49 protein-coding genes and 5 pseudogenes (1 of these 54 cut by a window edge) are annotated in these 57,671 nt (G+C 59.8%); 30 read left to right on the top strand and 24 right to left on the bottom strand.

Annotated elements, in window-relative coordinates; genetic code table 11:
• Positions 1 to 8 precede the first annotated feature (8 nt).
• The 5 genes from OKW41_RS25370 (at position 9) to OKW41_RS25350 (ending at position 6,489) form a co-directional block, all read left to right on the top strand.
• On the top strand, positions 9 to 653 hold the full coding sequence (locus OKW41_RS25370; RefSeq protein ID WP_429574314.1) for an SCO family protein: 645 nt from the start codon (positions 9 to 11) through the stop codon (positions 651 to 653).
• A gap of 17 nt (positions 654 to 670) precedes the next feature.
• On the top strand, positions 671 to 2,629 hold the full coding sequence (locus OKW41_RS25365) for an RICIN domain-containing protein (protein ID WP_429574313.1): 1,959 nt from the start codon (positions 671 to 673) through the stop codon (positions 2,627 to 2,629).
• Complete coding sequence (locus OKW41_RS25360; protein ID WP_429574312.1) at positions 2,629 to 3,063, top strand: hypothetical protein; 435 nt, start codon at positions 2,629 to 2,631, stop codon at positions 3,061 to 3,063. The genes OKW41_RS25365 and OKW41_RS25360 overlap by 1 nt, the downstream gene beginning before the upstream one ends.
• Positions 3,064 to 3,562: 499 nt before the next feature.
• Positions 3,563 to 5,824: a polysaccharide biosynthesis tyrosine autokinase gene (locus tag OKW41_RS25355; protein ID WP_429574311.1), complete on the top strand. Its 2,262-nt coding sequence runs from the start codon at positions 3,563 to 3,565 to the stop codon at positions 5,822 to 5,824.
• Between the two features lie 35 nt (positions 5,825 to 5,859).
• On the top strand, positions 5,860 to 6,489 hold the full coding sequence (locus tag OKW41_RS25350) for a hypothetical protein (RefSeq protein WP_429574310.1): 630 nt from the start codon (positions 5,860 to 5,862) through the stop codon (positions 6,487 to 6,489).
• A 545-nt stretch (positions 6,490 to 7,034) separates the two neighbouring features.
• On the opposite strand, the gene OKW41_RS25345 is transcribed toward OKW41_RS25350, so the two are convergent.
• Positions 7,035 to 8,120: a glycosyl hydrolase gene (locus OKW41_RS25345; RefSeq protein WP_429574309.1), complete on the bottom strand. Its 1,086-nt coding sequence runs from the start codon at positions 8,118 to 8,120 to the stop codon at positions 7,035 to 7,037.
• A gap of 1,248 nt (positions 8,121 to 9,368) precedes the next feature.
• Here OKW41_RS25345 and OKW41_RS25340 point away from each other — a divergent pair.
• A pseudogene (locus OKW41_RS25340) lies at positions 9,369 to 9,965 on the top strand (sugar transferase); the annotation flags it as partial.
• A gap of 105 nt (positions 9,966 to 10,070) precedes the next feature.
• On the top strand, positions 10,071 to 11,195 hold the full coding sequence (locus tag OKW41_RS25335; protein WP_429574308.1) for a glycosyltransferase: 1,125 nt from the start codon (positions 10,071 to 10,073) through the stop codon (positions 11,193 to 11,195).
• A 538-nt stretch (positions 11,196 to 11,733) separates the two neighbouring features.
• Here OKW41_RS25335 and OKW41_RS25330 read toward each other — a convergent pair.
• The 3 genes from OKW41_RS25330 to OKW41_RS25320 form a co-directional block, all read right to left on the bottom strand.
• On the bottom strand, positions 11,734 to 12,654 hold the full coding sequence (locus OKW41_RS25330; RefSeq protein ID WP_429574307.1) for a glycosyltransferase: 921 nt from the start codon (positions 12,652 to 12,654) through the stop codon (positions 11,734 to 11,736).
• Positions 12,655 to 12,750: 96 nt separating this feature from the next.
• Entirely contained in the window at positions 12,751 to 13,692 is a 942-nt protein-coding gene (locus OKW41_RS25325; RefSeq protein ID WP_429447366.1) for a glycosyltransferase, read from the bottom strand.
• A 314-nt stretch (positions 13,693 to 14,006) separates the two neighbouring features.
• On the bottom strand, positions 14,007 to 14,918 hold the full coding sequence (locus OKW41_RS25320) for a polysaccharide deacetylase family protein (RefSeq protein ID WP_429447367.1): 912 nt from the start codon (positions 14,916 to 14,918) through the stop codon (positions 14,007 to 14,009).
• A gap of 403 nt (positions 14,919 to 15,321) precedes the next feature.
• Between OKW41_RS25320 and OKW41_RS25315 the strand changes: the two genes are divergently transcribed.
• From OKW41_RS25315 to OKW41_RS25295, 5 genes and pseudogenes are all read left to right on the top strand, one after another.
• Positions 15,322 to 17,583 (top strand): polysaccharide biosynthesis tyrosine autokinase, encoded by a 2,262-nt coding sequence (locus tag OKW41_RS25315; protein WP_429574306.1) that lies wholly within the window; start codon positions 15,322 to 15,324, stop codon positions 17,581 to 17,583.
• Between the two features lie 68 nt (positions 17,584 to 17,651).
• Entirely contained in the window at positions 17,652 to 18,890 is a 1,239-nt protein-coding gene (locus OKW41_RS25310) for a lipopolysaccharide biosynthesis protein (RefSeq protein WP_429447370.1), read from the top strand.
• 82 nt (positions 18,891 to 18,972) lie between these two features.
• Positions 18,973 to 20,121: a hypothetical protein gene (locus tag OKW41_RS25305; protein ID WP_429574305.1), complete on the top strand. Its 1,149-nt coding sequence runs from the start codon at positions 18,973 to 18,975 to the stop codon at positions 20,119 to 20,121.
• A 65-nt stretch (positions 20,122 to 20,186) separates the two neighbouring features.
• Positions 20,187 to 20,498: a hypothetical protein gene (locus OKW41_RS25300; protein ID WP_429574399.1), complete on the top strand. Its 312-nt coding sequence runs from the start codon at positions 20,187 to 20,189 to the stop codon at positions 20,496 to 20,498.
• Positions 20,462 to 20,773, top strand: a pseudogene (locus OKW41_RS25295) (TonB-dependent siderophore receptor); the annotation flags it as partial. The gene OKW41_RS25300 and the pseudogene OKW41_RS25295, both read left to right, overlap by 37 nt.
• A 34-nt stretch (positions 20,774 to 20,807) precedes the next feature.
• Here the strand turns inward: OKW41_RS25295 and OKW41_RS25290 are convergent.
• The 5 genes and pseudogenes from OKW41_RS25290 to OKW41_RS25270 form a co-directional block, all read right to left on the bottom strand.
• Positions 20,808 to 21,638 (bottom strand): ATP-binding cassette domain-containing protein, encoded by an 831-nt coding sequence (locus OKW41_RS25290; protein ID WP_018422193.1) that lies wholly within the window; start codon positions 21,636 to 21,638, stop codon positions 20,808 to 20,810.
• Positions 21,638 to 22,642, bottom strand: a complete 1,005-nt coding sequence (locus OKW41_RS25285) for an ABC transporter permease (RefSeq protein WP_187618565.1) — start codon at positions 22,640 to 22,642, stop codon at positions 21,638 to 21,640. Before OKW41_RS25285 ends, OKW41_RS25290 begins: the two co-directional genes overlap by 1 nt.
• The gene (locus tag OKW41_RS25280) at positions 22,642 to 23,751 is read right to left on the bottom strand and encodes a sugar ABC transporter substrate-binding protein (protein WP_429574304.1); all 1,110 of its coding nucleotides are present in this window, start codon (positions 23,749 to 23,751) and stop codon (positions 22,642 to 22,644) included. Before OKW41_RS25280 ends, OKW41_RS25285 begins: the two co-directional genes overlap by 1 nt.
• A 292-nt stretch (positions 23,752 to 24,043) precedes the next feature.
• Positions 24,044 to 24,670 (bottom strand): uracil-DNA glycosylase family protein, encoded by a 627-nt coding sequence (locus OKW41_RS25275; protein WP_429574303.1) that lies wholly within the window; start codon positions 24,668 to 24,670, stop codon positions 24,044 to 24,046.
• A gap of 45 nt (positions 24,671 to 24,715) precedes the next feature.
• Positions 24,716 to 25,259 (bottom strand): annotated as a pseudogene (locus OKW41_RS25270) (DUF488 family protein).
• A 287-nt stretch (positions 25,260 to 25,546) separates the two neighbouring features.
• Between OKW41_RS25270 and OKW41_RS25265 the strand changes: the two are divergent.
• Positions 25,547 to 26,947: an MFS transporter gene (locus OKW41_RS25265; RefSeq protein ID WP_429574302.1), complete on the top strand. Its 1,401-nt coding sequence runs from the start codon at positions 25,547 to 25,549 to the stop codon at positions 26,945 to 26,947.
• Between the two features lie 33 nt (positions 26,948 to 26,980).
• Here the strand turns inward: OKW41_RS25265 and OKW41_RS25260 are convergent, their stop codons facing one another.
• From OKW41_RS25260 to OKW41_RS25240, 5 genes are all read right to left on the bottom strand, one after another.
• Positions 26,981 to 27,946 carry a sulfonate ABC transporter substrate-binding protein gene (locus tag OKW41_RS25260; protein ID WP_429574301.1) on the bottom strand — a complete coding sequence of 322 codons (966 nt, stop codon included), beginning with the start codon at positions 27,944 to 27,946 and terminating at the stop codon, positions 26,981 to 26,983.
• Positions 27,947 to 28,039: 93 nt separating this feature from the next.
• A complete protein-coding gene (locus OKW41_RS25255) occupies positions 28,040 to 28,867 on the bottom strand; it encodes a MetQ/NlpA family lipoprotein (protein ID WP_429574300.1) in 828 nt (275 codons plus the stop codon).
• Positions 28,868 to 29,169: 302 nt separating this feature from the next.
• Entirely contained in the window at positions 29,170 to 29,610 is a 441-nt protein-coding gene (locus tag OKW41_RS25250) for a MarR family winged helix-turn-helix transcriptional regulator (RefSeq protein WP_429574299.1), read from the bottom strand.
• A gap of 27 nt (positions 29,611 to 29,637) precedes the next feature.
• A complete protein-coding gene (locus OKW41_RS25245) occupies positions 29,638 to 31,533 on the bottom strand; it encodes an FAD-binding monooxygenase (RefSeq protein WP_429574298.1) in 1,896 nt (631 codons plus the stop codon).
• Positions 31,534 to 31,745: 212 nt separating this feature from the next.
• On the bottom strand, positions 31,746 to 31,952 hold the full coding sequence (locus OKW41_RS25240; protein WP_184055610.1) for a hypothetical protein: 207 nt from the start codon (positions 31,950 to 31,952) through the stop codon (positions 31,746 to 31,748).
• Between OKW41_RS25240 and OKW41_RS25235 the strand changes: the two genes are divergently transcribed.
• The 9 genes from OKW41_RS25235 (at position 31,951) to OKW41_RS25195 (ending at position 39,571) form a co-directional block, all read left to right on the top strand.
• Complete coding sequence (locus OKW41_RS25235; RefSeq protein WP_429574297.1) at positions 31,951 to 32,442, top strand: hypothetical protein; 492 nt, start codon at positions 31,951 to 31,953, stop codon at positions 32,440 to 32,442. The genes OKW41_RS25240 and OKW41_RS25235 overlap by 2 nt on opposite strands.
• A gap of 483 nt (positions 32,443 to 32,925) precedes the next feature.
• Positions 32,926 to 33,381: a hypothetical protein gene (locus OKW41_RS25230; RefSeq protein ID WP_429574296.1), complete on the top strand. Its 456-nt coding sequence runs from the start codon at positions 32,926 to 32,928 to the stop codon at positions 33,379 to 33,381.
• A gap of 55 nt (positions 33,382 to 33,436) precedes the next feature.
• Entirely contained in the window at positions 33,437 to 33,601 is a 165-nt protein-coding gene (locus tag OKW41_RS25225; RefSeq protein WP_429574295.1) for a hypothetical protein, read from the top strand.
• A gap of 271 nt (positions 33,602 to 33,872) precedes the next feature.
• Positions 33,873 to 34,289 (top strand): hypothetical protein, encoded by a 417-nt coding sequence (locus OKW41_RS25220; RefSeq protein ID WP_429574294.1) that lies wholly within the window; start codon positions 33,873 to 33,875, stop codon positions 34,287 to 34,289.
• A gap of 321 nt (positions 34,290 to 34,610) precedes the next feature.
• Positions 34,611 to 37,760 (top strand): autotransporter outer membrane beta-barrel domain-containing protein, encoded by a 3,150-nt coding sequence (locus OKW41_RS25215; RefSeq protein ID WP_429574293.1) that lies wholly within the window; start codon positions 34,611 to 34,613, stop codon positions 37,758 to 37,760.
• Positions 37,735 to 38,286 (top strand): hypothetical protein, encoded by a 552-nt coding sequence (locus tag OKW41_RS25210; protein WP_429574292.1) that lies wholly within the window; start codon positions 37,735 to 37,737, stop codon positions 38,284 to 38,286. Before OKW41_RS25215 ends, OKW41_RS25210 begins: the two co-directional genes overlap by 26 nt.
• A gap of 39 nt (positions 38,287 to 38,325) precedes the next feature.
• The gene (locus OKW41_RS25205; RefSeq protein WP_429574291.1) at positions 38,326 to 38,634 is read left to right on the top strand and encodes a hypothetical protein; all 309 of its coding nucleotides are present in this window, start codon (positions 38,326 to 38,328) and stop codon (positions 38,632 to 38,634) included.
• A 29-nt stretch (positions 38,635 to 38,663) separates the two neighbouring features.
• Positions 38,664 to 39,044 (top strand): M35 family metallo-endopeptidase, encoded by a 381-nt coding sequence (locus tag OKW41_RS25200; RefSeq protein WP_429574290.1) that lies wholly within the window; start codon positions 38,664 to 38,666, stop codon positions 39,042 to 39,044.
• A 125-nt stretch (positions 39,045 to 39,169) separates the two neighbouring features.
• Positions 39,170 to 39,571 (top strand): hypothetical protein, encoded by a 402-nt coding sequence (locus OKW41_RS25195; RefSeq protein ID WP_429574289.1) that lies wholly within the window; start codon positions 39,170 to 39,172, stop codon positions 39,569 to 39,571.
• A 45-nt stretch (positions 39,572 to 39,616) separates the two neighbouring features.
• Here OKW41_RS25195 and OKW41_RS25190 read toward each other — a convergent pair whose 3' ends face one another.
• Entirely contained in the window at positions 39,617 to 39,895 is a 279-nt protein-coding gene (locus OKW41_RS25190) for a hypothetical protein (RefSeq protein WP_429574288.1), read from the bottom strand.
• A 163-nt stretch (positions 39,896 to 40,058) separates the two neighbouring features.
• Complete coding sequence (locus tag OKW41_RS25185; RefSeq protein WP_429574386.1) at positions 40,059 to 40,952, bottom strand: DUF72 domain-containing protein; 894 nt, start codon at positions 40,950 to 40,952, stop codon at positions 40,059 to 40,061.
• Between the two features lie 910 nt (positions 40,953 to 41,862).
• Here OKW41_RS25185 and OKW41_RS25180 point away from each other — a divergent pair.
• Entirely contained in the window at positions 41,863 to 43,329 is a 1,467-nt protein-coding gene (locus OKW41_RS25180; protein ID WP_429574287.1) for a hypothetical protein, read from the top strand.
• A 739-nt stretch (positions 43,330 to 44,068) separates the two neighbouring features.
• A complete protein-coding gene (locus OKW41_RS25175; protein ID WP_429574286.1) occupies positions 44,069 to 45,634 on the top strand; it encodes a methyl-accepting chemotaxis protein in 1,566 nt (521 codons plus the stop codon).
• Between the two features lie 773 nt (positions 45,635 to 46,407).
• Here OKW41_RS25175 and OKW41_RS25170 read toward each other — a convergent pair.
• Positions 46,408 to 46,743 (bottom strand): hypothetical protein, encoded by a 336-nt coding sequence (locus OKW41_RS25170; RefSeq protein WP_429574285.1) that lies wholly within the window; start codon positions 46,741 to 46,743, stop codon positions 46,408 to 46,410.
• Positions 46,740 to 47,486 (bottom strand): SDR family oxidoreductase, encoded by a 747-nt coding sequence (locus tag OKW41_RS25165; RefSeq protein ID WP_429574284.1) that lies wholly within the window; start codon positions 47,484 to 47,486, stop codon positions 46,740 to 46,742. Before OKW41_RS25165 ends, OKW41_RS25170 begins: the two co-directional genes overlap by 4 nt.
• Positions 47,487 to 47,679: 193 nt before the next feature.
• Here OKW41_RS25165 and OKW41_RS25160 point away from each other — a divergent pair, with 193 nt between their 5' ends.
• Both OKW41_RS25160 and OKW41_RS25155 read left to right on the top strand, forming a co-directional pair.
• Positions 47,680 to 48,591 carry an AraC family transcriptional regulator gene (locus tag OKW41_RS25160; RefSeq protein WP_429574283.1) on the top strand — a complete coding sequence of 304 codons (912 nt, stop codon included), beginning with the start codon at positions 47,680 to 47,682 and terminating at the stop codon, positions 48,589 to 48,591.
• 63 nt (positions 48,592 to 48,654) lie between these two features.
• A pseudogene (locus tag OKW41_RS25155) lies at positions 48,655 to 49,216 on the top strand (Tn3 family transposase); the annotation flags it as partial.
• A gap of 710 nt (positions 49,217 to 49,926) precedes the next feature.
• Here the strand turns inward: OKW41_RS25155 and OKW41_RS25150 are convergent.
• Both OKW41_RS25150 and OKW41_RS25145 read right to left on the bottom strand, forming a co-directional pair.
• Positions 49,927 to 50,334: a nuclear transport factor 2 family protein gene (locus tag OKW41_RS25150; RefSeq protein WP_429574282.1), complete on the bottom strand. Its 408-nt coding sequence runs from the start codon at positions 50,332 to 50,334 to the stop codon at positions 49,927 to 49,929.
• A gap of 57 nt (positions 50,335 to 50,391) precedes the next feature.
• Complete coding sequence (locus tag OKW41_RS25145) at positions 50,392 to 51,174, bottom strand: SDR family oxidoreductase (protein WP_429574385.1); 783 nt, start codon at positions 51,172 to 51,174, stop codon at positions 50,392 to 50,394.
• Positions 51,175 to 51,369: 195 nt separating this feature from the next.
• Here OKW41_RS25145 and OKW41_RS25140 point away from each other — a divergent pair, with 195 nt between their 5' ends.
• Together OKW41_RS25140 and OKW41_RS25135 are read left to right on the top strand one after the other, a co-directional pair.
• Positions 51,370 to 52,044 carry a LysR family transcriptional regulator gene (locus OKW41_RS25140; RefSeq protein WP_429574281.1) on the top strand — a complete coding sequence of 225 codons (675 nt, stop codon included), beginning with the start codon at positions 51,370 to 51,372 and terminating at the stop codon, positions 52,042 to 52,044.
• Positions 51,995 to 52,270, top strand: a complete 276-nt coding sequence (locus OKW41_RS25135; protein WP_429574280.1) for a LysR substrate-binding domain-containing protein — start codon at positions 51,995 to 51,997, stop codon at positions 52,268 to 52,270. Before OKW41_RS25140 ends, OKW41_RS25135 begins: the two co-directional genes overlap by 50 nt.
• Before the next feature lie 385 nt (positions 52,271 to 52,655).
• Here OKW41_RS25135 and OKW41_RS25130 read toward each other — a convergent pair.
• Together OKW41_RS25130 and OKW41_RS25125 are read right to left on the bottom strand one after the other, a co-directional pair.
• A pseudogene (locus tag OKW41_RS25130) lies at positions 52,656 to 52,904 on the bottom strand (MFS transporter); the annotation flags it as partial.
• A gap of 124 nt (positions 52,905 to 53,028) precedes the next feature.
• Positions 53,029 to 53,988, bottom strand: a complete 960-nt coding sequence (locus OKW41_RS25125) for an MBL fold metallo-hydrolase (RefSeq protein ID WP_187618595.1) — start codon at positions 53,986 to 53,988, stop codon at positions 53,029 to 53,031.
• A 205-nt stretch (positions 53,989 to 54,193) separates the two neighbouring features.
• Here OKW41_RS25125 and OKW41_RS25120 point away from each other — a divergent pair, with 205 nt between their 5' ends.
• Together OKW41_RS25120 and OKW41_RS25115 are read left to right on the top strand one after the other, a co-directional pair.
• Complete coding sequence (locus OKW41_RS25120; protein WP_429574279.1) at positions 54,194 to 54,997, top strand: IclR family transcriptional regulator; 804 nt, start codon at positions 54,194 to 54,196, stop codon at positions 54,995 to 54,997.
• 5 nt (positions 54,998 to 55,002) lie between these two features.
• On the top strand, positions 55,003 to 55,857 hold the full coding sequence (locus OKW41_RS25115) for an IclR family transcriptional regulator (RefSeq protein ID WP_429447395.1): 855 nt from the start codon (positions 55,003 to 55,005) through the stop codon (positions 55,855 to 55,857).
• Between the two features lie 10 nt (positions 55,858 to 55,867).
• On the opposite strand, the gene OKW41_RS25110 is transcribed toward OKW41_RS25115, so the two are convergent.
• Together OKW41_RS25110 and OKW41_RS25105 are read right to left on the bottom strand one after the other, a co-directional pair.
• Positions 55,868 to 56,059, bottom strand: a complete 192-nt coding sequence (locus tag OKW41_RS25110) for a DUF2783 domain-containing protein (protein WP_013094246.1) — start codon at positions 56,057 to 56,059, stop codon at positions 55,868 to 55,870.
• Between the two features lie 5 nt (positions 56,060 to 56,064).
• Positions 56,065 to 57,671, bottom strand: the 3' portion of a protein-coding gene (locus OKW41_RS25105) for an FAD-dependent oxidoreductase (protein WP_429574278.1). The gene runs 79 nt beyond the window's last position; only the last 1,607 of its 1,686 coding nucleotides appear in the window; its start codon lies beyond the right edge, outside the window; it ends in the stop codon at positions 56,065 to 56,067.

Below are 57,671 nucleotides of genomic sequence, written 5' to 3'. Positions count from 1 at the left end.
TCATAGTCATGTTCCATCAACACGCGCCGACTCGCGCGGCGTTGCGTGCGTGCGCGCCGGTCCGAAGTCCGGGACGCCGCGCGCTGCTGCGTGGCATATCGGCCGCGGCGTTAGCCGGCGTTTCTTTTCCGCTATACGCGCAGCACGCAAGCATAGGACTCGTCACACCGCCCATTCGTCTCGACGACTTCTGGGTGGTCGATCAAAGCGGCCAGAAACAGTTGCTAACCGACCTGTTGCGTCAGAAAGTGACTGCGTTGCAGACGATTTACACAGGATGCAGTTCAGTTTGTCCTTTGCAGGGTGTGCTGTTCAGCACCGTTCAGCAACGGATATCGCAGTTACAGCACCGCTACCCCGTTCAGTTGGTGTCGATCGGAATCGATCCGCTTTCCGACTCGCCGCCCGCGCTGCACGCATGGCTCATGCGCTTCCAGGCCGGACCCGAATGGCGGGCGGCCACGCCGACGTTGCAGGACGTCGACCGGATGCGCAAAGCGCTTTCGGGCAGCACCCTGCCACTCGGCAACATTGCCGATCACTCGACCCAAATCTACTGCTTCGACGCGAACGCAATGTTGCGCTGGCGAAGTGATGACCTGCCTCGCGCGGATCAAGTTTGCGATGTACTGGGCGCATTAGGGCGTGTGTAACCTATTGGACTGAGGCTATGTCAAAAAACCGATCGTTTAGGATCCTTTCGCAATTGTTCGACAGGTGCGTGAAAGCGTTGCTGCCAATCTCATTCATGGCGGCGCTTTCGATGTTCTGCACAGTTGCCGACGCGCAGACATCGAGCACGCTCACCGTCAACGGCACGACCTTGTGCGCCGATGTGAACGCCGAATCGAAGACGCCTGGCGCCTCGGTTATCGAGTGGACGTGCAATGGCGGGTATAACCAGCACTGGACACTGACGCAGAACAACGGGCTTTATCAGTTCGTCAACGTCAACAGCAACCTTTGCCTCGACATCTACGGTGTCAGCACGGACGCCGGCGCTGGGGCGGACCAGTGGACCTGCAATGGCCAGGCGAATCAAAGCTTTCAGCTGATCCCGCAAGGTGGCGGCTTTGCAATCGTCGCGTCGCAGAGTCACCTGTGTCTGGCTGTTGCCAGCCTCACGGCGCAGGGCTCGCAGATAACGCAGCAGCCTTGCAGCGGAGCCGCTCCGCAGACGTGGCAGATCAGCGGCATGACCGCGAAAACATTGCCGGCGAAGTGGACTACACCCTATAACCTGTCGATCGTGCCGGCAGCTGCGGCGAATCTGCCCGATGGCACCGTGGTAGTGTGGTCCTCCGACAAGAAGCTGGACTTTACGTCTGGCGAAGTGACCCCCGGCAACACATACACCGCAATCTTTAACCCGACTACCGGCACGAGCAAACAGGTTCTCGTGACGAATACCGGCCACGATATGTTCTGCCCGGGCATCGTCAATCTTCCGGATGGCCGTATTTACGTCACTGGTGGCTCGAGCAGCGACGCGACGAGTTTCTACACGCCTTCGACCGGAAAATGGTCGTCGGGTCCTCTAATGACTATTCCGCGCGCCTACCACGGCAGCGTAACGTTGAGCAATGGCAACGTATTCCTGGTGGGCGGCTCGTGGAACGGAGGCGAGGGCGGCAAGACCGGCGAAACCTGGTCACCGAGTACGGGTTGGCAGGTCAATAGCGCCATTCTCGCCGACTACATCCTCACGAATGACGCGGCTGGCATTTTCCGCTCCGACAATCATGCATGGCTGTTTGCGGTGGCAAATGGGCGAGTCTTCCACGCCGGTCCGAGCGTTGCCATGCACTGGTTCGATACCGCCGGCGCGGGCAGCGTGACGCCTGCCGGCAACCGGGGCAGCGATACCGATGCGATGAACGGCAACGCCGTTATGTACGATATCGGCAAGATCCTGGCTGTAGGCGGTGCGCCGAGCTACGAGTATTCCAACGCGACTGCGGACGCCACGCTAATCGACATCAGCAGCGGCACCGCGGTGACGCAAACGCTTACGCCGATGAATTACCGCCGCGCCTTTAACACCAGCGTGGTCTTGCCGAACGGTCAGGTGGTAGTCCTGGGTGGAGAGGCGTTCCCGGTAACGTTTTCGGACGACACCGCCGTGCTGGCGCCAGAGTTGTGGGACCCTACCACCAAGACTTTCTCGGTGCTCCCGCCGCAAGCCGTGCCGCGTAACTATCACAGCATCGCACTTCTGTTGTCGGACGGTCGAGTACTGAGTGGTGGCGGTGGACTGTGCGGAAGCTGCTCGACAAATCATACGAACCTCGAAATACTGACGCCGCCGTACCTGCTCAACGCGGACGGCTCGGCGGCAACACGACCGACCCTCACAGCCGCGCCCACTACGGCACAGCTCGGTACATCGATCGCCGTAACGGGCAGCAGTGGCATCACGGCCTTTGCGTTGATGCGCATGTCTTCGTCGACCCACGCGGTCAACAACGAGCAGCGGCGGGTACCCGTAACTTTCACGGTAGGAACGGCGGGCGAATATCTGATCAATATTCCTTCCGATCCGGGTGTCGTCGTGCCTGGCTACTACATGCTGTTTGGCCTGAACGCGAAGGGCGTGCCGAGCGTTTCGCGCACGGTGCAGATCCAGTGATGGCGGTACGGTCACGGCAAACCGCGGCGCGTGCGCTGGCGCTGGCGCTGGCGAACATCACGTATGTCGCGCATGGCGCGCCGCTTTGTGAGTCGAACGATCTCGGGTGTTCGATCTTCAACGGGCAGCATTCGGTTGAGGCGCAATTGCGCGACGACGATCGTCTGTTGCCTGGTTCGACCACGCGTTGCGCGAACTGCCATTCGCAAACCGGCTCGGGCGACGCATTCGCGCCACCCTTGACCGCCGGCAACCTGTTTCCTGCGAAGAGTCGAAGGGCCGGTCCGGCGAGCAGTTACGATCAGGCAACGTTCTGCAGGGCGCTGAGGGAAGGCATCGACCCAGTCAACGTGATGTTGCGCAAAGCCATGCCTCACTACCGGATATCCGAGACCGAGTGTTCGGCGCTCTGGCATTTCGTGACGAAGCGCTAGCACCGTTGCGTGCGGTTGCGCGAATTCGGCGCCGTTTGCTCCACCAGCTTTGTCGGTGTTTTCACGCTATACGAGCGCTTGTTCGAAATGATCGAAATAGCGACATCGCAATTGCGCATGACCCCGTTGGGGCGAAAGACGCGAATGTGCGGCAGCGTACGGAGGTGCGGCAAGCCGTCAGATAGGCTGCGATGACGTCTGCTATGAATAACTCGATTTCTGTTTGCTGGCGCAATACATCGGATGCGGAAAAATTAGAAGTCTGCGCCAGACCCGGCGGAAGTCCCTTTTAAACGATAAGACGATTTATTTCGAGCACGCGGCGGGGTGTAGATCATAGGGATTTGCTCTCCGGGTGCGTTGCGAGCAGGACTGACGTACTCGGCCTGTGCGTCCGATTTCAGCCGTCCCGTGACGAAAAGCGAGATCTGGCAATGCCGCATCGCCTGCACATTAAATCGAGCTTCCACCCTTTTCGCACACCCGCCCTGGGGTTTCGATGAATCAGAACTCTCTGCTTACGAATGCTGCCGTGCTCCGGAATAACGATGTAAGTCTTTCGCGTTATTTCGACGTTCTATTGGCCAACCGTTGGCTGGTCGGTGGAATCGCCGGCAGTGTGCTCGCCCTGGGCGTGGCCTACGCGTTTATCGCGCCGTCGGTGTACCAGGCCGATATTCTCGTGCAGGTTGAAGACAGCATTCCGACCAACAATTCAAAAAGCCCGCTGGGCGACGTCTCCAGCATGTTCGACGTCAAAACAGAGGCGACGGCTGAAATGGAAATCCTGCAGTCGAGAATGGTGGTCGGAAAAGCCGTCGACGATCTGCACCTCGACGTCAGCGCAAAGCCCAGGCGCTTTCCATTGATCGGAGACTGGTTGGGCCGGCAAGCCAGGAGTCTTTCCGAGCCAGGTATCTTTGGATTTGGCGGATATGCATGGGGCGATGAAGCGATCAAGGTGTCCAGTTTCGACGTCCCGGAAGCATTCGAAGGCGAGAAGTTCGTTCTGACGGTTCTGGAGGGCGAACGCTACCGGCTGGAGCAGTCGGATCTCAGCGAGCCGATCGAGGGTCGCGTGGGCAAAAAGCTCGACACGAAACTGCCCGATGGCGCGATCACGCTGCAGGTCGATTCGCTGAACGCAAAGCCGGGCACGCAATTCATTCTGGAGAGACAGTCGCGCGAAAAGACGGTGGAAAGCCTGCAAAACCGGCTGACGGTCTCGCAGAAGGGTAAGGACAGCGGCATCATCGGCGCGTCGCTGATGGGCTCTGAGCGGTTGCTGACGGCCAGCACGCTCGCCGAAATCGGCAATGCGTATGTTGAGCAGAATCTGAAGCGCAAGGCGGCGGAAGCCGAGAAGTCGCTTGCGTTCCTGAGCGAGCAGCTGCCGCAACTCAAGAGCGACCTCGAGCGCGCCGAGGGACGCTATAACGACATGCGCAACCGCATGGGCGTGTTCAATCTGAGTGAGCAGGGCAAGGCCTATCTGGATCAAAGCGTAGCCACGCAGCGCAGCCTGCTCGAACTGAAGCAGAAGCGCGCGGAGATGGGCGCGATCTACGCGCCGGGTCACCCCGCGATCCAGGCGATCGATCAGCAGATCGGCATGCTGAGCAGCAAGATCGGCAGCTTGTCGCAGCAGGAACAGGCGTTGCCGGACCTGGAGCAGAATGCGGTGCGCCTGACCCGTGACATGAACGTGAACAACGAGCTTTACGTCGGCATGCTGAACAACATGCAACAGCTCAGACTGGTTCGCGCCGGCAAGGTTGGAACGGTGCGGTTGATCGATAACCCGGTGGTGCCGAAAGAGCCGATCAAGCCGAACAAGCTTCTGGTGATTATCTATGCTGCGTTGGGCGGCCTGATTCTGGGCGTGGGTGCGGCGTTCGGGCGTACGGCGCTGTATCGGGGCGTGACCGACGCGCAGGAGATCGAGGAGCAAACGGGCCTGAACGTCTATGCGAGCGTGCCGCTGTCGCAGGCGAAAGTCGCGCGAATCGGCAAGACGCCGAAGCTGCCCGCTGGCGAGAAGTTCCTGCTGGCGAGCGAGTTTCCGCGCGACCCGTCGATTGAAAGCCTGCGCCGACTCAGAACCGCGCTTCATTTTGCCATGCTGGAATCGGAATCGGGCGACAATCGCGTGCTGCTGACGGGGCCGACGGAACAGGTGGGCAAGTCGTTCCTTTCGGCGAATCTGGCGGCGGTCGTATCGGCGGCCGGCAAGCGGGTGTTGCTGATCGACGCGGACCTGCGCAAAGGTCATCTCGAGCAATACTTTGGTCTCGACTCGACCCCCGGTCTGGCTGACTATCTGACGTCGGAGGTGACGTCCGACCCGGTGATCATGCGTGACGTGCGCCCGGGCCTCGACTTCGTTGCGCGCGGAGCGATACCGGAGAACCCGGCCGAGCTTCTGGTGAGCGAACGCATGCAGCAATTCCTCGCGAAGACGAGCGAATACGATATCGTGCTGATCGACACGCCGCCGGTGCTCGCCGTATCCGACGCGACCGCGCTTGCGGATAGCTGCGGCACCGTGCTGCTGGTGACCCGCTTCGAGACCACTTCCATTGCGCAGGTGGTGGAGGCCACCAAGCAGCTCAAGCAGGCGAATGCCCGCGTGAAGGGCGTGATCTTCAACGCGATCGATACGGATGTCTATCGCTATAGTCTGGGCGCGCGCGCAGACCTCTATCGCAGTGCTTCCTATCTCGATGCACTGCCGGCCAGTGGAGAGACAAAGAAAGACTAGCCTTCACGGCGCGAGGGCCGTCGTCACGAATGGCGATGAAAGATCGGCCGACTTTCGCGTGGATGATTGGCGGATATCAAAGACTCATTCGTCAGTGTCGCTGGAATTGTACTGAGTCAGGTGCTCAATTTCGTTTCGATTCTATTGATCGGGAAGTTCTGCGGGCCGACGGCTCTCGGGTACTTTTTATCCGCTCGTTAATCGGCTTGCGTCTGGAGGTTGCGTGCATGGCGGCGGACAAGGCGCAAGCCGTGCGTGCAATGACGAGTTCCAGCGCCGTCGCCATACCGATCGGCCCGCGCCTGGTGGCCACGATCATTTCCGGCCCCTCCGATTCGATTCCGGTGATCGCCTTCGCATTCAGCGTGTTTCTGCAACAGACGCTGGGTGAAGCGCTGACCAGCGAAAGGGAATACACGAAGATCGCCACGGTCCGTTTCTTACCGATCACTGCGTTCGCCGGGCACTTGATCTGCCTGATGGCGCTTTGGAAAGCTGAGCGCACGGGCACCGGCGTCTTCATCTATGGCGGGATCTTTCCGACCTCTCTGTTTGTGCCGGCCGGCGGCTGCCATTTTGATGCTGATGGTATTCGTCCATCGCGACGCCGGCATCTTCGCGCTCTCCTACCGCGTCGGCTATTTACGTACGTCACGGGCTTCTGAACCCGCGCGCCCGCCGGCGATGCAATGCGGTTGCCATTCTGGAGTTTGGCGCCGAAAGCGTGGCTAAACCCGTGGTATAGTGAGTTCGATTATTAGGTCGGCATCCATCCGCAAGCGGGACACTGCGCCCTTGTCAATCTCTGCCGGACTTTGGATTGCCTTCATCACACTGTCCGGTGCCGCTAGGGAAGATCTCAAGCCATAGCTACGCCACCGATGACATCGTGCTGTTCAACTTCTCAAAAATTCGATGTGGTCGTAAAGGGAGTGGAAGATGGTAAATTTCTTGACGCATGCCGCCTGTCTGCTGATCGGCGTGGCGATTGGGGTCTTCGCGTGCGCGCTTTGCGTTGCGCGCGCGAGAGGATCAAAGGAGGATAATTAGTCTCATCGCTCTCTTATGATTCATCCGTCATTGCGGATGTCCGCTGCCTGCCTCCTCTTTGCAACACCATCAAGCACGTTGGAGCAGGGCAGAACAGCAAAATGACGCAAACGCCGGAGTCGGCGTTCGCGTTCATCTCGTCGATTGCAATTAGACGCCTTCACTTGACCGGGGTCAGGTAGGGACCCGATAGGAATCGCTGCGATCGCGGGATGCTCGCGGTGTAGGCCCGAATAGCGGCTGCAAGCTGCGGACAAATCAGGTTACGGTTGTAATCGTAGATTGAGTAGCCGTCGCCTTCCCCGTTGCTCGGATCGCCGTTTCGCACGACATACCAGAATGCCTTTGCCACCGAACCGTTGTCCATCAGCACCTTCAACTGATTGAATGCCGCGAGTTGTCCGGCGTCCGTACGGGTCGTCCCGTTGTTGGTTTCCGTGATCCAGATCGGCTTGGGACCGCTAGCAACCAGAGTCGAAACGGTCGTCTTGAACGACTGCATCAGCGTTTGGTAGTCGGCGCTGCTGAAGTAGGGGTGAACGTCGACGACATCGATCTCGACGTTCAACGGACTGGAAGCACTCTTTGTGTTGTTACCCATTGCCTTGATGTAGTCGGTCGCCTGGATCAGCTCGCTGCCCGCGGGCGGTTGCCAGCCGTTATTCGGGTACGCCGAGTTGTAGAAGTACGAGATGCCCTGAGTGTGCAGAACCGTTTTGTAGCCCGACTGGCTTTTCGTGTTCAGGATCTGCCTGGCTTCCGAATAGAGCGTCTTGCTGCGATTCAGAATGTAGCCATGGATACCGTTCGGATCGCCGTAAGACGGGTCCGAAGCGGAGAACGACCAGTTGGTCTCATTGAACAGTTCGATGTCAGCCGTAAAGGGCAGAACGACGTCCATGAGCGAGCCGAGATACTTCGTGAACGTCGCGTCGCAGAAGTCGAGTCGCGGTGACGATGCGGTCGGCGGATTCCTGGTGGCCGGGCATTGGTATGCGCTAGACGGCGCGTACATGCCCACCTGGAACAGAATCTTCATGCCACGCGTGCGTGCGGCGTTCAGAAGCGACTTCAGAAAGGCCACTTTGTTGGGGTCCAGCGTGCTGCCGTCGGCCAGCGTCATGAAGTCCCACGAAACGCCGAGGCGAACCGTACCCACGCCCAATCCGGCAATCAGATCCAGGTCCTTTGAGCATTCGCTCAGCGCCGTCTGATCCGCACTCCAGAGATTGCAGTTCACGTCCATTGCAAAACGGTCGTTTCCGCTTCCGGTGGGCGGCGGCTGCAGCGCCACGAGTTGCTGAGCAGTGGCGGTAGTCGCGTTCGTTGTCTTGGCGCGACCGTTCTTCGCGAAGGCCGACATCGGCTGCCCACACAAAAGTGTTAAGACGGCGAATAAAAAGAAAGGTGTGAGTTTCATTTCTCAACTATAAATGCTGTCGCCTGGAAGTGGTCCGAAAACGTCAAAGTTAAGTGTGCCGATGAACATCAATTGTTGAAGCGACCGCATTGACGGCACGGATATGTCGAACACTCGCATCGAATACCGTGTCGACGTCAGAGTCCGGCTGCTGAGCGGCAATGTCTGACTGTGAGACCGTTACGCGCATTTTCGCCATGCGCTCAGAGACGGCATCAGTCCCAGCTGAAGTTTGTTGTGTGACGCAATGTCTCACTATCAGATTTCCGACGCCGGTTGCGCCACGCTTGTCGGCATATCACGAAGTCTTCGCGTCGAACTCCGCAATGAGCGAATCGTCCGATCATGTACGGGAACGCACATCGATTCGTAGTGCCGAGCCGGGATACTTGCGACTTCGATGTGCAGCGCGAGTCATCACATAGACCTTGCCGCGGTCAGTCATTACACAAATTGTTCCTTCATCAAATTTTCTCTTTTTTCTTCATTGAACGCGCAAATAAGGTCTATGTGGAGATGAAAACTGTCGTCTCTTTTTAGACAAATTCGAAATCACGAGCTTTGGAAAGAACGGTTAAACATCTGATAAAAGTATGCGTCTGACGTGATCGCTTTGTCATGATATTTACGAGTGACACCTGGCGACAAGACCAATCAAAGAACGAAGCCATAATTCGAATTCTGCGTATTTGATTGGCAGAAGAGCTGTCGGTGCGCCTGATAAAGGCGACCTGTCGCGATCGAACTGTACGATGGCGGGACTTTATGCGCTATTGCTAACATTCGGTCTTTGAGTGAGATGTTACGCTCGTCGTGACTCATCAGTGAATCAATGAAATTAGCGTAACTAAACGATTCACTTCCACACCGGAATCTGTTTTGCAAGCGCAGGGTGCCTACGCCGGCATCGTTCCCCACGAGTTTCCGAACTGAGGAGATAGTATGTTCGAATCCAACGCCACCGCGGATCCGAAACTGGAAGAGGCGAGCCTTGAGGCGAATTCAAAACAGGTCGCCGTGGATGACTCGAACCCGCAAAGCGAGAACATCTTCGTCGCAAGGTGGGACGACGCAGTGAAGAGAACGATGGACGTTTGCGGGGCGTCGGTTCTACTCATCCTGCTCTTCCCGGTTCTTCTGATAATTGCGCTGGCAGTCATGAGCGATCACGGAAACGCGGTATACGGTCATCCGAGAATTGGCCGAGGAGGACGTACTTTCAAGTGTCTGAAGTTCCGCTCCATGGTCAAGAACTCGGATGAAGTTCTCGCCAAACTGCTCTCAACCGATCCGCAGGCTCGTGCGGAGTGGGACCGGGATTTCAAGCTTAAAAACGATATTCGCGTGACGCCGGTTGGCCGCATTCTGCGCAAGACGAGCCTCGATGAGTTGCCGCAACTATGGAACGTGCTGCGCGGCGATATGAGCCTGGTGGGACCCCGTCCTATCGTGCAGAAGGAGCTGGTGCGATATGGCCGCGATGTTCGTTACTACCTCGCGCTGAAGCCGGGAATGACAGGCTTATGGCAGGTCAGCGGCCGCAACGATGTGGACTATCCCACGCGGGTTTCGCTCGATGTTAAATACGCAATGAACCGCTCGCTGACATTCGATATGTCGATTCTTCTGAGAACCGTCAAAGTGGTGTTCGCGAAAGACGGCGCCTACTGAGCCGGCTGAGGTCCTTTTCCTGTCGTAGATTGCATGTCGTCCCGATCGCCGTGACCGATCGGGGATGTGTTCCGCTATTGCTGCGCAACTCACGAGAAACATGTTATGAGAGTGGTCCACGTAATCGAATCGACTGCTACAGGAACGCTTGCAGTTGTGAGCACGCTTGCGACGCGCCTCGCCAAGGAAGGTCACGAGGTGTATGTGATCTATTCAGAGCGCGAGGAAACACCGAAGAATTTGCGCGCGATGTTTCACTCTGACGTCGTCCTGCAGCATCTGCAGATGAAAGGGCCATCATTGGCACGGATCATGTCTGTCTTGCGCCAACAACTCATCGAATTGAACCCGGATATCGTCCATCTGCACTCGTCATTCGCAGGTTTCCTTGGACGAATGTCGACCTTGTTTGCGTTGCCGTCAACGGCGCTTCTTTATAGCCCGCACTGCATCTCTTTCGTACGGCGAGACATAGGCAGGTTGAAGCGATACTGTTTCGCCGCGTTGGAGTTGCTTGCGTGTGTGAAGAACTGCACATACGTTGGCTGCTCCGAGAGTGAATGCGCCGCTATTCGCCGCTATCTTCGGCGAGATGCAGTACTGGTCGAGAACGCGATCGATCGGGCTGTCAGTGTCCAGGGCACCAATCGTTTGGAAAGCGCCGAAAAAGTCGGATCGACGAAAAGGCGAAAAATTGTGACTGTCGGCGGCATTCGTGTGCAAAAGAATCCGCGGTTGTTCGCGGAGATTGCACGCTCGTTTGATCGGGACGGCGTCGAGTTCGTATGGATCGGCGACGGCGACGCAGATCTCAGGAGGGCGCTCGAGGACGTCGGCGTGCGCGTGACCGGTTGGCTTACGCGTGCTGAAGTAATCGCGGCTGTGGCGCAAGCGGATATTTATTTGTCGACAGCTTCCTGGGAGGGAATGCCGATTTCTCTGATTGAGGCAATGACGCTCGGCACACCCGTTGTGGCGTCAGATTGTCCCGGCAATATAGACACCATTCGTCACAATTCGACCGGCGTTCTTTATCGGACGGCTGCGGAAGCGACTTCGCTGATCGTGAAGTTGATAGCCGAGGATAAATTTCGTGAAGGTTTATTGCGGCGCGCGCAGGAGGAAGCGCGCAACAGATTCAGTGAAGATCGTTTCTTCAACAACATCGCGCTGCTTTATTCGGCCCAGTTGAGAAGCATTCGCCAGGGCCGTTCGGTGCTGAGCGAGTGACTACGTGAAGCTGCGCGGCGGGGCTTAGCGAGATTTTCCGGCGAAGAGGGGACGCGGCGCCGGTTTCAGTTGCTTGCGCAGACTGCGCGATTTGCAGCAAGCCGTCGTCTGGGACCGATCGCATACAGTGCTCTTGCCGAAGTGAAGAGTAGCGGACAAAAGCCTCTTCACGCGCGTGACCATCAACTCTTCATCGATTCGCGCAGTCGGGACGGGCGAAGAACTTGCCCGAACGTGCCGATGGGGCGCGGCAAGAATCGAAGCACCACTCCGTAACCAACGTTCACGGAACGCCGATCGCGACGAGACTGACTTGCGCCGATCGAAACGTCGTTACCGAGCTGGTTGCTCTGATTGGATGAAACCGCCTCCAGGCGCGTCTCGCGCGGTTCGCGCATTTTTTGATTCGATCAGGAGATTCGAAAAAAACAGCATCCGGTTATTTTCGTATTAGCGACGCAGCTTTCGTGGAAACGATTCGAGAATTCACTTTTTCAGAAATGGTTTGCGTGTGTCATCGCGCAAACCATTTTAATTTTTAGAGCCGCGCGAGATATCGATCCACGCCCGAGGCGGCGATTATATCTGTCCACCGCAAATGCAGCAGCGTGGAGGGGTCATTTTTCGGCACCATATCGCCGTGGAAATTGCAGATGCTAGAGAATACGTCTGGGCCCGTTACTTTACATAGAATTCCAAACTTGGCGGCGGCGTTCAGATTCGAAGGCGAGTCATTGCAGATGATTCTTTTGCCGAGCGCAGCATATTCCAGAAGCTTGGTCGGCGTCTGCAGGTCGTACGGACGCTTGTACGGGATGGTTGAAATAGCAATCTCGCAGTTGCGAACCACCGCGAGGGCATCGCGTTGCGCAAGGCGTCCCGTGAACAGGATGCCGGGCGATCGAAGATATGCGTCGGAGATTTCCTTTTCAACAGGCCCAATCAGAACGAGGGTATCCGAGTCGCGCTTGGCGGCCAGGAAGTCCCTGATGAAGCCGACAAAGCCGCGTTCCCGCGTTATCTCGCCCAGATAACAATACGTTCCCGACGGAAGCGCCTGGTTGCGGTCAGCATCCGTCGTGAAAATCCAATCGGGTACGCCCATCGGCAGGAAAACGGTATCGACGCCGTCGCGGAAGTCCATGACTGCACTCATTGAGTCGTTCTGAAATATTCGAAGATCGGGCCGTGGTTGAAACGTTTTCTTGATGCTGTCCTTTAGCGCACTGTTACGCCCGACCGACAGCGAGCGGTAATCGTGGATGACGTATTTTGCAGCAGGGATCCTGGGGTAAAAGCCCATGATGCACCAGAGAACGTACTCCTCCGGATTCTTGACTTTTTTGTAATCATCCAGTGTCCCTGACGTTACCTTACAGTCGTTTCTCACAAAATACCTGGTGTAGGCATCTATCTCAGGATAATTCGCCCTGCCGGGGTGAAGGATGAATATCTGCATGTCATTGCCACCGTTCAAGTGTCTCTTCGGCTGACTCAGCGCTACCAAGGGCAGTTCGGGTCGCCTTCGTTGAAATGTCGCACGTCAATGGATTGGTCAAGCGTTGGTTAGCTTGATATCCTTCGGCAGAAACGCCGCGACGTTGGATTGCTCTATCACCCGGTCCCAAATGAGGTCTGCGAAGTCCGTCCGACGATTCGCTGTCGCACCGCGCGCGGCGTCTTCATCGATTCCGTCAAAGATGTTCGCCGTGGTGATCACACTATGGATGCCCATCTCTTCACAGCATCTGATATTCGACGGCGAGTCGTTGCACACGATTTTCTTGCCGAGCGCAGCATACTCGAGCAGCTTGGTCGGCGTTTGATAGCAGTGCGGCCGGTGATAGGGGAAATAGCACACCGCAACATCGGATTCGACCACGTGCTTCAGCGCCTCACGCTGCGGCAACGGCCCAGTGAAAATGATATTTTTTGCATCCGAAAATCTTTCGTAGATGCGCGGGTCCGGTTTTCCCACCAGGAGGAGCGAGACGTCGCGCTTCTGAAAGTTGTTTATAAATGCTTCCAGCACGCGATCGAAGCCCCGCTCGACGCTCATTTCGCCGATATAACAGAAATCAGCTTTCTTTTCGGTCTGACCGCCATCCCGCACCTCGAAGATCCAGTTCGGCACGCCCATGGGCAGGATCACACTGGGTACGCCGTGACCGAAACCCATGATCTCCTGTTGCTGTTTGTTCTGGAAGATCCGCAGATTCGGCTGGCAATTGAAATACCGCTTCGCGACGTCTTTCATCGCCGGCCAGCCGCCCACGGAGAGAGAACGGTAGTCATGGATGACAAAGTCGGATTCAAACCGGTTCGGATAAAAACCCATGATTTCCCACAACACGAAATTTCGTTTGTTATCGAGGGCGCGGTAATCGCTGATTGTTCCGACCACCACATCCACGCCGCGCGCTTTAAAATAGTTTTGATAGGCAGTAATTTCCGGATAATTGGCGGTACCCGGAGACGTGATGAAGATTTTACGCATGCCGCCTTCCTTTTTAACCGTGGAGATAAGGAACAATAAGGCCGTTACGAATATTGCACTGGCGGTCCGGTTGCGCCTTTGATTGACAGGTGCTCGAACGTTGACCGCTTGTTCTGCTCGAAGCCGAGATCGCGCGCGATAGTATTTTTATTAGCGAATACCTTATCGTGACGATTCGCTGCCCTGGGTTGGATGCAGCGCGGTGCACGACGGTGTCATACGCCGCTGCGCGAGTTGTCGCGTCGGCGCTCGGTCGACATCTCCCGGCCTCGGCAGTTTCTGTCAGCGCGCTGTCGTCGGCGGCGCGGTGCTTTCTACGCCTGGTTCAATGCACGTGGCCTGCTAAAGATGCGCTGAGCCAGGCGCCTGACGCGCCCCAGTCGCAGATAGCGCGGCACCAACGTCAGGCCCGTGAGCTGCGCGGCGAACCACGACACGGAAGAGTCATCGTCAATGTCGAACGCCTTGAGTCGGAACGGGTCGCTTCCTTCGTCATTCCAGCCTACGTCGGTCGTGCGTGCGGTCTTGTAGCCGGCGGCCTTCAGCAGTTCGACTTCGCGCGGACCATAAATGCCATAGGGATACGCGAAATGCTCGCAAGGCTTACCTACAATCCGTTCTACCTCCGACTTTGATAGCGCAAGCTCTTCAAAGCATTCGTCATCGTCACAGAAGGTTAGTGTCGGGTGATAGCGTGTGTGAGACTGAAAGTCGACATAGGGGCGCATCTCTTCAATATGGGCGGCGCTGAGGCCACTAATCGTCGCCGATGAGTCTGGCAAGTCCTGACGAAAGCCTCGCGCGTCGAGTTCAGCCAGGCGCTCGTGATTTTTCATGCGAATCAGCCGCTTCACACCCGCATCCCTCGCGACAGGATGTAGGAACCAGTGAGTACGATCGTGCGCCACGACACTGCTGCAGATGTAAATGGTCGGGTACACGCCGTACTTGATGAATACGGGCAGCAGATTTGCATTGCCGATATGGCCGTCGTCAAACGTGACGGCCACGCGCGGGCGACCACTACCTCGCGAATTTGCCTGCGACAACGGCACGAACTCGACCTTGTCTTTCAGGTACTCAAAATGAGCTTCGAGCGTGGCGGGCGACGGATCGTGATAGAGCAGAATCGCGGTGCGATCGCGCCAGAGAAATGCTCGAATCGCCGCGGGGGTTCCACTGAAAAGCAGCGCGCGTGTGAATATCTCACGCATCAATTGTTTCATATGCATCCCAGGCTAACGGCGTTGAATGGGATTGTGCCGTCACGGCCACGAAAGCGATGTGCGTTAGCGTACAGAGGTGATGACCGTCTTCAGATAGTCTGGGATACATTGTTAATGTGAAATATGCGCTAATTTTCCACCGAGGAATCTACTGCGGGAAAACAGTGGTTAAGCAGAGAATTAGGCAGTCTTATGTTTGTACGGTAAGACGATTATTCTGAAGTTGGTGGCGCGCAAAGCAGAGGAATTGTTGACAGATTGCGTTGCACACCGAACTGACGCACGCAGCGCCAGCACCCAAAATGTTGCCATCTCGTGACAAAAAACGAGATCTGGTAATGCCGCATCGCCTGCACATTAAATCCGGCTTCCACCCTTTTCGCACACCCGCCCTGGGGTTTCGATGAATCAGAACTCTCTGCTTACGAATGCTGCCGTGCTCCGGAATAACGATGTAAGTCTTTCGCGTTATTTCGACGTTCTATTGGCCAACCGTTGGCTGGTCGGTGGAATCGCCGGCAGTGTGCTCGCCCTGGGCGTGGCCTACGCGTTTATCGCGCCGTCGGTGTACCAGGCCGATATTCTCGTGCAGGTTGAAGACAGCATTCCGACCAACAATTCAAAAAGCCCGCTGGGCGACGTCTCCAGCATGTTCGACGTCAAAACAGAGGCGACGGCTGAAATGGAAATCCTGCAGTCGAGAATGGTGGTCGGAAAAGCCGTCGACGATCTGCACCTCGACGTCAGCGCAAAGCCCAGGCGCTTTCCATTGATCGGAGACTGGTTGGGCCGGCAAGCCAGGAGTCTTTCCGAGCCAGGTATCTTTGGATTTGGCGGATATGCATGGGGCGATGAAGCGATCAAGGTGTCCAGTTTCGACGTCCCGGAAGCATTCGAAGGCGAGAAGTTCGTTCTGACGGTTCTGGAGGGCGAACGCTACCGGCTGGAGCAGTCGGATCTCAGCGAGCCGATCGAGGGTCGCGTGGGCAAAAAGCTCGACACGAAACTGCCCGATGGCGCGATCACGCTGCAGGTCGATTCGCTGAACGCAAAGCCGGGCACGCAATTCATTCTGGAGAGACAGTCGCGCGAAAAGACGGTGGAAAGCCTGCAAAACCGGCTGACGGTCTCGCAGAAGGGTAAGGACAGCGGCATCATCGGCGCGTCGCTGATGGGCTCTGAGCGGTTGCTGACGGCCAGCACGCTCGCCGAAATCGGCAATGCGTATGTTGAGCAGAATCTGAAGCGCAAGGCGGCGGAAGCCGAGAAGTCGCTTGCGTTCCTGAGCGAGCAGCTGCCGCAACTCAAGAGCGACCTCGAGCGCGCCGAGGGACGCTATAACGACATGCGCAACCGCATGGGCGTGTTCAATCTGAGTGAGCAGGGCAAGGCCTATCTGGATCAAAGCGTAGCCACGCAGCGCAGCCTGCTCGAACTGAAGCAGAAGCGCGCGGAGATGGGCGCGATCTACGCGCCGGGTCACCCCGCGATCCAGGCGATCGATCAGCAGATCGGCATGCTGAGCAGCAAGATCGGCAGCTTGTCGCAGCAGGAACAGGCGTTGCCGGACCTGGAGCAGAATGCGGTGCGCCTGACCCGTGACATGAACGTGAACAACGAGCTTTACGTCGGCATGCTGAACAACATGCAACAGCTCAGACTGGTTCGCGCCGGCAAGGTTGGAACGGTGCGGTTGATCGATAACCCGGTGGTGCCGAAAGAGCCGATCAAGCCGAACAAGCTTCTGGTGATTATCTATGCTGCGTTGGGCGGCCTGATTCTGGGCGTGGGTGCGGCGTTCGGGCGTACGGCGCTGTATCGGGGCGTGACCGACGCGCAGGAGATCGAGGAGCAAACGGGCCTGAACGTCTATGCGAGCGTGCCGCTGTCGCAGGCGAAAGTCGCGCGAATCGGCAAGACGCCGAAGCTGCCCGCTGGCGAGAAGTTCCTGCTGGCGAGCGAGTTTCCGCGCGACCCGTCGATTGAAAGCCTGCGCCGACTCAGAACCGCGCTTCATTTTGCCATGCTGGAATCGGAATCGGGCGACAATCGCGTGCTGCTGACGGGGCCGACGGAACAGGTGGGCAAGTCGTTCCTTTCGGCGAATCTGGCGGCGGTCGTATCGGCGGCCGGCAAGCGGGTGTTGCTGATCGACGCGGACCTGCGCAAAGGTCATCTCGAGCAATACTTTGGTCTCGACTCGACCCCCGGTCTGGCTGACTATCTGACGTCGGAGGTGACGTCCGACCCGGTGATCATGCGTGACGTGCGCCCGGGCCTCGACTTCGTTGCGCGCGGAGCGATACCGGAGAACCCGGCCGAGCTTCTGGTGAGCGAACGCATGCAGCAATTCCTCGCGAAGACGAGCGAATACGATATCGTGCTGATCGACACGCCGCCGGTGCTCGCCGTATCCGACGCGACCGCGCTTGCGGATAGCTGCGGCACCGTGCTGCTGGTGACCCGCTTCGAGACCACTTCCATTGCGCAGGTGGTGGAGGCCACCAAGCAGCTCAAGCAGGCGAATGCCCGCGTGAAGGGCGTGATCTTCAACGCGATCGATACGGATGTCTATCGCTATAGTCTGGGCGCGCGCGCAGGCCTCTATCGCAGTGCTTCCTATCTCGACGCATTGCCCGCCAGCGGAAAGACGCAGAAAGGCTAGCCTTCAGACGATAACCATCGTCGTGTAGAGCGATGAAAAATTCACCCGGACTTCGACGTAGATAAATTGTGAATATCAAACACTCGATCGTCAGTATCGCTGGAGTCGTACTGAGTCAGGCGCTCAATTTCGTTTCGATTCTATTGATCGGGAAGTTCTGCGGGCCGACGGCTCTCGGGTATTTCAGCCAGCTCATGGCCGGTGGTCTTTTTATCGGGTCGGTGATCGGCTTGCGTCTGGAGGTTGCGTGCATGGCGGCGGACAAGGCCCAAGCCGTGCGCGCAATGACGAGTTCCAGTGCGGTCGCCATAGGGATCGGCGCGACGCTCGTGGTGGCCACGGCAGCGGCCGGGCATACGGAATACCTACCTGTTATCGGGCTGGCACTTGGCGTGTTCCTGCAACAGGCGTTGTGCGGAGCACTCACCACCGAAAGAAAGTACGCGCAAATCGCGACGATCCGGTTCTTCCCTAATGCCGCGTTCGCCGTCTACTTCGTCTGCATGATGATGTTTTCGAAAGGGGAGTGCACAGGCACCACCGTATTCAACATCTATAGCTGGATTTTTCTGGCCTCGACCGTTGTGCCCGCCGCGATCTGCCTTTACTCGGCGCGCCGGATGATCCCGTTGGCCTTCATCAGGTTCTCCGCGCTTCAGATCCAGTATGCAAAATTTGGTGTGCCGACCACTACGCTGAATTCATTCGTGATCTATGCGTCCGCCATTTTGATGCCGATGATCTTCGACCATCGTGAAGCCGGCATCTTTGCGCTGGCGTATCGTGTGGGGTACTTCCCTGCGTCCCTCTTGTCGCAAAGTTTGGGCGCTGTCTTCCGCCGCGATCTGATCGATTATTTCGACGGCCACAGAAAAGACAGAGTGAATCCCTCGAAACAGTTTTTTATTATGCTGACGTTTATCAGCATTTCTCTGGTGGCAGCGTGCTATGCAGGCCTTAGCCTCATTATCCACATGAAGATGGGCGACGAATGGGAACCGTCGATGTCTGTGTACCTGATCTTTATTCCCTATTTCATCACGATGGCGATCTATGGCTCGATGGCTCAGGTATTCATTGTCGCGAACCGGCTGAAGATCGACTTGATGATTCAGGCAGTCAATGCCGTATCGATCTTCCTGATCTTTGCGACGGCTCAATTCCTCGGCGTCGGGTTCATCCACTCGCTTCTTCTGCTCAGCGTCTGTGGAACGATCGTGGCAAGTGTGGGGACTTACCAGGCGCTCAAGATCGGCAAGGAGCCGGACGCTTATTTGAATCGCCAACCTAGTTATGAAGCGCCGTGATCTCTGCGCTCAAAAATCAGCGACGCTGCAAGTTTAGCTCCTCCACCGCGAGGCGAGTCGCTCACTTGTTCAGGGAAAGAGTATGCGCATTGTAAAACTCCCCGGCATCATCGGCAGGAATGCGAGTCCAGGCGTGTCGGCCGTGGTCTGGTTCATTCTGTTCATCGCACTTTATGCGATCTCCGCGTTTCACGACAGCACGTTGCCGGCGCGTTTTCTGTTCGATGAACTGGTGATCTTCGACCGGATGAAGACCGTCACGGCTTTCAAGGCGTTTGGCGACTCATTTGACAATCTCGCGTGGCTATTCAACTTTTTCGGTCTCCAGGGTTTCTCCATTTCTTTGATAGGATTTCTCGCCTCGACAATCGGCATGTTCTTCGCCATCTGGCGTTCCGGTGTCACTTCGCTAAAACCGGCCGAGTTCTTTCTGGTTGCCTTCTGGCTCGCCAATCAGACCGTCTACATCGGCGTTCCATCGAAAGAACTCATCATTTCGGTTCTGGTTCTTTTGTTGCTGTTTTACGACTCGTCGCGTGCGATATTGGCTTTGTTTGTCGTCCTGGCAGCGCTGGTAGCCATGTACTTCAGATCGTACTGGGGTATCACACTGGCCGCAACCGTGTTTCTTTATTTGGCGCCAAACGGCTTCAAAAGGCCGGTTTCATTGATCTTTTTCGCACTGGCCATGTTTGTGATGGTCGCCTTCGTGTTCCAGAAGGCCTATGGCGAATCACTGGATTTCGCAAGGCAGAACGCCAATGAGTGGCGGGACCCGGAGGAAGTGGGGTCGATGATCGTACAGTTCATTCCAGGCAGTGGTATGTTCATTGGCGTGGCGAACGTCGCCATCACGCTGGCGACCTTCGTTTTGCCGGTGCGGTTGATTACGTCGGGTTCTCCGCTGCAAATGGTGGGCGGCATTGGCGTGTTTTTCACTTTTGCGATTGTGTTTGTGCGTTATCGCTCCGCGGCGGCGCTATTTCCGGTGGGCCGATTCGAGACACTTTGTTTTTGTTTTCTGGTCAGTTTCCTGTCAACGCAAGCTATTTTCGAGCCGGACTACGGGTCATTTCTGCGGCATCTTTCGCCGGTGTCGCCGATGATCATGTTTCTCGTCCTGCGGCTCTCGTACGATGAACACATAACGGTATCGGCGCAGAGTGCGTCGCGAGTGAACGACGGCGCCCATCACCAGTCCACATTGTCGAAACATCGCAGCGCCTCCTGAATCGCAATGACGGTCCGCTGATTCAGTAGGCCGTCGATGAAGCGATTGTCGCCAGCATCACGGAAATGATCTTCGTGACGGGTCGAAGCAAGCGCGTCATTGAAAATCACGTCGACAAATCGAATGAGATCGGCGCGGAGCTCGAGGCGCGCGGCAAAAAGGCGCTTTGGGGCCCGCGCTCGGCGTCGAACCTGCTGATGTCGGCTGTTTTATGTCATCAGGCCGACGCGTTGGGTTTCGCACACGCCAAACGGGCGATACCGCGCAATGTCGTCAACACATCAGACCCGCTCTCTCAGAGCAAGATGTTGTCAGACAGAAACCCTCCTGCGCGTGGGGCCGTGTGGCCGGAGCTCCACAGTTCGTCGCCGCCGTGACCTACGACGTGCCTGCCTTGCCGGGCCTGCAGGTCGGCGCGGACGCGAAGTTCACGGGCAGCACGAGGGTGCGTCCGGCAGGCGACCTGGAGACGGGCGGCTACATGATCGTAAACATCGGGGCGAACTGTCTGACGCGCATCGGTGGGCACGACGTGACGCTGCGCGCGGCGATCGACAACATCACGAATCGCCGCTACTGGATCCAGTACTCGGACTACATCGCGCCGGGCGATCCGCGCATGGTCAGCGTGAACGCGAAGATCGATTTCTGATTTGAGTTGCGCGGTGTCGCGGGCCGTGGCGGGCTCACTGTGCGCCGCCGGCGCGCATGGCCCGGTATTCCCGCTGCACGATGTCCATCAGCTCCGCCACCGAAGTCAGCGCGCTCTGTTGCTCGTAGGTCACGCGGCCTCGCTGCATCAACATGATGCGATCCGCGATATCGAGCGTCTGCGCATAGTTGTGCATGATCATGATGATCGAGAGGCCGCCTTTTTCCTTCAAGCGCATCAGAAGGTCGATGATGAGTCCCGCCTCGCGCGCGCCCATCGCGGCGAGCGGTTCGTCGAGCAACAGGATCTTCGCGTTCGAATGCACGGCGCGCGCCACGGCGATCGCCTGGCGCTGGCCGCCCGAAAGACGCTCCACGGGCAAATCCACCGAAGGCACGTGCACGCCGATATCGTCGAGGCATTGCGCCGCGCGCTCGCGCATCCGTTTGTGGTCGAGCAGCCTGAACGGCCCGCGCCGCACGATTTCGCGGTTCAGGAACATGTTGTGATAAATACTCAGCGAATTCGCGAGCGCGAGATCCTGATACACGCATTCGATGCCGAGCGAACGCGCATGATCGACCGAGCGCAACAGCGTCTCCTCGCCGTCGATGTGGAGCGTGCCGCTCGTTTGCTGATGAAAGCCCGTGAGGATCTTCACGAGCGTGGACTTGCCCGCGCCGTTGTCACCGAGTATGCCGAGGATCTCGCCCTTGCCGAGCGTGAGCGAGACGCCATCGAGCGCCGTCACCGCGCCGAAGCGTTTGACGAGGCTGTCGCCGCGCAGCGCGAGCGGGGCGTTCGGCGCGCTGCGCGCAGCGGCCGTGGCATTGGCGCCCGCGGAGGAGGTTTGCGATTGGTCCATCATCGTCCACCCTTGCGGCGAATGCGCCCGACGTGGATGTTAAAGATCATCGCCGCCAGAATCGCGGCGCCAAGAATGATGTTGAACGTAAACGCGTTGATACCGATCAGGGTAAAGCCATCGTTCAGAATACCGAGCACCGCTGCGCCGATGAGGCCGCCCACGATGGTGCCCGAGCCGCCCGTGAGCGGCGTGCCGCCGATCACGGCGGCGGCCACGGCAAGGAACATGATCTGGTTGCCGCCCGCCTGCGGGTCGATCGAGGTAATGCGAAAGGCTTCGAGCATGCCGGTGAAGCCCGCCAGCACCGCGGCGAGGACGAAGTTGCCGAGGCGCAGTCGCTTCACATGTATGCCGGCCTCGCTCGCGCCGAGCGGATTCGCACCCGCGGCCTGCGTATGCAGGCCCCAGCGTGTATGTCGCAACAGCACGTGCATCGCGGCCGCGATCACCAGTGTCCAGATGATTTCGCTGTAGCCCCACGCGCCCATGAACGCGGCGAAGGTGGGCGATCCCGGCGTGGCGGCGGGCGTGCCGCGCGAGATCGTGAGCGTGATACCGTTGATCAGAAAGAGCGTGCCGAGCGTCGTAACGAACGAGGGCAGCCGCAGCCAAACCGACACCGCCCCGTTCACGAAGCCGACGATTCCCGCGGCCACGAGCCCCGCGATCACGGCGAGCCACATCGGCGCGCCCGCGTCATTCGCGAACACCATCATGAATGGCGCGAACGCGAACACCATGCCCGCCGACAGATCGATGTCGCCGCCGATCATCAACATGATTTCGCCGAACGCGATGATCGCCACCGGCGCGATGAACTGCGACAGGTTGACGAGGCTCGCGTTGGTGAGCAGGAAATCGTGGTTCGCGAATTCGAAGTAGGCGGCCAGCAGCACGGCCACGAGCAGGATGCGCAGCTCGGCCGCCCATTGAGACGCGAATGAAACACCCGCGCGCCGGGGCGCGCGGACCGCTTTGCTGGTTTCGTTCACTGTATTCATCAGGACTTGATTGGGCCGGATCTCGGAACGATTTGCTCCTTGTCGGTCTTGCCTTCAAAGCGCGTCGAGGTAGTCAGGTACGGCTCGACGTTATCCTTCGTCACGAATTTCAGGCCGGTGTTGATTTCGGCCGGGCCGACGAGGCCGCCGGAGCTGAGGAACACGAACGCCTGCATCACCGTATAGAAACCCTGGACGTAGGGCTGCTGATCGATGGTGAAGTCGAGGAAACCTTCGTGGATCAGCTGGATCGTGGTTGGCAGCAGGTCGAAGCCGCCGCCGTGCACGCCTTTGGACGGCAGGTTCGATTCCTTCATCACCTGCGCGACGCCCTGCGTGCTGCCCGCATCCACCGCGAACATGCCTTTCAGGTCCTGGTGGCCCAGGTAGAACGCCTTGATCTTCGAAAGCTCCTCGTTGACGGTCGCGCCCGTGGCCACGGTCTGGATGTCGATCTTCTTGCCGGACTTCTTGATGGCGTCGCTCGCACCGTCCAGACGCGGCTGGATGTTGAGCTGCCCCGGCGTGGCGATGAACAGCCCGACCATGCCGCTGTCGATCAGACTGACGATGCGCTCGCCCATCTGGTAGCCCGACAGATACAGGTCCTGGCCGATATACGCGAGGCGCGGATTCTTCTTGCCGCGCGGCGCGTCGGCGTTGTACGCGAACACCGGAATTCCGGCATCGAGCGCGGCCAGGATGGGCTTGTCGAAAGCGCTCGGATCGACGATCGGCACCGCGATGGCGTCGGCCTTCGCGGCAATCGCCGAGTTCACGGCGCGGACCATTTCGCCCGCGTCCGAAGTGGCCGAGCCGGTCCACTGATAATCCATGTTGAGCAGTGAGCAGGCATCCTGAATGCCGTACTGCGTGGGCACGAAGAACGGGTTGGTGGTGACGTGATTGACGAACACGATCCTCCACTTCTTGTGCGACGGAAAAGCCGTCTGCGCTGCCTGCGCGGTGCCGATCAGTCCGCCCGCGCCGCCTAGCGCGCCCATCAGCGAAAGCGCCGCGCCGAGTCCCGCGCCCTGCATCAGCCCCCGCCGCGCCGTGCTGAACCCGTTACCGTTGTGTTCCTGATCGTCATCCCGTTGCTGTGCCATCTCATCCTCCGGTTCTTGTCTTCGTTGATCGATGTGGTCGACGTTGCGTCGATTGTGCGCAGATGCTGGACGGCACCGGGAGTGCGCTGGGCAGCGCGAGAGTTTGGCGTGGCCACGTGCAACCCCGATTCGGAGGCGCTCGATACGCGCCGTGCGGTACCGCAAAAATGTTAGTGCAGTGCGGTTGCACCGCCTAATCCATGTATACCCGTAACCGTTCCGAAGATTGGGACGCCGGGTCAGGATGCGTGTTTACCACGAGCGGTTGATCGCGCGGATGGGTGCGCGGCGCTCAAAGCTCGCCGCCCGCCAACACGGTCGCCACGTGCTCGCGCAACGTCGGCAGCACCGCGCCCTCGAACCAGGCATTGCGCTTGAACCACGCGATATTGCGCGGCGACGGATGCGGCAGCGGCATCACATGCGGTCCAAACTCGGCCCACCTGACGAGCGTATCGGTCGAGGTCGGGCCAAACTTGTCGCCGAGGCCAAAGCGCTGCGCGTATTGTCCGATCAGCAGTGTCAATTTCACCGAACGCATTTGCGCGAGCAATTCGCGGTGCCAACGGCCGGCGCACTCGGGCCGAGGCGGCAGGTCGCCGCTCGCGCCGCGGCCCGGAAAACAGAAGCCGACGGGCACGATGGCGAATCTGGAAGCGTCGTAGAAGGTCGTGTCGTCGACGCCGAGCCATGTCCGCAGACGCGCGCCGCTCGCGTCGCTCCACGGCACTCCCGACGCATGCACGCGCGCGCCTGGCGCTTGCCCGATGATCAGAATACGCGCCCGCGTGGACGCCGCGAGCACCGGGCGGGGCGCGTGCGGCAGCATGGGTGCGCACAGCGTGCAGGCGCGGATGTCGTGAAGCAGCGTGTCGAGCGACGTGTCGAGTTTCGACGGACGTTTGGTGGTAACAGCCATAAAGCGGTGCGAGGTGACCGGTGCGCAGTCGTGTCGTGAGTCGGCTCAGTTCTGCGCCTGAGCCGGATAGATCAGCGTGCCGTCGGCCTGGGGCTCGGCGCCCGGTGTCATCGTGGCGGCGTTCGTGTGATGCGCGTCCATGATGTGCAGCACGGTTTCATCGTGCATCAGCGTCCGTAATGATACGCCGGTGGCAGCGCCACCAGACCGCTTCCGAGCACATGATCGCGCAGCGCTGCCGATGACCGAGCGTCAGAAGTTGCGCCAGTCCCTCGCGGAACGCGTCGCTCATTGCATAGTCGGCATAGTTGCGAAAGGCCGGATGCGTCCAGTACGCATTCGGCGACGGCGCGTCATCCTTGCGCCTGCTGCGGCGTCCGCCGAGCGCGGCGAGATGCACGTAGTCGATATGTTCCGGTGCGAGCGAGGCGGGCAGCGTGTCGCGATTGAACTGCGGGTTGGTCCGCGAGCGCGGGATGCTGCGCACGTCGACGAGCAAGGCGATCTGCTCGCCGTTCAGTAAGTCGACGAATTCCTGCAACGGACGCGTCGAGTGGCCGATCGTGAAAAAAGGGCGTTTCGTTTTCATGCGTGCTTCGCCGGCGCTGATAGCGGCGACGATCCCTACAGATTTAAAACGTGTGGCGCGGTAACGTCCACTGTGTCCCGATTCAGTTGTTGCACGTGTCATGCCTGACGAGCGCGCGTATGCACGCGCTCGCGAATCGCAAGACCCCGGGGAGACAAGCCGGGTAGCCATCATTCCGGTATCGAGTGCAACCTTGCTCCCGCGAGTCGGAGTTGCAACAATGCACCCGCGACGGCGCCCGCGCGGCACGTAGTCGCCCGCGCATTTTCTTTCAACCCGCTTGCACCATGACCGACGGCCTGCCCAATCCCCAACGTGCGTTTGCGTACATCGCGATCGCCATCGCGATGACGATGTCGGTGCTCGACACCTCGATCGTCAACGTCGCGCTGCCCACCATCAGCAACGACCTCGCGGTATCGCCCGCGAGCGCGATCTGGGTCGTCAACGCGTATCAGCTGGCGATCACGGTGTCCGTGCTGCCGCTCGCGGTGCTCGGGGACAGCCTCGGCTACAAACGGGTCTACTGCTACGGACTCGCACTTTTCACACTGGCGTCGTTCGCCTGCGCGAATGCGCACACGCTGCTGGTGCTTGCGGTCGCTCGCGTGTTTCAGGGCTTCGGCGCGGCCGGCATCATGAGCGTGAATATCGCGCTGGTGCGCTTCGTTTTCCCGAAGGCACGGCTTGGCGTCGGCGTCGGTTATTCGTCGCTGGTGGTGGCCGTTTCGTCGGCGGCGGGGCCGAGTATCGCGTCGGCGATTCTGTCGGTCGCGCACTGGCAGTGGCTGTTCCTCGTCAACGTGCCGCTCGGCGTGCTGGCGCTGTCGATCGGCGCGCGCACCTTGCCCGCGACGCCGACCTCGGGGGCTCGCCTGAGCGGCCTGAGCGTCCTGCTCAACGCGCTCACATTCGGCCTGCTGATCTCCGGTCTCGCGGCATTCAACCAGGCGGGCGCGACGCAGCGCGGCGCCATGATGGTCGCGATCGCCTTGGTGGCCGGCGTGCTGTTCGTGCGACGCGAAAGCCGGCTCGCGACACCGATGCTGCCCATCGACCTGCTGCGCATGCCGGTGTTTTCATTGTCGATGGCGACGTCGATCTGCTCGTTCGCGGCGCAGACGATGGCGTACATCGTGCTGCCGTTCTACTTCGAGCAGACGCTGAAGCTGTCGGAAACACAGACCGGCATTCTGATGACGCCGTGGCCGCTCGTGACCGCGTTGATCGCACCGGTCGCGGGCCGGCTGTCCGATCGGTGGGCGCCGGGACGCATCAGCAGCGTCGGGCTCGTCGTGTTCGGGTGCGGACTCGCGATGCTCTGCCAGCTCGGCGAGACGGCGACGCGTTTCGACATCGTGTGGCGGCTCGCGGTCTGCGGCCTCGGCTTCGGTATCTTTCAGTCGCCGAACAACCGCGTGATCATCGGCAGTGCGCCGCGGCATCGCAGCGGCGGCGCGGCCGGCTTGCAATCGATGGGTCGTCTGCTCGGCCAGTCGAGCGGCGCGGTGGCGGTGTCCATCGTGTTCGGACTCGTGCATGGCCGGCACCTCACGTTGATTGCCGGCATTGCCGCGGCGCTCGCGTTGATCGCGGCCGGCGTGAGTTCGGTGCGGCGTATGACCGAGCACAGCGACGCCCCGCAGGAACAACAGGCTACGCCAACGCGGCCGGTCTCCGAGCGTTGACGCGGGTGCGGCGTCGTTCCGCAGCCCATACGCCTACGCGAGATTCGAAGGCGCCGCCTTCAGCACGTCGACGTGCTTCGGAATCAGGCCGAGATCGAGGAACGTATCGGCGATCTGTTGCTGCTCGCCGAGAATCGCGCGGGTAATCGGCTGCGTGCCGAACTGCTGACGCTGCACCGCCACGTCCACGACCTGCTTCGGCAGACCCCATAGCTGCGCGAGTTCGCTGGCGAGCTGATCCTTGTTCTGCTTGCCCCACTGATCGACCTTGTCGAGTTCTTCGATCAGGATCCGGATCACGTCGGGATTGTTCGCCGCATAACTCTGCGACGAGAAGTAGAACGCCCGATTGCCGACTACGCCGCTTGCATCGGCAATCACGCGAGCGCCGAGCGATTGCTCCGCCGCGGCGAAGAAAGGATCCCAGATGACCCACGCGTCGATCGACGCCCGCTCGAACGCGGCGCGTGCATCGGCGGGCGCGAGGAACACGAGCTTTACGTCGGCGTATTGCAGGCCATGCTGACGCAGTAGTTTGACGAGAAAGTAGTGGACGTTGCTGCCTTTGTTGAGCGCGATCCGTTTGCCCTTCAGGTCCGCGACCGAGCGGATCGTCGATTGCGGCGGCACCAGCACCGCTTCCGACTGCGGCCGCTTGACGGTCGCCGCCACATAGGCCAACGGTGCGCCGGCGGCCTGAGCGAAGATCGGCGGTGCTTCGCCGACGTCGCCGAAATCGATCGAGCCGACGTTCAGTGCTTCCAGTTGCACGGGGCCCGCCGCGAACTCGGTCCATGTAACCGATACGTTCAGCGGCGCGAGCCGTTTTTCGAGCGTGCCGCGGCCCTTCAGCAGATTCAGGTAACCCTTCTGATTGCCGACGCGCAGCGTGCGCGCGTTGCCTTGCGCGAACGAAAGCGGTGCTGCCGCGGCCGCTGCGGCGCCGAGCGAAAGTGTCAGGAAGGTGCGGCGGTCGTGGAGCGTTCTGTTAATGGACATGACGGACGATACGATCAGGAGGGCAATGAAGAAGGCAGGATGCGCGACGGCCGAAGCGCCGCGGCTTGAGACGTGCGTTGTTCGTGCGTCAGGTTAGTGCTGGGGCGCGCCATCCCATGCCGGCAGCGTGGCGCCGTGATAAACGGTCAGGATCGCCGCGGCGACGTTGGTCTGCTGGTAGCTGTCGACGATCGTCTTCACCCACACAGCGTTCGCGTCTTTCGCGTTGACCGCGATGAAGTTGCGGTACGGGTTGCCCGGCACTTTCTCCTGCGCGATGCGTTCCTGCGGAATCTTGATGCCCGCTTTGATCGCCCAGTCGGTATTGACGACGGCAGCGTCGAGGTCGCCAATCGCGCGGCCGACGATGCCGGCGTCGAGTTCCTTGATCTGGATGTGCTTCGGATTCTCCGCGATGTCGCGCGCGGTCGGCAGCAGGCCGACGTCGGGGCGCAGCTTGATCAGTCCATTCGACTGCAGCAGAAGCAGCGCGCGGCCTTCATTGCTCGGATCGTTCGGCACGCCGATCGCCGCGTCCTGCGGCAGCACCGCGACCGATTTCACCTTGCGCGAGTAGAGACCGATCGGCTGCACGTAGGTATAGCCGACCGGCACGATCCGATAGTGGCGCGCCGCGATCTGCGCGTCGAGATACGGCTTGTGCTGGAACGAATTCGCATCGAGGTCGTGTTCCGCGAGCGCTTCGTTCGGCTGCGTATAGTCGGAGAAGGTCGTGATCTTGACGGTGACGCCCTGCTTGGCGGCATTGGCCGCGACCGCACGCCACACGTCTTCGTCCTCGCCGGACATGATGCCGACTCGCACCGTTTGTCCCGCCGCGAGCGCCGGTTGCGCGCTGACGATGCCGCATGTAACGAGAACCGGGAGGAGTGCGGCCTTGAGCGCTTTTGTCGTAGCCATGTTTTGAAAATAGATCGAAGTGTAGGTCCGGAGATCGTAGAGAGGCGCTCGTTAGTGCACAAATAATATCGAGCGCTATCGTTATCGCGCTTGAGCGTAAGCGGCGGTACGACGTGCATGGCGCTGCTGGGAATAAGCCAAGCGCGATCGCCGCGCTGGCATGAAGCGAGCCGCAGTGGGGTTGGCGGACGCCGGATCGTGCGAATGTTCGCTGGCGCGGTTTTCGTTTCAGGTTGCGTGCCGGAACAAATGTGCGGGCTCGCGTGCGTCGTCCGTCATTTGTTCTGGAAAGGCACCCGGTTCTAACCAGGCGGCGGCAACAGTGCCGAAAGCAGCCGGCGCAACTGCGCCAATTCGCTTGCCGTCAGCCTTTCAGTGAGAATGCGCTCGACCTGCTCGACGCGCGGACGCAAGGCCGAGAGCTGCTTCTTACCGGCAGTGGTGAGAAACAGCACATAACTGCGCTTGTCGACAGGATCGTCGGCGCGCTCGATCTGGCCATTGCGCACCATGCGTGCAACGAGATCGGCAATCGTTGAACGATCCACGTCGAGTTTGTCTCCGAGTTGCCGCTGACTGACGCCAGGCGTCTCGTGCAAGACCTCGAGCGCCGCGTACTGCACGCTCGTGATCTCTGCGGAAACCTCGCTCAGCCAGACCGCTGCATGGCGCTGTTGGGCACGGCGCACCAGGCTGCCAGTAAATTTGGGGAGCGCGCCAGCGTCTTCGGGTTTGATCGGCAATTTTGGAGGTTTGGGTTTCGTTGTGGTTTAACGCACGCGAAAGATGGGCCGAAAGAAGGCGTTCAACTCCGCATACGCATTCAATGGGAGAACATGGGCCACGTATTGATCGGGACGTACCACGACGAGTGCACCTTGTTCGCGATCGATGCCGCGCTCGTCGAAGATATCAGTCGTCGCGTCGCTCGTAAATGCCTTTTCGTAGTCGATGAGGCCGTGGCGACCCTTGCGCGGCAGCAGGAGGGCGGGGACGTCTCCGAGGCGGACTTCGCGATGCGGCTGTTGCAGCACCGCGCGCAGATCGAGAACGCTGTCCACGTCGGCGTCCTTCGGCGTGCAGAGCCTCAAAACGGAATCGGGCGACTTGTCGAGATGCTCGCACAGCGCATCCAGCGCACGACGCGACGCGTCCGCGAAAGCGTACAGGCGCCAGCGGCCGTCCGCTTGCGCGGCATGCCCTAGATGGAACGGTTTTGCATCAGCGAGGCGAACGACAGGCGACGAGTGAAAGCGCGTACCGATCGCAAAGCCTTTGGCGAGCGCCTGATGCGTCGCTTCACCGGTCAGGGTGGCCGGCCGGTAACGCGTTGCGACGCCAGCCGTGTAGCGGCCAGCGCGGACGAAGTACGCCTGAAGCTCCGCGGGATCGACGCTGCCCGCCTCGGGCCGGTTCGGATCCTGCGGCGGCGCGGCCATCATCGCCGACCATTCCTTGTCGAAATCGATCAGCTCCTGCGCAATAGGTTGGCGCTCGTCCGAATACGTGCGCAACAGAGCGGCGTCGCTGCGGCCCTCCAGCACCGCGCCGAGCTTCCAGCCGAGATTGAAGCCGTCCTGCATCGACACGTTCATGCCCTGACCCGCTTTGGCGCTATGCGTGTGGCAGGCGTCGCCCGCGATGAACACGCGAGGCTCGCGCGAAGTGCCGTCGGCGGCGATGGCATCGTCGAAGCGGTCGGTGAGGCGCTGCCCGACCTCATAGACCGAGAACCACGCCACTTCTTTTACGTCGAGCGTATAGGGATGGAGGATGCGCTGCGCCGTCTCGATGATGCGATCGACCGTGATCTGCTTGATGCTGTCGCGGTTCTCCGGGGTGACATCGCCGAGGTCGACGTAGAAGCGGACCAGATATCCGCCTTCACGCGGAATGATCAGCAGGTTGCCCCTACTCGCGGACTGAATCGCCGCTTTCAGCCGGATGTCCGGAAAGTCGCTGACCGCCAGCGCATCCATCACGCCCCACGCATGGTTGGCCGCGTCACCGCGCAGCGTTTGTCCGATGGCGGTGCGTACGCGGCTGCGAGCGCCGTCGCAACCGACGACATAGCGCGCACGCACGGACATCGTCTCGTCGAGCCGCGCGGGATCGGTATGGCGCAGCGTGACCAGCACCGGGTATTCGTGCGTATCGTCGCGCTGAACGTCGACCACTTCGAGGCCGTAGTCCGGTTCGATCCGTCGCGCGGAGCGGCGCATCACGTCGAGCAGATATTCCTGGATGCGGGCCTGATTGACGATGACGTGCGGAAATTCCGAAAGGCCTGTTTCGGTATCCTGAACTCGGCCGGTACGACTGATCGCGCCGCGGTCATTTGCATCGGGTCGCCAGAATACTGTTTCATTGACCCAATAGGCTTCTTGCAGAAGGCGGTCACTGAGGCCGAACGCATTGAACATCTCGACGGTACGGCACGCCACGCCATCGGCCTGTCCCATCTGCAACGGTCCGTCGCGACGCTCGACGACGCGCGTGCTGATCGACGGGAATTGCGACAGTTGCGCCGCCAGTACGAGGCCGGCAGGGCCGCTGCCGACGATCAGCACGTCGACCGTCTCGGGCATCTGCGCAGCATGCGTATTGCCGATGACTGGCTCGATCGTCGGATCGCCGGCCCGGAAACCGTTGAGATGAAATTGCATGACGTCCTCCTCCGTTCGTTAGATATCTGTTGAACGCGAATATACTCCGTACACCAACCATTTTGAAGTACTTCGTGGGAGGATGGATGTTTACCCTGGTTCGGAAGAGCTGGTGGATTGTCGGGAACGACGGTCGATGCGGGATCGACACCGCGTCATGGCCCTGGATGCGGCGCAACCGCATGCCGTCGTTTCCTTCGAGAACGTCTGATTCAATGGCCGTGCCAATGACCCCCATGGCCGCCCCAGTAGCCGCCAATGCCGATGCCGAGGCTCACGGACGGCGCGACGTAATACCCGGGGGCATAGCCATAGGCGGGCGCTGGCTCATAACCGTAGCCATAGCTGGGCGGCGGCGGGGCGACGACGCAGCCCGCCAGGCCGACTGCCACGATGATTGCAAAGAGTAGTCTGGTCATGATTGTTTTCCTCCAATCATTGAGGAGCCGCAAGATTCAGTCCAGCCGTCTTCTGGCGCCACGTCGACAGTACCCATTCGTCGGCGGCGAAGTGAAGCGACAGCTTCGCCGGATAGGCGAGACTGACATGGACCGTTACTGGCAGTCCAACGCGGCCACGGACCCGGCCGCCGTGCCTGCGGACAATCCGGGCGGCTTTCCGGCGAATGGCAAACCGGTTGCGGGCATCACCGGAACCGTGCCCGGTGAATGGTGGTTCCATTCGATCACCGAGGAACTGCGCAACGCAATTGTGGCGCTCGGCGGTACGCCGGACTTTGCCCGCGTCAACCAGCTTGCGGATGTCCTCGTTGAGTCGTTCGCAAAAACGGTCAGTACGATTACCGGCAGTCTTGCAACGGTTGCCACCACTGGCAGCCATCACGACCTGACGGACCAACCGCTTATTCCTGCGTCCTGCGGCGCAGGTCAATGCCGACTGGAACGCTGAGACCGGTGTTGCCGCGATACTCAACAGGCCGGACATTCCGGCTCCGCAGCGCGGCTCGACGCTGCTCGCGGTCACCGTCTATTCCGTCGTGGCGCAAAGCGTCACGTTTTCGGCTGGCTCGCCAGTCATCACATGCTCGCTCCATTCGCCTCTCACCGGATCACCGGTGACGTTCACCAGTACGGACTCGTTACCGGGCAGCATTGCGCAGGGCACGATCTATTTCGTGGTTCAGGTGTCCGCCGATCAGAGCACATTCCAGATCGGCACTGTTCAGGGCGGCGCCGTCATATCGATGACCGACGCGGGGACGGGTACGCAATCGATTGCGAATCCGCCGTGGCGCAAGTCGGATCACGGTCCGGCCGTTGTGGAGACCGCGATTCAGGCCGATGGCGGATCAGGCGGTATCGCGAGCCGGACGTCCAACGCGGATACGGCGACAGGGGGCGGCGCGGGCGGCTATCGGTGGCCGCGCGCCGCTTGGCTGCCAGTCTGCCCGACGAGCTTCCAATTATTATCGGCGCGGGCGGCATCGTACCGGCCTCGGGTACCTCGGGTAGCCAAGGCGCGAATACCTATCTGGGCGACCCACTATCACCCGTTGCCTACGCGACCGGTGGTGCGGGTGGCACCGGTTCGGCGACAAACGCCGGCCTCCTGGGTGCGCCCGGTGGGACCGGCGTCAACGGAGACCTGAACGCGCGCGGCGAAGGTTCCCTCCCGGTCGTCAGCACGACGATATCGAACTACACGCCGGGCGGAAAGTCGATGTATGGCATTGGCGGGATGGGCGGCGCCTATGGTCCGTCCGGGGCGACCCCGGTTCATGACGCTTCGGGTCGGGGAGCGGGCGGCGGGGGTGGAACCGCCCTGACAGGTTCGTACAAGGCTGGCAATGGCAGCGACGGGCTGCTGATCATGTGTGAGTACAGTTGATAAGGACCACAGCGCGGACGGTACACGCCTACCTGTCGCGCAGGAGAACTCCATCATGCGACGTGTTGCAATGACCCTGATCGTTCTCGCGGTCCCGATGCTGACGGCCTGCACCGTCATTCACATCGAAGGAAACGACAACACCGTGAGCGGCATTGAAGGTCATACGGGGACGGTGAAAGTCCCCTCGAGCCTTCGCGACAGCGCACAATCCCAATAATCGCGAATTCTCCAGCATCCGCTTATAATCGGAATGCCGTCGAAACAATGACGGCTCAGGCTTGGCAGTCTGGAAAGGTGAAAGCCCGCATACCTGCTTCGGCAGGTTTGCGTTTGCTTCTGCACGTCCATTGTCAATGGGCGGGCCGTGGCAAGGAGACCCTCGGGTCTGCCGGTTTTGGCTTTCACGCCGGTCTGCCAACCTTGTCATCGTGCCCGCTCACCACCTCCCTATGTGTCCGGGCGATCCTTCACGATAACCAGGACCGCGCATGACCAAACCCACCAGAAAGCAGCAGTCTCCCTCCCGTCCCCCTGTAGACGCTCTCCAGTATGAACGCCTCGCGCTTGCCGCCTTCCATCTTTGCGACCGGCAGGGGCAGCAACTCCGCCATCTGATTACACTTGCGACTTCGATGTTCAGGAGTCCTGCTGTGACTGTCGAGGAAAGACACGAACACCGCAACCTGCTGGAGCTGATGATCCAGATCGGCGAGAACTACCACGCGACCAACCGCTGCGATCAGGAACTGTTCACGGTGCTTGCACTCGACGCCAAGGGGCTTCCTAACCGCCAACTGACACCTGCGGACGCGGCAGCGCTTCTCGCTGACGCTGCGCAAGGCGTGAACGGGAAAGCTGCTGCTGCGAGCGCAGATGCGGCCTTTGTGAGCAGAGTCGCCTCGTAGTTACTCCCTGTTCAACCTCTGAATACTGTTCGCCCAAACGGTCTTTTTTCTATCCCAAAAAAACAGGAATCCTATAAATAGTCCGGCAGTGATTTACCTCTGCATTTCGCATAGCCAGGGGCCAGGTTCAGGAGGGCCATTTCAGGAATTGTCTGATCGCGCGGCCACGCAAAAAGTGAACAATCCGGTCAGGGCGGCACGACCATTCCGCGCCGCTCCCTCGCGCGGTGATTTTCTCCTTCCGGGACAACCAAAAAAGGTCGCAGTTTGGCCTGATTCTGGATTCCATTTTCCAGATCATGAATTGAGACAAACAAGAAAATGAGCAATAAAGACTACCCCGCAGTGCGCCAGTCGATTAGGCATGCGATGCATCTGGCGAGAGCGCCTTTTCCCCGGCGCGGCGCTGCGATCGCTGTGGCGCTGCTGATTTCCCCGCTTGCCAGTGCGCAGTCGCTCTGGGTTCAGAATGGTTCAACACAAACTGCTTCCGGGACCTACGCGACAACAGGTGCCTCGCAGCATGCATTGCTTGCGATGAGCGGCAGCGTCGTGAACGGATCACAGGTCACGGTGCTGACGAGCGGCAATTCTGCAAATGGCGTCTATGCATTGAATGGTGGGAACGTTTCGCTGACTAACAGTTTTATCACGACGACCGGTTCCCAGGCGAACGGCGCCATGGCTTTCGGAAGCAATGCAGTCCTGTCGCTTGACAACACCTCGGTCCAGACACAGGGTGACTGGGCTTCCGGCATTCAGGCCAATGGCGACAGCACCGTGACGGTTCAGGGCGGAAGCGTGACGACGAGCGGACAGGATGCCTATGGGCTTTACAACATCGGATCGGGTGCCAACCTGTCGGCAAGTGGCACCGTGATTGTGACCTCGGGAGCGGCAAGCGCGGGCGCCTTCAATCAGGCGGGCGGCCTGATGACCCTGGATGATGTGTCGATTAGCACGATCGGTGACAGTTCTTCTGGTGTGCAGATTGGTTCGCGGGGCGTCATTGGAGACGGCTCAACCTCCAATACGACGCTGATATCGAACAGTTCGGTGACGACGCTGGGCGACAGTTCGGCTGGTCTGCTTGCATCGGACAATGCGACGCTGAACGCGACCGATGTCACCGTCAGCACGACAGGCGCAGGTAGTTTCGGTGCCGAATCGATCTTCGGCGCACAGACCAGCATCCAGGGCGGCTCCATCAGAACAGCGGGGGATCAGGCTGCGGGCATGCTGGTAGCGGGTATGCCCGCAACGTCCGGCGATCCCGGCACGAATGCCCCGACCATTACGTCGAACGGACTGGAAGTCGGTACAAGTGGCTTGAATGCCCCGGCCGCCTATCTCGCCGGCGGCGCCAGCCTGGCGTTCTCGAACGGCACACTGTCGGCAAGCGGCGCAGGTTCGGATGCGCTCGATGCGACCTATTTCGACACAACCGCCCCGGCCATCGCGAACATCACCAATAGCACGCTGACTTCGACGCAGCGTGATGGGTTGCTCGTGAGCAATGTGACGCTGGATGCCACGCTGACCGGCTCGACCGTGACGGCTGGAACGAACGCCCTGGAAGCTGTGGATCGCGGTGTCCTGAATGTGGTCGCAGATGCCTCAACCCTGACCGGTACCACGAATGCCGATCCGACCTCGACGCTCAGTGCCACCCTCCAGAACGGATCGGTGTGGAACGCGACCGGCCCGTCGAACCTGACTTCCCTCGCCCTGGACGCCGGGACCGTCCGGTTCCTGTCGCCCGCGCAGATCAATGCCGGCAGTGCGGTACTGGCTACCGGTGGCGGCACGTTCGACACGAACGGCTTTGACGCGCAGTTCGATGCCCCCATGAGCGGCCCGGGTTCGCTGACCAAGGCAGGCAGCGGCACCCTGACCCTCACGGGCACTGGCAGCTACCTGGGCGCAACCAACGTCAGCGCAGGCATCTTGCGGGCGGGGGCGGCGGACGTTTTCAGTCCCGCATCGGGCTTTAAAGTCAGTGCCGGCGCGGTACTGGACCTGAACAGCTATGGCCAGACGGTTGCCGGACTGGCGAATGGCGGCACGATCCGGTTTGGCGAGACGGCTGGAACAACCTTGAATGTGACGGGCGACTACGTCGGTAATGGTGGCCTGCTGGCGATGAATACGGAGCTGGGCGATTCGTCGTCACTCACGGACCTGTTGCATGTCTCGGGTTCGACTTCCGGTAGTACCGGCGTGCAGGTGACCAACACGGGCGGCTTGGGCGCGCAGACCACGGGTGACGGCATCAAGCTCGTCCAGGTTGACGGCGCATCGAATAGCCAGTTCAGCCAGGTCGGGCAGGTCCAGGCGGGGGCCTACCAGTACACCCTGTACAAGGGCGGCGTGGGCGCAGATGCATCCAGCGGCGACTGGTACCTCCGTTCGACGCTTGAAAGCCCGCCGCGGTCGCAGGATGAGGAATCAGGCCCGGCTGCACCGGTTATGGAGGGGCCGTCGTCCTCCGGTGCACCCGTGGCATACCGTCCGGGAACGGTGGGGTACGTCATGACACCGCAGCTTGACGCGAATTACGGCTTCGCGATGCTTGGCCGCCTCGACCAGCGGGTTGGCGACGTACCGGACGCGGTGCGGCCGTCTGGTGCGAATGCCAACGGCGTGTGGGGACGTGTGCATGCATGGAGTGCAGACACGGACGCACTGAGCCGCTTTTCGGCTGATACACGAAGTGTATTCGCGCAGTTCGGCAAGGACTGGACACTGAGCGCCCCCTCAACAGACGGCAGCATGCATGCAGGTATCACGGCCACCTTCGGCAACGCATCGATGAACTTCTCTGACGAGTCGCGCAGCAGGGCGGATCTGGATACAGCGACGGGCTCCGCAGAGACGCAGGTTCAGGCGCTCGGTGGTTACTTCACCCGCTATCTGACGAATGGGGCCTATTCCGACAGCGTTGTACAGGTTGCTCACTTTCACAACCGGTACAACGACAACGGCGGCAATGCGCCTGGCCAAAACGGCTTTTCGCTCTCGGTCTCTGAGGAAGTCGGCAGGCCGTTCCAGATCGCCAGCCTGCCGGTGGCATTCGAACCGCAGGCGCAACTGATGTATCAATACATGCATCTCGGTGCGTTCAGCGATAACGTCTCCGCCATTTCCTCAACAGTGACGAACGCGCTGCGCGGCCGGCTCGGGTTTCGGATCATCACGGAAGACATGGTGGACGAGAGCGGCACGAGTAAGGCGAGACCGTATCTCACCGCCAACGTGCTGCATGATTTTCTCGCTCCGGGACAAACCACTGTAGGCGAGACTCCGTTCAACGTGAACTTCGCCCGCACCTGGATGGAGTTTGGTTTGGGGGTCACCGCGGCATTCGGCAAGCGGGGCGAATTCTATGCCGCCATTGACTACAACCATAGTCTCGGCGGACAGACTGCTCAAGGTGTAAGTGGCAATGCGGGCTACCGATATAGCTGGTGATCGTCAGGTGAGCTGTCGTATTGCGATGCTGGAGCAGGTCCGGCAGCGGCTGTGGCAGGAAAGTACGCTAATGGTTAGTGCATTGAGTGCTTTCTGGAAAATCAGAAGAGGTCTAATGGAACAACAGGTACAGGAAGGGACCGGGGGCAAGGAAGAGTGCCAGCTTTGCCGTATCACCTATTCAATCTACTCAAACTTCCCGCGAATGCAATCCGCAATGGCGCTCAACGCCGAAACCGGCGAATGGTTTCCGTTCGATAGGCTGAAGTCGTATTCAAACGGTTACGACATGGCTGAAGCCCTCGGTTACGCATGGGCGTGCGATTGTCGCGAGCGTGCCCCCAAGCGGTTCAATGAGCAGTTCGAGCTAAGAGACTCCACCGGCAAGCGACAGACGGGGGTGCGTTACCGGATACGCGTCGGTTCGAGGGTCATCGCGAAAGGTGTTACCGATTCTCAGGGGCGTACCCAGCGTGTTTCGACAGATAACGCAAAACAGGTTTCTATCGAAGTTCCCGGGCCATAGCTGTGGACAGCAGGTAAGTCTTTTATCACGGGAGAACAGATGACAAATGAATTTCTGAACAAAAATAGCCAATACCTCAAGACAGATGAGAATGAAGAATGGACCGAGATCGGCACAGCCATTACCAATACAACTCCTGGGTCAATATCCAATGTCGTAATCAATACGACGCCTATCTGTCCAAACATGAGCAACAAGGAATTCCGAAAGGAGGCCATGCGTGCCCGCGATATCGGTATGGAGTTGGTCAAGCGACGCATCGAGGGTCTGGCGCGTTGGGACAAGAAGGAGCAGGAGCGCGTGACAACTTTCTTTGCCCGCGCAGACGACGCTACAAAAAGGTACTGAGCGATGGGCTGCCGCGATTGCTCGCGGCCATGCAGCAGTTAGTGCCAGAAAAGATCGTACGATTTGACAGTGAAACGAATAGGATGCTGTCGTGTGCACCCAAGCCGGATTCGGGTAGGAATCACGCCGCAGTCTGCAAGCCAGATTCGGAAAAACGGGTTATTGCTATCTATTCCGCGTTTTGCAGCAGTCCATTTGGTCAATTGTGGAAACCATGCAAAATAAAAACAATAATCCACGAATGTACGCACTTCACGGATACGTTTAATTCGCGCGACGAGATCTATCTCGATACGGAATCCGGGGCGCGAATATGGGCGGAGAATCATCGAGAAGAGGCGATTAGAAACGCAGATAGCATAACCGGATATATAGCAACTTTCGATAAAGACGTAGAGGAAAGGAAATGAGTTTTCGGTACCGCACACCTGTCGCTGTGCTTAGCTTATGCGCTGGTCTTTGCGGACCAGCTTTCGCAGAGCAATCAATTGAGGCCGTGGCGAAGCATAGGCCATCCAGCACTGGATGTCGCTTCTTGGAGCATGTTGAACTGCAATTGCCGTTCAACACCATCGCGCTCTCGAAGGATAACCGGCTGTCAATTGAAAAGGCTGTGAAAGAGGCGCAGAAATGGCCAGATGTGAGGATTCAGGCAATTGTAATCGCTGGCGCATATATCGGTGAGCGTGATCTGGATATCTTGCAGGATCGCCGTGGCGACGTAGTGAAAGGATATTTGAGGAAACTTGGAATCCCGAGTGCAGACATATATGTAGAGCCTAAAACTCTGACCGACGTGTTTGCGCAAAAACTTCCCGATGGTAGCACTCGTGTTAATCAAATAGAAATCGAATTAAGTCCGATTTGCAAGGGTAGCTGCGAATGGATGTGCGACGATCCAAGGCTTTGGCCACCTAGCACGCCTACCAACCCGTAAGCACACGAACAGGGCCTCGCTTCGGCGGGGCCATTTGAAGGTAGATCACGCAGGCAAGCGGCACCACCACGACTGGGCATAGGCGACATCACCGATGAACTCGATGCCGGTGAGCACAAAGCCGTTTGGCCCCATCCAGCTTAATTCAACATCGTGCAACGGCGGAAGGGGCTGTGCGTCTGCCGCGCCGGATTGCTGGAAGCTCGCCACCTTGCTGGTGCGCTTGTATTGCGCGGACTGTTCATGATTGATGGTTACGTCGCCGCTCACCGGCTCGGCAGCTTCGATATCGCGTTTGCGCCGGTCTTTGCCGCGCTGGCGCACCGGTGTGGCAAGTACTCTCATGGGCTTCGTAATGGCTATTTGCGATGCTCATAGCGTAACAGCAGGCATTGTGACGCGGAGAAAAGTGACCCGGATTAAGGTGGCCCGATTCGACGGGTCAGGAATTCGCGCCGAGAGGAAAGCGCGAGCAATTCCAGCGCCGTTACTGCGTGACTCGCAGAACCCCCATCATTGTCACGGCGTTTCGCTGTGCGATATCGCGATAGCAGTTGTTAAACAGGACGTGCGTGCGCGCCGTGCGTCCCGCAACGTCCTCAATCAGTGGCGCGAGTTCGCGAAGCTCGTTGTCTCTATAGTCATAGTTGAACCGTTCCGCCGCCGACTCGGCCCCGCTCCATGTCGATGCATTGCGACCATGCAGCCGTACGATCGCGAGCCCGGGCGACGTCGTTTCCCAAACTGAGTTCGCGCGCTTCGTCACGCCTTCCGGCGCATCGACAATCACGCGAACGATCCCGCGTTCGCGCTCCATCGCAAGCGTTGACTCGCGGTGCTTCTCGCTGAACCATCTCTCGTGCCGAAATTCGAACGCGGTCACAAACGGGTGCATGCGCTCCGCGCAGTGCTCGACGTGCCCCATCGCTTTCGGTACTGCGGTTATCCAGTGCGGAAACTGGAATAGCACCGCGCCGAGTTTGCCGCTCACGTGCAGTGGCTGCATGGCCGCAAAGAAGCGCGCCCACAGTTCGTCGATGACTGGCGGCGGTACATCCTTGTAATAGAGATTCTTCTTGCCGGTGTTCGGCAATTCGGCCTGCAGATCCTTCGGGAAGAACTTGGGCTCGGTCTGGTGGCCGGTGAAGAGCCGGAACGCCTTTATGTCGAAAACGAACACCGGCGGAGTGCGCTCAACCCATAGCGCGCTGTTGCTCGCGTTGGGCATCGCATAGTAGGAGGAAGCGACTTCGACAATGGGGAACACGCTGGAGTAGTACCGTAGGCGTGCCTCGGCACTGGTGCAGCCAGGCGGATAGAACGCACCCGACTCGATCAGTGTCTTGTCGGTCCACGACGCAGTGCCGACCAGAATCGCCATGCGCGCCTCCACTGAGACCGCCGAAAAGGGCCATTCGGCCATGGGTCATGCTGTATATCCATACAGCCTTTTGAACTCTAGACCATGCTGCCCCCGTTCCGGCTGCAGGAAAAAAGGAATTCGCTGGATGAGTGCCAGGGTTTGCTGGACTCGAAGGCGTGGCATTCATTGGACTACTGGGGCATGCCCATCGTACCCGCATGAGGTCGCGCGGGTAACGATCGAGGTCGGTTCACGACCCACTGCCGTCGTTCGAAGCTCCGTCACCTCAACGGCAGCTTACTCTGGAACAGCGATCATCCGACATCCCGCGCTGAGCGACATGAACGGCCATCGCGGTCATTGGTTGCACGGCCGTAACAACCCATGTCGAGCGTCCGCTCTGGCGGTGCGACGAAAATGAGTCGCGCGACAAGCAAGTCCGGATTTCACCGCGCGCGCAAATGCGCTATTGGACGACATCCGCCTTCCGAGGGCGGCGTGGCGCGATCAAACGACGGCGATGCCGTTACGCCTGCAACTTGACGCAACTTTGCTGCTGCGGCAACGACGAACGGCGACTCCTTCAGCCTGCCTTAAGGTAGTGCGCGAATACAGCCGGATGTTCCGGCTAGTACGCGCGCAATGGATCCGACAGGCATGACTGCCGCTGCATTCTTTAGCTGCGTCCGGAATATCTCTTCCTCCAACCCGTTTACTCGACACTTCTCTCGCGGCATCCGATTTGCCGATTTCACCCAGTCACATCGCCTCGCGGGTTGCCCACCGCGAGGCAGCGTCATGGTCGAGACAGGCGACCCGCTGCCCGGCCATGGACAAGCCGCGACTCAACTTTCAAAGGAGGTTAAGCCACACATCAATACCTAACTGCAGATCTGTCCGTCGAAGCGGGTCAACCTCAGGAGCAATCATGAAATCGCTATTCAAGCCCCGCAGCTTCAGACCACTGGCTTCTCGAGCTGCCAGTCTGTCCGCTGCCGCCTTCATCAGCGCGTTGGCCGCAGGCCAGGCATGCGCGGAACAGCCGCCACCACCTTGCCATCCGAATCCGAACGGTGCCGCTGACGGCGCGCTGGTGCGTCAGCGCGGCGACATCGCGCATCTGCCGGATCCGCTGCAGGATCTCCTCCAAAGGATAGCCGAGCGGCCCCATACCTATTTGCCGATTCAGGCCTATGCCGAGGCCGACAAACCGAGCCAGTTGTTCCAGTATTACCTGCTGTCCACAGCAGGATTCGAACCCAATCCGTTCACGGCACGATTCCCCGGCATCAACGACAAGGCGATGCTGACGGCAAGTGGCGCCGACTGCGGCTTGCCAACCATCGGTGCCGTGCGCGTTGTGGTCGAACCGAAGCCTGGGCTGCCCACTGATCCGAACAACGTTCGCGCCTTCATCGATGTATTTACCGACCTCTCATATCTGTTTGTGATTAACAACGAAAGCGGTTGGTACGAGGGCTGGATGATCCACGATTTACACGTGCCGGATATCGCACCACCCCGACCCGACGGGCACGCCGAGTTCGGCACAATGACAACCGCGGACGCGGCCGCCTTGCATGCGATGGGCACACACAACAACGTGCCAGGCCGGCTATTCACAATGGACGGCAGGGCACCGCATTTCCCCGACGCTTCTGATCACTTCCCCGACCGCCAGACCAATATCGTGCCGATCCAGCTAAGCATGGGGGCGATTAACTGCATGCAGCAGTCTGATTGTCACGGCTACTGGGAATTCAATTACACGACCAACTGGATCCATCCACTCTACGAGTTGCCTTTTACCGGCGGTATCCCCGGTACCTTTGAGGCGGGCAAACTTGGCGCGCTCTCGTCACTGATTCCGGGCTCTGGACCGGCAGGCGTGAAGAACAGTCCGATCGACTATGGTGACGATCCGAACAATGCGGCTCCGCTGGGTGGTGCGGGTCCGCGCGACCCCGACCGGTTCGACGCGGACGTCGATAACCAGCGGGAATATCGTCAGCGCTTCATCCCGAGCGGGCTGGCCCACGAAATTTACCTGGACACCTATGTGCGAGTGGCATCGTTCGAGCCGGGCACGCCCTTCCCGCAGCGCTTGTACGACGCCTACGTGGCCGAAGTCAGACGGGTCGATACCAATGGCGACGGCGTCATATCGGCACGCGAGGGAGACGTGGATACTGCCAGCGATGGGTTCCCGGACAATTCCCGCCTGTTCTTACCGGTGACTTCGTTCCGTCGCTTTGCCGTGACGCGCGAAATCAATGACGGTTTGCTGGCACCGCGGTTCGCACCCAGCCAGCGGGCCTGGGTACTGACTGGTGACGCCATGACCGTCAACCCGCCTCGGCCGGCGTCTGCGGGTCGCGATAGCGACGACCGTTGAAGCAACTCGTCGACCTGACGGGCTGTCTGCTGAGTTGCAAGAGGCGTTCAAACCGTATCGTGCGCTCTTCAGGTAGAGAATAGGGCTGCCCAAAAGGCGGCCCTATTGTTGTCGCGTTCCGTTGATGCTCATCATTCAACGGAAAATAGCGAAGACAAGACAGTCCTTGTTCCCCTGTGGAACCTTCGTGGGCTGGCAGCACCGGAAGGCAAAGATTGAGTTTCTCCGCAGGCTTCACGCTGAACAGTCGAGCGCATTCCGTATCTTGATAGCGGACACTCCATGATGTCGCACCGCTCGGCCCCCAATGTCGGCTTCGGCCGACGACACAACCGACGCAATTGGCACGCTAACGTCCGTTGCCTGGGGCGAAGCCGACGCTCGAACGTCCGTGTACAAGCGTGGGCGAAGGTCCGTTGTTGGCCGAACGCCGCCCCATGACTAACTTCCGTAGCCGGGCCATCTCCGGCCGCTAGTCCGCGCCTTCTCACGGACATTCGGACGTCGGCTCCGCTCAGACAACAGACCTTCGCGCGTCGATCATGCCTGTCGCGTAGGCCGCCATCCCAAACTAATTGTTTCGGCAGAATGCACTTTAGTACATCGACACGCGCCCTTAAGTATGTCGTCCTGCTGTCGTTATATAGGACGATCCGATACTAATCGTCGGCCAGCGCAGCAGGTGCCGCATCGCCGCCCGCTATCGCACAGTACGCGGTGCAGCAACCCCTGGACAACCATGTTTTCGACGATAAAGGGCAGCCTGGCGCTGGCCATGGCGTTTTTGAGCGCACTTCTCGTGGCAATCGGCACGATCGGTCTGATCGGCATGAGCCGCTCGAATACCACGACCTACGATCTTTTCACCAACCAGATGCCGAGCGCCGTTTCAGTCGGAAGCGCCGAAATGTACATGGCGCGCGAACGCCTGAGCTTCGATCGCGCCGCGATTAATGCCGGTACGCCGCCCTCCGCCGAAGATGCAATCGGCCACGGCGCTCTTATGCGCAAGGCATCGGATGAGGCGTGGGCAACGTATGCTGCTTTGCCGCAGGGCCCGGGCGAGAAGCAACTCGCCGATACCTTCAACAGCCAGCGGCTCGCACTCCAGAAGCTGCTGGACGCGAGCTACGCTGACGTCCGTTCCAACGACCACGACAGAATCACGAAGGCCGCAAGTGCTATGTCGGTCGCGTTCAACGAATTCGCCAAGTCGGGCGTCGAGTTGCGCAAGTTCCAGTTCGAAGCCGCCAAAGCCGCGTACGACGAGGACCAGGCGACCTTCAACGCATTCCGCATGCTCAGCATCATCGCCATTTTTCTGGGCGTGGCCGCAGCCGGCTACTCGTGGCTCTCGCTGCGCCGGAAGATCGCACGTCCGCTCGATGCGGCGCTCGCACAATTCGACGCCATCGCGTCGGGCGACCTTCGCCGCGACGTCATCGTGACGTCGAACGATGAAATGGGTCAATTGCTTCGCGGCCTCTCGAAGATGCAGGCGAGCCTCATCGATACTGTGCGCACGGTGCGCACAGGCAGCGAATCGATCGCCTCGGCCACCAAGCAGGTCGCAGCGGGCAATATCGATCTGTCGTCGCGCACGGAAGAACAGGCGTCGGCGCTGCAGGAAACGGCGTCGAGCATGGACGAACTGACGGGCACCGTGAAGCAGAATGCCGACAACGCGCGACAGGCCAGCTCCCTCGCGGCCAACGCGTCTGAAATCGCGGACAAGGGCAGCCGCGTGGTGTCGCAGGTCGTCGACACAATGGGCGAAATCAATCAAAGCTCTGCCAAGATCGCGGACATCATCACGATCATCGAAGGCATCGCGTTCCAGACCAACATCCTTGCGCTCAATGCAGCCGTGGAAGCGGCGCGGGCCGGCGAAGAAGGCCGCGGCTTTGCGGTCGTGGCGGGCGAAGTGCGCTCACTCGCCCAGCGCTCGTCGGCGGCGGCGAAGGAAATCAAGCAACTCATCGGCACCTCGGTTGAGCGCGTTCAGTCGGGTACCTCGCTCGTCGATCAAGCCGGCCGCACGATGACTGAGATTATTGGCGCAGTGCAGCGCGTGACCGACATCATGGGTGAGATCGCGGCGGCATCGGAAGAGCAGAGCAGCGGTATCGAACAGGTGGCGCGCGCCGTGACGCAGATGGACGAAGTCACACAGCAGAACGCGGCGCTGGTGGAAGAAGCAGCGGCAGCGGCGCAGTCGCTTGAAGATCAGGCCGGTGCATTGAGAACGGCTGTCGCGACCTTCCGCCTTCACGATGAAGCGCCGCTCGGCATCGCCCCCATGTGAAGCCGAAGGCGAACGCGCCTGAAGTGGCTGCGTGCCGTGCGGCGCCGGGAATGCCCCACACGCCTGCCAATCCCGCAGCCGATGGACTTAAGCCGGCGGCGGTACGCAGCGAATGGGAAACGTTCTGAACTCAGCATGGCAAGACTGGCACACCGGCCCGCGCGCTTGCTGAACAATGAAATCGATATCGATTTGTAGATGCGCGGACGGGTAACACGGGAGGCCAATATGCGCCAGACCAAACACCCCACCACCGGATGTAATCAAGTGAATGTCGGGTTGTAACTTCAAAGTGGCCGTCGGAGCGGCGCTGCGTCGAGCGGCGGTAGTGGTTCGATACGCGCCATTCGAACCGGCAGGTCGCTATCCCTCGATCGCCGCGCGCGGCTACGGTCCGGGTTTATCGCCGCGCTTTGCGGCGCCCCAACTTGCATCTCGCCTCTGATCCCGACAGCCAGGATACATAGCCAGATAGGCGCTAGCCAATTAACATCGGATCTCGGCGTTATTGGCTATCTGGTTTCAGGCTAGCCAATTGACGTGTACCCATCTTGGCCGCTTCATAGAAGGGTCCGGCATCTACTTGCCGAGGCTTCCATGTAGGGGCCGTCTCAAGATCCGGAAATTTGCGCACGTTAAGCGCTTGTGAGCTGTACGGTTCGAATGGCGCTAGTCGACCGGCCCGGAGCAGACCGATACTCGCTCCAATTGGCAGCCCGAAACGGGACGTTACCGGAACCTGCGACGGCTCGCGGGCGAATGCCCGCGCAGATCTAGGACGCTCGCTCTGTTCGTTGCCACACCTGCGCGATGCTCCAGACCACCGACTGTTGATTGATCGCAGCATGTACGGGTGAGTGCCCCATCTCGTTCATGATCCGCTCTGCGGCGTCAGTGCCATTCACGACTGAATCCCATATCAACATGTCGACGATCGAGCCGTCGGCCGCCTCGGCGATGCGCCGCGACTGGAAGCCGGGCTGGCGACCTAGCCATTCATCGATGTCGGCGTTGGCCGCGATGAAAGCTTCGACAGTAAGACCCCTGGCAAGTTTGAAGGTCGTGATTTCCACCGCATCGCGTTGTTGATGGTTAGCCATGTCGATCATCTCTGCGCCGTAGGGCGAACAATTATTTCGTTGACGTCGACGCTCGCGGGCTGGCCGATTGCATAGCCAATGGCCTCCGCAATCGCCGACGCGGACATAGACGCCTGATCCATCATCGCGCGCACACCGGCCTTCACTTGTGCATCGCAGATTCCATCCACCAGTTCGCTGCGTGTGAGGCCAGGGCTGACAACCGTCACCCGCACTTCCCTGCTTTCTTGCCGAAGCCCCTCTGAGAGTGCCCGCACCGCGAACTTCGTCGCGCAATAGACCGCAGCGGTGGGATCTACGCGATGAGCAGACACCGAGGCCACGTTGATGATGTGCCCAGCGCCTTGTTTGCGCATAACCGGCATGACCGCAGCGATGCCATGCAGGACCCCGCGGAGGTTGACGTCGATCATCTGATTCCATTCCTCGATCTGCAGTTCTTCCATCAGGGAGAGGGGCATCACGCCAGCGTTGTTGACCAGCACGTCGACACGTCCGTAGTGCTCGTGAGCGAATGCGACGAACGACCGGACGCTATTCATATCCGTTACGTCTAGTTGCTGATAGAGCGCCTCGCCGCCGGCTTCGCGGACCTCCCGTGCAAGTGTGGCGATCCGATCCGTCCGTCGGGCGCCCACCACTACGGGATGGCCGTTTGCCGCCAGATGGCGGGCTGTGGCTTCGCCGATGCCGCTGCTGGCACCGGTGATCAGGACGACTTTGTTCGATATTGGGGCGGCAGGATTCGTCATTGAATGCTCATGTTGAAGTTGACTTTGGGGAGATTCTCTCCAGACCTAACTATGCGCCGAGACACGCCTTGTCCGTTATCCCGATTCTGCAAAATTTATATACGATCCTGCAAATCTCTCCGAAATACCCTGCATCGAATTGTAGAAGTGGATATGATTTCTGTACCGCAAACACAGGCAGATCACCATCTCAATGGCAATCATCCAGAATCCCCATAGCCTTGAAATGGCATCGATCATTGCCCGATATGCCAACACCGATGGCGAGCATACGACCGCTATCGCGGGACTTTTCTTCGCCAGACGCTCGTCGCCGACGCAGCCTCTTTATGTCGCGCAATGGCCTTGCTTTGCACTTGTCGTCCAGGGGGCAAAGAGCTTGGGGCTCGGAGATGAATTATTCAGTTACGGCGTCGGCGATTACCTGGTGACCTCGATCGACCTTCCTGTCGCATCGCGCGTGACTGAGGCAAGCGGGGGGACACCGCATCTGGGCTTGGGCATGGCCATCAATCCAGATCGCCTGAAACAGCTCATTGACCGGGCCGGCCTGACCCGACGGACGCTTGACGTACGCGAAATGCGAGGCGTGGCCGTCAACAAGGCTCAACCGGATCTCCTCGATGCGTCGGTCAGAATGTTGCGTCTTTTAGACCGTGCCGACGACATTCCAGCCATGGCGCCGTTGATCGAGCAGGAAATTCTCTACCGTCTGCTGACCGGCCCATTTGGCCCCCGCCTGATGCAGATAGCCATGAGCGAGACCCCAAGTAACAAGATTGCCCAGGCTATCGGCTGGCTTCGAGGGAATTTCACGCAGCCGCTGTCTGTCGGTGAACTGGCCGCGCGCGTTGCGATGAGCGTTTCCTCACTCCATCATCATTTCAAGGCGGTGACCGCGATGACGCCTATGCAATATCAGAAGCAGCTTCGTCTCCATGAGGCTCGCCGTCTGATGCTGATGGAGTTCGTGGATGTCGGAACAGCGGGCTACCGGGTGGGATACCAAAGTCCATCACAGTTCAGCCGGGAGTACAGCCGGATGTACGGGCTGTCACCACTGCGTGATGTTGGGGCAATGCAGAGGGCGATGGCAGCTCAATGAGCTGCAAATCCCTCAGCGAGGAACCGCCTCGTGGCTTGGTGCGAATCACACGACCGAAGCTTCCGACATCGGCACGAACGGGAGTTCGCCGCTGCTGGCAAAGCGATCAATGACAAGGTCAGACTCTACGCGCGCATCGGCGGCGCATTGGTCGACGCAAAAACATCGGGTATCGATCCGTTCGTCGCGATCGAAGCCATCATGCCATGGGACCAATTTGCTGAGACCGTGAAGGACGCGGAAAAGTTGGCGCGTACCGAGGACTTCGATCATCTCGTACTGGTTGGCGCTCACTATCAGCAACTGCGCCGTTATGCACCGGTGTTTCTCGACACCTTCGAGTTCAGCGGGGCACCTGCCGCACAGGGCGTACCTGATGCTATCCAGACGCTGCGAACAATGAACAGCACGTCGTCCCGTAAGATGCCGGCAGACGCACCGATTAGCTTTGTTCGGAAGCGCTGGCAACCACTTGTTTTCGTCGACGGCGGGATCGACCGCAAATTCTACGAGTTTATGCGCGGTGGCAGAACTGAAGAACAGCTTACGCGCAGGTGACGTGTCGGTTGCCGGCAGTCGTCAGTTCAAGGACTTCGATGCTTACCTCATGCCACGTCCGACGTTTGATGGACAGCGCGAGGCGGGCAGGATCCTCGTCAAAGGCGAGCGCTTCGATCCCTCCTATACCCCAATACGTCCATCGTGACTCGTGAGCAGCACCACGATCCCTGAAACGCAGGACACCACCGTACAGCACCTCAAAGGAGCCACGCCCAACACAAGGACGCAATAGGTATGGATAGCGACAGGTCAGACCGGCAGCAGGCGAACTCGCGGAAGCTCCAGGCGACGCATCTCATGCGTGGCGCCGCGCTCCGGATGGAGTCCTGCTGCGCGGTTACTATCCGGGCCCGGGCACAGAAGCGACAGTGCCCAACAAGGCCGTTTGTAGGCGTGCAGTCTGCCCCGCCGCCGATCCGTCATCGCGTCCGCCACAACGTCGGAATCAATCAATGACCGAATGAACACCAAGCTTGCAAAAAGGGAAAGTCCTTATAGGTTGCTTCCGGCTGGAGCTGTTGCCGGACGGGGCTTACACCCGCTGGAAAGCGCCATCTTTTCACGGCGCACACGCGTTTCTGTCCTTCACGCCGTCAACACTTGAAGGGCCGCTTGCGAAGTAAAAACAGGCATCAATAAGTCCAGCGCAGTCGCTGAGCCGTGACCTCACGTATCGGCGCTCGCGCACGCGCATGTTTCTTGATGCGATGGAGCGCGGGGTGAATTCCTACCGCTGATTGCACTGCACGATAGACGATCAGTCGGCACGGCGGATCAATGCCGAGCCGCCATCGACGTGGCGAAGCTGTCTTCGAGCATCAGAAAGCTGGCGATCTTTGCGTCCGTGAAAGTCAGGATGATTGCGAACGCGCTATCGATCAGCTTTCCGGTGGCGTTGATCCGGGTTTGGAGATGGCCAAGGATGACGGTCCGCTCGTCGCTTGCCAGAACATCCTTTATATCAAGGCGCACGCGCTCAATCGTGGTTTGGGTGTCCCTGACGAAGTCGGACATGGCCTCGCGCCCGGTTTTGTGCCCGACCCAAGGCAACACACCTGAGTCGCCCGGAATGTTCCAATCGAGATCCGGTGTGCATAACGCGGCAATCTCGACGCCGCTCGCGCCGGACCCGATCTTTTCGAGGAACTGCTGCGCGAGGCGAATGTTTTCTTGCATATTCATCGTGTTTTTCCGGTTTGTGCTGCTCTGCGGGAGGATGGAAGCGGGGTGCTGAAGCGTTCAGACCTGCGCGCGTCCACCGTCGACGAACAGCTCGATGCCAGTGATGTAGCTGGCATCGTCCGAAGCGAGGAAGGACACCGCTTTGGCGATCTCGGCGGCGGTACCCACTCGCCCGAGCGGGGTCGTTTCCGCGACTTCCTTGCTGTACGCGTCGATCTGCTCGTCAGTCAGTCTGAGTTCGGACTTGTAGGCAGGCGTAACCACGACGCCGGGCGCAACCACGTTCACGCGAATGTCACGGCCTTTGAGGTCGGAGGCCCAGGTGCGCGCGAACGAACGCAACGCTGCCTTGGTTGCGGCATAGACACCGAACGCGGGGGTGCCCTGGATTGCCGCGATCGATCCGGTTATCACGATTGCGCTGCCTGGCGGCATCAATGGCAGTGCGGCTTGCACGGTGAACAACGTGCCTTTCATGTTGATGCCGACGTATTTTTCGAATTGCGCTTCGGTAATGTTGCCGAGCGGCGCAAACTCGCCGCCGCCCGCGTTCGCGAAAAGAATATCAATCTTCTGGTGCGCCGCCGACACGGTACCGATAATGCTTTGAAGGTCGACCGTCGAAGAGATATCGCCCCGGATCGCACGTGCGCCGTGCCCGATCTCCACCACCGCTGCGTCCAGTTCCGGCTGGCGTCGTCCGGTGATGAACACCGTTGCGCCTTCGCGAGCAAGGCGTTTTGCGGCGGCAAAGCCGATCCCGGTGCTGCCGCCGGTGATAAGCGCAACCTTGCCGGCGTGTTTGGTGACGTGAATGTTGGCGTGAAGAGGAATAGTCATCTGGGGCTCCTTGTCGAGCGGCGTTGATCGATGACTCAAGCGTATATAGATTCCAGATGGAGATAAATACAGAATCGGTAGTTTATTTATCCATGGTTGTGGATAATGGAAACCGTATCGGGCGCAATTGAGATGCCAGGCAAGACCGTTTCCAAACCCTATGCACCGCGGTGAATAATTTGCGAGGTGAATCCAATGGATCATCTGCAGGCCATCCGCATCTTTGCCCGGGTTGTCGAGACAGGCGGCTTCGGACGAGCCGCGCTTTCCTTGAACATGCCGAATGCCACGGTGAGCAAGTGGATCAAATCGCTCGAAGAACATCTCGGCGTGAAGCTGCTGGAACGCAGCACGAGGAGCGTCAGCGTAACGACCGATGGGGCTGCCTACTATGAACGTACGCGTCACCTGCTCAGCGAACTCGATGACATCGAAGCTACGCTTGGCCGGGATCAGGCAAGCCCGCGCGGCGCTTTGAGGGTCGACGCTGGCGGATCGACCGCCAGCGGCATCATCATCCCCGCATTGCCGGCCTTTTGCGCGCGATATCCTGAAATACAGATGCAACTGAGCGTCACCGACCGCACTGCCGATCTCATCGCTGAGAACATCGACTGCGCGATTCGAAGCACGGCCAATGATCCCGCTCTGGTGACGCATTCGATCGGCACGCTCTCATGGACCACATGCGCGAGTCCCGCGTACCTGGCGAAGCACGGCACGCCGAAACATCCGCGCGAGATCGTTGATAGGAACATGCCAGTGGTTGGATACTTTTCCGCGAGTACCGGGCTTACGCAGCCGCTTCAATTCTGTCGGGGTGCGGAGACTTGTTACGCTGGATCGTCCACGCAACGACGTGCTCGTTAGCGAAAGCAACGCGCATCTCGCGACTGCGCTTAGCGGTCTCGGGATAGTTCACACGCTGGACTTCATGGTGCGCCCTTTTATCAAGCAGAAAAAGCTTGTGCCTGTTCTCGCGGAATGGCGGCCCGCGCCCATCGACGTCTACATCGCTTATCCGCCGAGCCGCCGGTACAGCACGAAGGTCAGGGTGTTTGTCGACTGGGTAACCACGCTGTTCGCGTCGGTCTGAGTGACGGCGATCGGCGACGACCACAAACGCAAAGTCATCGAACTCGGCCGCCTCATTACGGTGACGGGCTGCGCTGATCAGCATGGGCTTCTGCCATTCTGACCCGGACCGCTAAAGAAGCCCACACGATGGGCATTGGACATCTTTCTACCGGGACCCGCGATATACAACTCCCAAAGAGTGATTGGCCGTTGTCTCAGGAGAAGCGGCCGGTTGAATGTCCGGTTGAGCGAACGGGTGAACGACTGAAAGTGGCCGACTCCTGTCCGATGCGGCCGGCCTGTGATCACCATCAGCAATCATTGCGGTGTTCGCCCAACACACCGGAAGGCCAAGCGTGACAAGGCTCCGGACCGTGTTTTAGAAGTTTATTTTCGGTGTCGTACGGCACCTCGCACAGCACGTAGCCGACGTAGAACACAGCTGCGCCGAGTCCGTACATCGCGTCGCTGAAGCCGAGATCATGCTTCAACTGCAATTGCGCGAAGCCGATGTTGATCCGGTCCAGAAACGACACGACATAGCAAAGAAACAGCAACGGCACGATGCGCCACGCGACCTTCCTGAACATCGAATCGTCGCTCGCGACGGGCGCGGCGTGGCCAATGGCGTTGCCATCGAGGGAATGCTGCATGTCTCGCTCCAGGTGCGGATCGCGCCTGTGCGAAGACGAGCGCGCCCGAGGCGTCTAGCGCGCCTTCATGGTTTGAACGGAAAAGGGGAAAGACCGAACGGCCTTTCCCGAGTGCGCGGCGCGATCAGTTCTGCAGCGCGTCCCACATTTCCTTGTCGCGCTGCGCGGTCCAGATGCGCGGATGGCTGATGCCGCTTGCTTCGTCGTAGGCTCGCGACACGTCGAACGGCAGGCAATGCTCGTAGATGAAGACGTTGCCGAACTTCGGGTCCATGGACTTGCGCGTGAGCGCCATCGCTCCCTTCAGATCGAGCTTGTCCCTGAATGCGTCACGGCCCGCCTGCAATAGCGTGGTGACGAAGTCTTTCGTGTAGTCGAGGCCCTTGTTCACTTCCGCCGGCGACAGCAGCGCGGGGCCGCGACCCGGCACCAGCTTCTCCGCGTTCAGGGCGCGCAATGCTTCGAGCGTTGCCGGCCATTGTTCAAGTTGCGCGTCGCCGCAATAGCAGGCCGCGTCGTACTCGACCAGGTCGCCGGAGAACAACACCTTCTGCGACGGCAGCCAGACGACCGTGTCGCCCTTCGTGTGGCCCGAGCCGAGATGCGCGATGCGCACTTCGAGCTTGCCGAGAAAGAGCGTCATTTCCTTTTCGAACACCAGCGTCGGCCACGTCAGGCCGGGCACCGTTTCGACGCCTGCAAAAAGGCGCGGGAAGCGTTCGATCTCCGATTTCATATCGGCTTCGCCGCGCTCGACGATCATTTCGTAGGTGCCGCGGCTGGCGATCACCTGCTGCGCGCCTTCCTTGAAGTACGCCGACGCGCCCAGCACGCGCACCGCGTGATAGTGCGAGAGCACGACGTATTTGATCGGTTTGTCGGTGACGCTGCGGATCTTCGCGATCAGGTCTTGCGCCATGGCCGGCGTGGCGGTGGTGTCGACGATCAGCACGCCGTCGTCGCCGATGATCACGCCCGAGTTAGGGTCGCCTTCGGCCGTGTAGGCATACGCGTTTTCCGACAATTGGGTCCACGTGATCTTCTTCTCTTCCAGGTCGGCCTGGGATGCGAAAGCCTTCGCCATGTCTGTCTCCGTCTCACGACTCGTTGGGGGATGACTAATAGTCGTCGTCACGCTTATATTTGTCAATGACAAAATACCTTGTCATTCACTAAGTTAGGGTAAACTCCATTGGTTGGTCGGCACGGTCCGATCGGATACCATCTAGGCCTTCCACGGGCGACACCGGACGGGCCGAATCTCCTTCGGGTCAAGGGCGGACAACACGATGGCTGATACGACAAGCGAAAAGAAACAGCGGGGGATTCAGAGCGTCGAGGTCGGCGGACGTCTGCTGCAGGCGCTGGCGCGACAGCGCGAACCGCTCGGGCTGACCGAACTGGCCGGCGAGGCGCAACTGTCGTCGGCGCAGGCGCATACCTATCTCGTGAGCCTGACGCGCCTCGGCCTCGTCAAGCGCGATGCCCTAACCGGCAACTACGAGCCGGGGCCGCTGTCGTTGCGGCTTGGCCTCATGCATATCGAACAGCAGCCGATCTATCGCATCGCGGCTGCCCACGCGGCTTCGCTCGCGGAGCGGATCGGTCTTAGCGTGGCGATCTGCGTGGCGGGCGTGCAGGGCCCGACCATCGTCCGATACGAGCGCAGCGGTGCGCCGCTGCATGTCAATCTGCACATCGGCACGGTGATGTCGCTCGAAGCGACATCGACGGGCCGCGTATTCTGCGCGTTCTGCGCGCCCGAGCAGGTCGCGCAAATGGCGCGAAGCCAGGCGCATTCGGCGGACCCGACGCCGGCGCGCGGCCGCGCCGCCAAAGGGCCGACTAGCACGGAGTGGCGCAAACGCTTCGATGAGATCCGCGCGCGCGGCATCGAGCGAGGAATCGATGCGCCGAGTCCGGGTATCAGCAGTCTGAGCGTGCCGGTATTCGATGGCGATCAACGGATGCAACTCGCGTTGACGGCGATCGGCTCGTCGGGCTCGATCGAAGTCGCGTGGGATGGTGTGGTCGCGCGTCAGTTGCTCGAAACTTCCCGACGTATCACCGAAGCGCTGGTCACACCCAGCTGAGAATCATGCAGATCGAAACCCCGGACGCGTCCGACGCGAACACGCCCCAACTCAACGACACGAAAGCTCAGCGCGGAATCAGCGCGCTCGACAACACAGGCGAACTCCTGCTGGCACTCGTTGCCGCCGGTCGTCCGCTGTCGTTGCGCGATCTGGCCGCGGCCGCCGATATGCCCGCCGCCAAGGCGTTTCCGCATCTGGTGAGTCTGCTCAAGGTCGGCTTGCTGAGCCGCGACGACGCCGGTCTTTTCAGTGCGGGACCGCTCGGCATGGAGCTCGGCCTGATCGCATTGCAGCGCATGTCGCCGATTCGCGATGCCGAACCGGAGATCGTCACGCTTGCGGCGGAGTCCGGCATGAGCGTCGCGGTGGCGATTCTTGGACCTTTGGGCCCCACGGTAATCCGCTTCGAAGAATCGGCGAGACCACAACACGTGAGCCTGCGCGTGGGCACCGTGATGTCGCTCGTCAACACGGCGATAGGGCGCGTGTTCGCCGCGCATCTTGCGGACGACGTATTGGTCGGGCTGTTGTCGCAGGAATCGATCAGACTCGCGGGCGCGCCGGTTGCGGAGGTGCTCTTGGCGCCGAAAAAGGGCCCGCCGTCGTTGGCCCCGGCCTATCTGGCACGTCGTGCGAAGATTGTGAGCGACGGCATCGATGACGCACTCGATGCGCCGGTGCCGGGCATCGGCGCGTTGGCCGCGCCCGTGTTCGATCACACGGGCAGCGTCAGTCTGGTGGTCGCGGTGATCGGTCCGTCGGGCGGCTTTGATTTCAGCACGCACGGCACGACCGCGCAGAGGCTGCTCGCCACGACACGACGGCTGTCGTGGCGGTTCGGCTGGGTCGGGCGCTGAGCCTGGGTCGTCAATCGGCGCGCGCCAGCGCCAGCGCTTCGAGCAGCACGTCGGCATCTCCGATGTGGTTCGCGAGCAGCAGCACGAGCTTTGCGTTCATGAAATGGCTTTGCTCGTCGGTCAGTCCATTGTGCGCGTCGATGAGCTTTTCATAGAACGCATCGGGATCGGCCATATTCGTTTCGATGTTCAGCTTGGTCATGATGGTTATCCGTTGCAGGTTGCGCGATCCACGGCCTTGGCGACCGATGCGGTGTCGAGGGCGCGCCAGCGCGCGCAGACGTGCTGGTCCGGACGCAGCAGATAAAAGGTGCCGGGCCGCGCATCGAAGCGATGCGTGACGATGCCTTCGACGTCCTCGATCACCGTGACGTGAGGCATCTCCGGAAGAGCGGTCACGGCCGCGCCACGCGGCACGACGATCAACGAGTGAACCGGCACCGCGAGGCATGCGAGCGCGCGAAGCTGTTCGGCGCATTTCGTCAGGTCGTCTCCCGGGCCGCAGAAGTGCACACCCGTGAAGCCGCCATGTCCGGTTTGATTCAGGAACCAGGCGTCTTCGCCAGCGAGCTTGACCGGCGCGTCGGTGCTGGCCGCGCCGGGCACCATCGCACCGGTGAACGCGTCGGCGTCGGGCGTGTTCAGGGGCGAGTCGCGCAGAACCGCCGGCACCGACAGACGGCCGCTGTTGACGATGCGCCGCGCGAACGGACACTCTTTCGCGAGCTTAAGCGTGGCATCGCGGAACATCCGCGAAACCGCGCTTTTCGGCGTGATGAAGTCGGTGGCGCGCGATGAATTCAGGATGTTTTCGTCCGCCGCATACTCGCGCTCGGATGCATAGGTATCGAGCAGCGCCGGCGGCGCGTCGCCGTTGACGACGAGCCGCAGCTTCCAGGCGAGATTGTCGGCATCCTGCACGCCGCTATTCGCGCCGCGCGCGCCGAACGGCGACACGCCATGCGCCGAATCGCCCGCGAACAGCACGCGGCCATGCCGGAAACTGTCCATCCGCAAACACGAAAACGTGTAGACGCTGACCCATTCGAGCTCGAACCCGGCATCGTCGCCGAGCAGCGCTTTCACGCGCGGAATCACTTTTTCAGGCTGTTTTTCGGCGACCGGATCGGCGTCCCAGCCGAGCTGGAAATCGATGCGCCAGACGTTGTCGGGCTGCCTGTGCAGCAGTACGGATTGATTGCGATGGAAGGGCGGATCGAACCAGAACCAGCGTTCGGTCGGAAACGGCGCTTTCATTTTCACATCCGCGATCAGGAAGCGATCCTTGAAGGTGCGACCATGACTGTCGAGACCGAGCGCTTTGCGCACCGCGCTGCGCGCGCCGTCGGCAGCGACCACGTATTGCGCGCGCATCGGATAAATGCCGTCGGGCGTTTCGACCCGCAACTCGACATGGTCGTCTTGCTGGGTCACACCGATCACATTGCTTTTCCAGCGCATCTGCAGATTCGCGGTTCGTTTCGCCTCGTCTACCAGATAGCCCTCGACGTAGTACTGCTGCAGATTGATGAATGCTGGGCGCGCGTGGTCTGTCTCGGGCAGCAGGTTGAACGTATAGATCAGTTCATCCTGCAGGAACACCTTGCCGACGTTCCAGCTCACGCCTTTGTCGACCATCTGCTTGCCGCAGCCGAGCCGATCGAAAATTTCCAGCGTCCGCTTCGCAAAACAGATTGCGCGTGAACCGCTCGACAGCGTGTCGTCATTGTCGAGCAGCACGGTGCGAACGCCCTGCTGGGCCAGATCGATGGCCGCTGACAACCCGACCGGGCCAGCGCCGATCACCACGACCG

It is taken from the genome of Paraburkholderia sp. UCT70 (assembly GCF_050434085.1).
In the GTDB taxonomy this organism is placed as follows: Bacteria; Pseudomonadota; Gammaproteobacteria; order Burkholderiales; family Burkholderiaceae; genus Paraburkholderia; species Paraburkholderia tuberum.
This window is presented reverse-complemented; position numbering and strand designations above follow the sequence as displayed.

Bases quoted from the DNA above. Each gene is read 5' to 3' on its own strand.
- OKW41_RS25170 (WP_429574285.1), bottom strand. From the start codon at position 46,743: ATGATCGACATGGCTAACCATCAACAACGCGATGCGGTGGAAATCACG.
- OKW41_RS25290 (WP_018422193.1), bottom strand. From the start codon at position 21,638: ATGGACCAATCGCAAACCTCCTCCGCGGGCGCCAATGCCACGGCCGCT.
- OKW41_RS25165 (WP_429574284.1), bottom strand. From the start codon at position 47,486: ATGACGAATCCTGCCGCCCCAATATCGAACAAAGTCGTCCTGATCACC.
- OKW41_RS25215 (WP_429574293.1), top strand. From the start codon at position 34,611: ATGAGCAATAAAGACTACCCCGCAGTGCGCCAGTCGATTAGGCATGCG.
- OKW41_RS25370 (WP_429574314.1), top strand. From the start codon at position 9: ATGTTCCATCAACACGCGCCGACTCGCGCGGCGTTGCGTGCGTGCGCG.
- OKW41_RS25120 (WP_429574279.1), top strand. From the start codon at position 54,194: ATGGCTGATACGACAAGCGAAAAGAAACAGCGGGGGATTCAGAGCGTC.
- OKW41_RS25260 (WP_429574301.1), bottom strand. From the start codon at position 27,946: ATGTCCATTAACAGAACGCTCCACGACCGCCGCACCTTCCTGACACTT.
- OKW41_RS25255 (WP_429574300.1), bottom strand. From the start codon at position 28,867: ATGGCTACGACAAAAGCGCTCAAGGCCGCACTCCTCCCGGTTCTCGTT.
- OKW41_RS25300 (WP_429574399.1), top strand. From the start codon at position 20,187: ATGATCTTCGTGACGGGTCGAAGCAAGCGCGTCATTGAAAATCACGTC.
- OKW41_RS25305 (WP_429574305.1), top strand. From the start codon at position 18,973: ATGCGCATTGTAAAACTCCCCGGCATCATCGGCAGGAATGCGAGTCCA.
- OKW41_RS25110 (WP_013094246.1), bottom strand. From the start codon at position 56,059: ATGACCAAGCTGAACATCGAAACGAATATGGCCGATCCCGATGCGTTC.
- OKW41_RS25335 (WP_429574308.1), top strand. From the start codon at position 10,071: ATGAGAGTGGTCCACGTAATCGAATCGACTGCTACAGGAACGCTTGCA.
- OKW41_RS25225 (WP_429574295.1), top strand. From the start codon at position 33,437: ATGCGACGTGTTGCAATGACCCTGATCGTTCTCGCGGTCCCGATGCTG.
- OKW41_RS25350 (WP_429574310.1), top strand. From the start codon at position 5,860: ATGAAAGATCGGCCGACTTTCGCGTGGATGATTGGCGGATATCAAAGA.
- OKW41_RS25355 (WP_429574311.1), top strand. From the start codon at position 3,563: ATGAATCAGAACTCTCTGCTTACGAATGCTGCCGTGCTCCGGAATAAC.
- OKW41_RS25125 (WP_187618595.1), bottom strand. From the start codon at position 53,988: ATGGCGAAGGCTTTCGCATCCCAGGCCGACCTGGAAGAGAAGAAGATC.
- OKW41_RS25200 (WP_429574290.1), top strand. From the start codon at position 38,664: ATGCAGCAGTTAGTGCCAGAAAAGATCGTACGATTTGACAGTGAAACG.
- OKW41_RS25275 (WP_429574303.1), bottom strand. From the start codon at position 24,670: ATGGCTGTTACCACCAAACGTCCGTCGAAACTCGACACGTCGCTCGAC.
- OKW41_RS25150 (WP_429574282.1), bottom strand. From the start codon at position 50,334: ATGAATATGCAAGAAAACATTCGCCTCGCGCAGCAGTTCCTCGAAAAG.
- OKW41_RS25140 (WP_429574281.1), top strand. From the start codon at position 51,370: ATGGATCATCTGCAGGCCATCCGCATCTTTGCCCGGGTTGTCGAGACA.
- OKW41_RS25320 (WP_429447367.1), bottom strand. From the start codon at position 14,918: ATGAAACAATTGATGCGTGAGATATTCACACGCGCGCTGCTTTTCAGT.
- OKW41_RS25185 (WP_429574386.1), bottom strand. From the start codon at position 40,952: ATGGCGATTCTGGTCGGCACTGCGTCGTGGACCGACAAGACACTGATC.
- OKW41_RS25220 (WP_429574294.1), top strand. From the start codon at position 33,873: ATGACCAAACCCACCAGAAAGCAGCAGTCTCCCTCCCGTCCCCCTGTA.
- OKW41_RS25235 (WP_429574297.1), top strand. From the start codon at position 31,951: ATGATTGTTTTCCTCCAATCATTGAGGAGCCGCAAGATTCAGTCCAGC.
- OKW41_RS25280 (WP_429574304.1), bottom strand. From the start codon at position 23,751: ATGGCACAGCAACGGGATGACGATCAGGAACACAACGGTAACGGGTTC.
- OKW41_RS25365 (WP_429574313.1), top strand. From the start codon at position 671: ATGTCAAAAAACCGATCGTTTAGGATCCTTTCGCAATTGTTCGACAGG.
- OKW41_RS25115 (WP_429447395.1), top strand. From the start codon at position 55,003: ATGCAGATCGAAACCCCGGACGCGTCCGACGCGAACACGCCCCAACTC.
- OKW41_RS25285 (WP_187618565.1), bottom strand. From the start codon at position 22,642: ATGAATACAGTGAACGAAACCAGCAAAGCGGTCCGCGCGCCCCGGCGC.
- OKW41_RS25330 (WP_429574307.1), bottom strand. From the start codon at position 12,654: ATGCAGATATTCATCCTTCACCCCGGCAGGGCGAATTATCCTGAGATA.
- OKW41_RS25345 (WP_429574309.1), bottom strand. From the start codon at position 8,120: ATGGACGTGAACTGCAATCTCTGGAGTGCGGATCAGACGGCGCTGAGC.
- OKW41_RS25160 (WP_429574283.1), top strand. From the start codon at position 47,680: ATGGCAATCATCCAGAATCCCCATAGCCTTGAAATGGCATCGATCATT.
- OKW41_RS25315 (WP_429574306.1), top strand. From the start codon at position 15,322: ATGAATCAGAACTCTCTGCTTACGAATGCTGCCGTGCTCCGGAATAAC.
- OKW41_RS25240 (WP_184055610.1), bottom strand. From the start codon at position 31,952: ATGACCAGACTACTCTTTGCAATCATCGTGGCAGTCGGCCTGGCGGGC.
- OKW41_RS25180 (WP_429574287.1), top strand. From the start codon at position 41,863: ATGAAATCGCTATTCAAGCCCCGCAGCTTCAGACCACTGGCTTCTCGA.
- OKW41_RS25245 (WP_429574298.1), bottom strand. From the start codon at position 31,533: ATGCAATTTCATCTCAACGGTTTCCGGGCCGGCGATCCGACGATCGAG.
- OKW41_RS25210 (WP_429574292.1), top strand. From the start codon at position 37,735: ATGCGGGCTACCGATATAGCTGGTGATCGTCAGGTGAGCTGTCGTATT.
- OKW41_RS25145 (WP_429574385.1), bottom strand. From the start codon at position 51,174: ATGACTATTCCTCTTCACGCCAACATTCACGTCACCAAACACGCCGGC.
- OKW41_RS25265 (WP_429574302.1), top strand. From the start codon at position 25,547: ATGACCGACGGCCTGCCCAATCCCCAACGTGCGTTTGCGTACATCGCG.
- OKW41_RS25325 (WP_429447366.1), bottom strand. From the start codon at position 13,692: ATGCGTAAAATCTTCATCACGTCTCCGGGTACCGCCAATTATCCGGAA.
- OKW41_RS25205 (WP_429574291.1), top strand. From the start codon at position 38,326: ATGACAAATGAATTTCTGAACAAAAATAGCCAATACCTCAAGACAGAT.
- OKW41_RS25175 (WP_429574286.1), top strand. From the start codon at position 44,069: ATGTTTTCGACGATAAAGGGCAGCCTGGCGCTGGCCATGGCGTTTTTG.
- OKW41_RS25360 (WP_429574312.1), top strand. From the start codon at position 2,629: ATGGCGGTACGGTCACGGCAAACCGCGGCGCGTGCGCTGGCGCTGGCG.